Annotated in this window: 60 protein-coding genes and 1 tRNA gene; 36 read left to right on the plus strand and 25 right to left on the minus strand. The window is 67.3% G+C overall.

What is annotated here, in order from left to right; translation table 11 throughout:
• From A5707_RS08735 to A5707_RS08745, 3 genes are all read right to left on the minus strand, one after another.
• Positions 1–149 (minus strand): WXG100 family type VII secretion target (locus A5707_RS08735; protein WP_197495293.1); only part of this gene is annotated, 149 nt, incomplete at its 3' end.
• A 121-nt stretch (positions 150–270) separates the two neighbouring features.
• Entirely contained in the window at positions 271–1,494 is a 1,224-nt protein-coding gene (locus A5707_RS08740) for a PPE family protein (RefSeq protein WP_065014109.1), read from the minus strand.
• Positions 1,495–1,506: 12 nt separating this feature from the next.
• The gene (locus A5707_RS08745) at positions 1,507–1,806 is read right to left on the minus strand and encodes a PE family protein (protein ID WP_065014110.1); all 300 of its coding nucleotides are present in this window, start codon (positions 1,804–1,806) and stop codon (positions 1,507–1,509) included.
• Between the two features lie 267 nt (positions 1,807–2,073).
• On the opposite strand from A5707_RS08745, the gene A5707_RS08750 reads away from it, so the two are divergent.
• The 10 genes from A5707_RS08750 to A5707_RS08795 all read left to right on the plus strand — a co-directional run bounded on the left by A5707_RS08750 (position 2,074) and on the right by A5707_RS08795 (position 11,304).
• A tRNA-Leu gene (locus A5707_RS08750) sits at positions 2,074–2,150 on the plus strand.
• 104 nt (positions 2,151–2,254) lie between these two features.
• Positions 2,255–2,566: a DUF732 domain-containing protein gene (locus tag A5707_RS08755; RefSeq protein ID WP_065014111.1), complete on the plus strand. Its 312-nt coding sequence runs from the start codon at positions 2,255–2,257 to the stop codon at positions 2,564–2,566.
• A gap of 90 nt (positions 2,567–2,656) precedes the next feature.
• The gene (locus A5707_RS08760; protein WP_082969348.1) at positions 2,657–3,268 is read left to right on the plus strand and encodes a TetR/AcrR family transcriptional regulator; all 612 of its coding nucleotides are present in this window, start codon (positions 2,657–2,659) and stop codon (positions 3,266–3,268) included.
• Between the two features lie 29 nt (positions 3,269–3,297).
• A complete protein-coding gene (locus A5707_RS08765; protein WP_065014184.1) occupies positions 3,298–4,854 on the plus strand; it encodes an FAD-dependent monooxygenase in 1,557 nt (518 codons plus the stop codon).
• Between the two features lie 365 nt (positions 4,855–5,219).
• Positions 5,220–6,290 (plus strand): YncE family protein, encoded by a 1,071-nt coding sequence (locus tag A5707_RS08770; protein ID WP_232000675.1) that lies wholly within the window; start codon positions 5,220–5,222, stop codon positions 6,288–6,290.
• Between the two features lie 54 nt (positions 6,291–6,344).
• Positions 6,345–7,976 carry a long-chain fatty acid--CoA ligase gene (locus A5707_RS08775; RefSeq protein ID WP_065014112.1) on the plus strand — a complete coding sequence of 544 codons (1,632 nt, stop codon included), beginning with the start codon at positions 6,345–6,347 and terminating at the stop codon, positions 7,974–7,976.
• Positions 7,977–8,000: 24 nt separating this feature from the next.
• Complete coding sequence (locus tag A5707_RS08780; protein ID WP_065014113.1) at positions 8,001–9,059, plus strand: dihydrodipicolinate reductase; 1,059 nt, start codon at positions 8,001–8,003, stop codon at positions 9,057–9,059.
• Positions 9,059–9,538 (plus strand): SRPBCC family protein, encoded by a 480-nt coding sequence (locus A5707_RS08785; protein WP_065014114.1) that lies wholly within the window; start codon positions 9,059–9,061, stop codon positions 9,536–9,538. Before A5707_RS08780 ends, A5707_RS08785 begins: the two co-directional genes overlap by 1 nt.
• Positions 9,539–9,549: 11 nt before the next feature.
• Positions 9,550–10,416: a class II glutamine amidotransferase gene (locus A5707_RS08790; protein ID WP_065014115.1), complete on the plus strand. Its 867-nt coding sequence runs from the start codon at positions 9,550–9,552 to the stop codon at positions 10,414–10,416.
• A gap of 24 nt (positions 10,417–10,440) precedes the next feature.
• A complete protein-coding gene (locus A5707_RS08795; RefSeq protein WP_156657702.1) occupies positions 10,441–11,304 on the plus strand; it encodes a patatin-like phospholipase family protein in 864 nt (287 codons plus the stop codon).
• Positions 11,305–11,312: 8 nt separating this feature from the next.
• Here the strand turns inward: A5707_RS08795 and A5707_RS08800 are convergent, their stop codons facing one another.
• Positions 11,313–12,356: a patatin-like phospholipase family protein gene (locus tag A5707_RS08800; RefSeq protein WP_082969349.1), complete on the minus strand. Its 1,044-nt coding sequence runs from the start codon at positions 12,354–12,356 to the stop codon at positions 11,313–11,315.
• Between the two features lie 51 nt (positions 12,357–12,407).
• Positions 12,408–12,815 (minus strand): lipoprotein LpqV, encoded by a 408-nt coding sequence (gene lpqV / locus A5707_RS08805; RefSeq protein ID WP_065014117.1) that lies wholly within the window; start codon positions 12,813–12,815, stop codon positions 12,408–12,410.
• A 115-nt stretch (positions 12,816–12,930) separates the two neighbouring features.
• On the opposite strand from lpqV, the gene A5707_RS08810 reads away from it, so the two are divergent.
• On the plus strand, positions 12,931–13,479 hold the full coding sequence (locus tag A5707_RS08810) for a cysteine dioxygenase (RefSeq protein WP_065014118.1): 549 nt from the start codon (positions 12,931–12,933) through the stop codon (positions 13,477–13,479).
• Entirely contained in the window at positions 13,476–13,856 is a 381-nt protein-coding gene (locus A5707_RS08815) for a rhodanese-like domain-containing protein (RefSeq protein WP_065014119.1), read from the plus strand. The genes A5707_RS08810 and A5707_RS08815 overlap by 4 nt, the downstream gene beginning before the upstream one ends.
• Here the strand turns inward: A5707_RS08815 and A5707_RS08820 are convergent.
• Both A5707_RS08820 and A5707_RS08825 read right to left on the minus strand, forming a co-directional pair.
• Positions 13,843–14,616 (minus strand): enoyl-CoA hydratase, encoded by a 774-nt coding sequence (locus A5707_RS08820; protein ID WP_065014120.1) that lies wholly within the window; start codon positions 14,614–14,616, stop codon positions 13,843–13,845. The two genes, A5707_RS08815 and A5707_RS08820, sit on opposite strands and share 14 nt — an antisense overlap.
• A 105-nt stretch (positions 14,617–14,721) precedes the next feature.
• On the minus strand, positions 14,722–15,774 hold the full coding sequence (locus A5707_RS08825) for an enoyl-CoA hydratase/isomerase family protein (RefSeq protein WP_065014121.1): 1,053 nt from the start codon (positions 15,772–15,774) through the stop codon (positions 14,722–14,724).
• Between the two features lie 220 nt (positions 15,775–15,994).
• Between A5707_RS08825 and A5707_RS08830 the strand changes: the two genes are divergently transcribed.
• Both A5707_RS08830 and A5707_RS08835 read left to right on the plus strand, forming a co-directional pair.
• Positions 15,995–16,849 (plus strand): Bax inhibitor-1/YccA family membrane protein, encoded by an 855-nt coding sequence (locus A5707_RS08830; RefSeq protein ID WP_065014122.1) that lies wholly within the window; start codon positions 15,995–15,997, stop codon positions 16,847–16,849.
• Positions 16,850–17,012: 163 nt separating this feature from the next.
• Entirely contained in the window at positions 17,013–17,870 is an 858-nt protein-coding gene (locus A5707_RS08835; protein ID WP_065014123.1) for a hypothetical protein, read from the plus strand.
• Between the two features lie 51 nt (positions 17,871–17,921).
• On the opposite strand, the gene A5707_RS08840 is transcribed toward A5707_RS08835, so the two are convergent.
• Both A5707_RS08840 and A5707_RS08845 read right to left on the minus strand, forming a co-directional pair.
• Positions 17,922–19,139 carry an acetyl-CoA C-acetyltransferase gene (locus A5707_RS08840; RefSeq protein ID WP_065014124.1) on the minus strand — a complete coding sequence of 406 codons (1,218 nt, stop codon included), beginning with the start codon at positions 19,137–19,139 and terminating at the stop codon, positions 17,922–17,924.
• Between the two features lie 131 nt (positions 19,140–19,270).
• Positions 19,271–20,239, minus strand: a complete 969-nt coding sequence (locus tag A5707_RS08845; RefSeq protein ID WP_065014125.1) for an SGNH/GDSL hydrolase family protein — start codon at positions 20,237–20,239, stop codon at positions 19,271–19,273.
• A 237-nt stretch (positions 20,240–20,476) separates the two neighbouring features.
• Here A5707_RS08845 and A5707_RS08850 point away from each other — a divergent pair, with 237 nt between their 5' ends.
• Genes A5707_RS08850 through A5707_RS08870 form a run of 5 tightly spaced genes read left to right on the plus strand, consistent with a single transcriptional unit; the run spans position 20,477 to position 25,007 of the window.
• Positions 20,477–21,529, plus strand: coding sequence for an alpha/beta hydrolase fold domain-containing protein (locus A5707_RS08850; protein WP_065014126.1), 1,053 nt, complete (start codon positions 20,477–20,479; stop codon positions 21,527–21,529).
• A 42-nt stretch (positions 21,530–21,571) separates the two neighbouring features.
• On the plus strand, positions 21,572–22,966 hold the full coding sequence (locus tag A5707_RS08855; protein WP_065014127.1) for a cystathionine beta-synthase: 1,395 nt from the start codon (positions 21,572–21,574) through the stop codon (positions 22,964–22,966).
• A 55-nt stretch (positions 22,967–23,021) separates the two neighbouring features.
• Positions 23,022–23,390 (plus strand): CD225/dispanin family protein, encoded by a 369-nt coding sequence (locus tag A5707_RS08860; RefSeq protein ID WP_065014128.1) that lies wholly within the window; start codon positions 23,022–23,024, stop codon positions 23,388–23,390.
• Between the two features lie 5 nt (positions 23,391–23,395).
• Positions 23,396–23,824 (plus strand): DUF2752 domain-containing protein, encoded by a 429-nt coding sequence (locus A5707_RS08865; RefSeq protein ID WP_232000677.1) that lies wholly within the window; start codon positions 23,396–23,398, stop codon positions 23,822–23,824.
• Positions 23,825–23,852: 28 nt separating this feature from the next.
• Positions 23,853–25,007 (plus strand): cystathionine gamma-synthase, encoded by a 1,155-nt coding sequence (locus A5707_RS08870; RefSeq protein WP_065014129.1) that lies wholly within the window; start codon positions 23,853–23,855, stop codon positions 25,005–25,007.
• On the opposite strand, the gene A5707_RS08875 is transcribed toward A5707_RS08870, so the two are convergent.
• From A5707_RS08875 to A5707_RS08885, 3 genes are all read right to left on the minus strand, one after another.
• A complete protein-coding gene (locus A5707_RS08875; RefSeq protein ID WP_065014130.1) occupies positions 24,996–25,661 on the minus strand; it encodes a GOLPH3/VPS74 family protein in 666 nt (221 codons plus the stop codon). The two genes, A5707_RS08870 and A5707_RS08875, sit on opposite strands and share 12 nt — an antisense overlap.
• Before the next feature lie 42 nt (positions 25,662–25,703).
• Positions 25,704–26,198 (minus strand): transcription elongation factor GreA, encoded by a 495-nt coding sequence (gene greA / locus A5707_RS08880; RefSeq protein WP_065014131.1) that lies wholly within the window; start codon positions 26,196–26,198, stop codon positions 25,704–25,706.
• 214 nt (positions 26,199–26,412) lie between these two features.
• Positions 26,413–26,847: a DUF4307 domain-containing protein gene (locus A5707_RS08885; protein ID WP_065014132.1), complete on the minus strand. Its 435-nt coding sequence runs from the start codon at positions 26,845–26,847 to the stop codon at positions 26,413–26,415.
• Positions 26,848–26,939: 92 nt separating this feature from the next.
• Here A5707_RS08885 and mca point away from each other — a divergent pair, with 92 nt between their 5' ends.
• From mca to A5707_RS08905, 4 genes are read left to right on the plus strand one after another with little or no spacing between them, the layout of a single operon-like run.
• Positions 26,940–27,812, plus strand: coding sequence for a mycothiol conjugate amidase Mca (gene mca, locus A5707_RS08890; protein ID WP_065014133.1), 873 nt, complete (start codon positions 26,940–26,942; stop codon positions 27,810–27,812).
• Positions 27,809–28,087 (plus strand): hypothetical protein, encoded by a 279-nt coding sequence (locus A5707_RS08895; RefSeq protein WP_065014134.1) that lies wholly within the window; start codon positions 27,809–27,811, stop codon positions 28,085–28,087. The genes mca and A5707_RS08895 overlap by 4 nt, the downstream gene beginning before the upstream one ends.
• Positions 28,071–30,068: a thioredoxin domain-containing protein gene (locus A5707_RS08900; RefSeq protein WP_419866403.1), complete on the plus strand. Its 1,998-nt coding sequence runs from the start codon at positions 28,071–28,073 to the stop codon at positions 30,066–30,068. The genes A5707_RS08895 and A5707_RS08900 overlap by 17 nt, the downstream gene beginning before the upstream one ends.
• A gap of 10 nt (positions 30,069–30,078) precedes the next feature.
• Positions 30,079–30,450, plus strand: a complete 372-nt coding sequence (locus A5707_RS08905; protein ID WP_065014136.1) for a nuclear transport factor 2 family protein — start codon at positions 30,079–30,081, stop codon at positions 30,448–30,450.
• 10 nt (positions 30,451–30,460) lie between these two features.
• Here A5707_RS08905 and trhA read toward each other — a convergent pair whose 3' ends face one another.
• A complete protein-coding gene (gene trhA, locus A5707_RS08910) occupies positions 30,461–31,219 on the minus strand; it encodes a PAQR family membrane homeostasis protein TrhA (RefSeq protein ID WP_082969357.1) in 759 nt (252 codons plus the stop codon).
• 62 nt (positions 31,220–31,281) lie between these two features.
• On the opposite strand from trhA, the gene A5707_RS08915 reads away from it, so the two are divergent.
• The 4 genes from A5707_RS08915 to A5707_RS08930 all read left to right on the plus strand — a co-directional run bounded on the left by A5707_RS08915 (position 31,282) and on the right by A5707_RS08930 (position 34,492).
• On the plus strand, positions 31,282–32,073 hold the full coding sequence (locus A5707_RS08915; protein WP_065014137.1) for a (2Z,6E)-farnesyl diphosphate synthase: 792 nt from the start codon (positions 31,282–31,284) through the stop codon (positions 32,071–32,073).
• A 72-nt stretch (positions 32,074–32,145) separates the two neighbouring features.
• A complete protein-coding gene (locus A5707_RS08920) occupies positions 32,146–32,550 on the plus strand; it encodes a hypothetical protein (protein ID WP_065014138.1) in 405 nt (134 codons plus the stop codon).
• Positions 32,551–32,592: 42 nt separating this feature from the next.
• A complete protein-coding gene (locus A5707_RS08925; RefSeq protein ID WP_065014139.1) occupies positions 32,593–33,945 on the plus strand; it encodes a hypothetical protein in 1,353 nt (450 codons plus the stop codon).
• 127 nt (positions 33,946–34,072) lie between these two features.
• Entirely contained in the window at positions 34,073–34,492 is a 420-nt protein-coding gene (locus A5707_RS08930; RefSeq protein WP_065014140.1) for a hypothetical protein, read from the plus strand.
• Between the two features lie 150 nt (positions 34,493–34,642).
• On the opposite strand, the gene coaA is transcribed toward A5707_RS08930, so the two are convergent.
• Positions 34,643–35,581, minus strand: a complete 939-nt coding sequence (gene coaA / locus A5707_RS08935) for a type I pantothenate kinase (protein WP_065014141.1) — start codon at positions 35,579–35,581, stop codon at positions 34,643–34,645.
• 43 nt (positions 35,582–35,624) lie between these two features.
• Between coaA and A5707_RS08940 the strand changes: the two genes are divergently transcribed.
• From A5707_RS08940 to A5707_RS08965, 6 genes are all read left to right on the plus strand, one after another.
• The gene (locus tag A5707_RS08940) at positions 35,625–36,836 is read left to right on the plus strand and encodes a DUF885 domain-containing protein (RefSeq protein WP_065014142.1); all 1,212 of its coding nucleotides are present in this window, start codon (positions 35,625–35,627) and stop codon (positions 36,834–36,836) included.
• Between the two features lie 4 nt (positions 36,837–36,840).
• Positions 36,841–38,268 (plus strand): glycine hydroxymethyltransferase, encoded by a 1,428-nt coding sequence (locus A5707_RS08945; protein ID WP_065014143.1) that lies wholly within the window; start codon positions 36,841–36,843, stop codon positions 38,266–38,268.
• Between the two features lie 96 nt (positions 38,269–38,364).
• On the plus strand, positions 38,365–39,645 hold the full coding sequence (gene glyA, locus A5707_RS08950; RefSeq protein ID WP_065014189.1) for a serine hydroxymethyltransferase: 1,281 nt from the start codon (positions 38,365–38,367) through the stop codon (positions 39,643–39,645).
• Positions 39,646–39,699: 54 nt separating this feature from the next.
• Positions 39,700–40,527 (plus strand): acyl-ACP desaturase, encoded by an 828-nt coding sequence (locus A5707_RS08955; protein ID WP_065014144.1) that lies wholly within the window; start codon positions 39,700–39,702, stop codon positions 40,525–40,527.
• Between the two features lie 367 nt (positions 40,528–40,894).
• Complete coding sequence (locus tag A5707_RS08960) at positions 40,895–42,202, plus strand: PhoH family protein (protein WP_065014145.1); 1,308 nt, start codon at positions 40,895–40,897, stop codon at positions 42,200–42,202.
• A 74-nt stretch (positions 42,203–42,276) separates the two neighbouring features.
• Positions 42,277–43,158 (plus strand): polysaccharide deacetylase family protein, encoded by an 882-nt coding sequence (locus A5707_RS08965; protein WP_065014146.1) that lies wholly within the window; start codon positions 42,277–42,279, stop codon positions 43,156–43,158.
• A 3-nt stretch (positions 43,159–43,161) separates the two neighbouring features.
• Here the strand turns inward: A5707_RS08965 and A5707_RS08970 are convergent, their stop codons facing one another.
• From A5707_RS08970 to glpX, 3 genes are read right to left on the minus strand one after another with little or no spacing between them, the layout of a single operon-like run.
• Positions 43,162–43,626 carry an ester cyclase gene (locus A5707_RS08970; RefSeq protein ID WP_065014147.1) on the minus strand — a complete coding sequence of 155 codons (465 nt, stop codon included), beginning with the start codon at positions 43,624–43,626 and terminating at the stop codon, positions 43,162–43,164.
• Positions 43,623–45,029, minus strand: coding sequence for a class II fumarate hydratase (locus A5707_RS08975; RefSeq protein WP_065014148.1), 1,407 nt, complete (start codon positions 45,027–45,029; stop codon positions 43,623–43,625). Before A5707_RS08975 ends, A5707_RS08970 begins: the two co-directional genes overlap by 4 nt.
• A 29-nt stretch (positions 45,030–45,058) precedes the next feature.
• A complete protein-coding gene (gene glpX, locus A5707_RS08980; protein ID WP_156657704.1) occupies positions 45,059–46,090 on the minus strand; it encodes a class II fructose-bisphosphatase in 1,032 nt (343 codons plus the stop codon).
• 54 nt (positions 46,091–46,144) lie between these two features.
• On the opposite strand from glpX, the gene A5707_RS08985 reads away from it, so the two are divergent.
• Together A5707_RS08985 and A5707_RS08990 are read left to right on the plus strand one after the other, a co-directional pair.
• Positions 46,145–46,831 (plus strand): DUF4245 domain-containing protein, encoded by a 687-nt coding sequence (locus tag A5707_RS08985; RefSeq protein WP_065014149.1) that lies wholly within the window; start codon positions 46,145–46,147, stop codon positions 46,829–46,831.
• Between the two features lie 14 nt (positions 46,832–46,845).
• Positions 46,846–47,646: a dienelactone hydrolase family protein gene (locus A5707_RS08990; RefSeq protein WP_065014150.1), complete on the plus strand. Its 801-nt coding sequence runs from the start codon at positions 46,846–46,848 to the stop codon at positions 47,644–47,646.
• Here the strand turns inward: A5707_RS08990 and A5707_RS08995 are convergent.
• The 7 genes from A5707_RS08995 to A5707_RS09025 form a co-directional block, all read right to left on the minus strand.
• Complete coding sequence (locus tag A5707_RS08995) at positions 47,627–48,736, minus strand: AI-2E family transporter (RefSeq protein WP_065014151.1); 1,110 nt, start codon at positions 48,734–48,736, stop codon at positions 47,627–47,629. The genes A5707_RS08990 and A5707_RS08995 overlap by 20 nt on opposite strands.
• Entirely contained in the window at positions 48,733–49,569 is an 837-nt protein-coding gene (locus A5707_RS09000; protein WP_065014152.1) for an SDR family NAD(P)-dependent oxidoreductase, read from the minus strand. Before A5707_RS09000 ends, A5707_RS08995 begins: the two co-directional genes overlap by 4 nt.
• The gene (locus A5707_RS09005; protein ID WP_065014153.1) at positions 49,566–50,345 is read right to left on the minus strand and encodes an SDR family NAD(P)-dependent oxidoreductase; all 780 of its coding nucleotides are present in this window, start codon (positions 50,343–50,345) and stop codon (positions 49,566–49,568) included. The genes A5707_RS09000 and A5707_RS09005 overlap by 4 nt, the downstream gene beginning before the upstream one ends.
• 85 nt (positions 50,346–50,430) lie before the next feature.
• Positions 50,431–51,540 carry an NAD-dependent epimerase/dehydratase family protein gene (locus A5707_RS09010; RefSeq protein ID WP_065014154.1) on the minus strand — a complete coding sequence of 370 codons (1,110 nt, stop codon included), beginning with the start codon at positions 51,538–51,540 and terminating at the stop codon, positions 50,431–50,433.
• A 66-nt stretch (positions 51,541–51,606) separates the two neighbouring features.
• The gene (locus A5707_RS09015; protein ID WP_065014155.1) at positions 51,607–51,840 is read right to left on the minus strand and encodes an exodeoxyribonuclease VII small subunit; all 234 of its coding nucleotides are present in this window, start codon (positions 51,838–51,840) and stop codon (positions 51,607–51,609) included.
• Positions 51,830–53,074, minus strand: coding sequence for an exodeoxyribonuclease VII large subunit (gene xseA, locus A5707_RS09020; RefSeq protein WP_065014156.1), 1,245 nt, complete (start codon positions 53,072–53,074; stop codon positions 51,830–51,832). The genes A5707_RS09015 and xseA overlap by 11 nt, the downstream gene beginning before the upstream one ends.
• Entirely contained in the window at positions 53,071–53,664 is a 594-nt protein-coding gene (locus A5707_RS09025) for a lipid droplet-associated protein (RefSeq protein WP_065014157.1), read from the minus strand. Before A5707_RS09025 ends, xseA begins: the two co-directional genes overlap by 4 nt.
• A gap of 87 nt (positions 53,665–53,751) precedes the next feature.
• On the opposite strand from A5707_RS09025, the gene A5707_RS09030 reads away from it, so the two are divergent.
• Positions 53,752–54,753, plus strand: a complete 1,002-nt coding sequence (locus A5707_RS09030; RefSeq protein WP_065014158.1) for a 4-hydroxy-3-methylbut-2-enyl diphosphate reductase — start codon at positions 53,752–53,754, stop codon at positions 54,751–54,753.
• Between the two features lie 21 nt (positions 54,754–54,774).
• Here A5707_RS09030 and A5707_RS09035 read toward each other — a convergent pair whose 3' ends face one another.
• Entirely contained in the window at positions 54,775–55,845 is a 1,071-nt protein-coding gene (locus A5707_RS09035) for a DUF6542 domain-containing protein (RefSeq protein ID WP_082969350.1), read from the minus strand.
• Positions 55,846–56,026 lie beyond the last annotated feature (181 nt).

Here is a 56,026-nt window from a genome sequence, read left to right on the forward strand (position 1 = left end):
TGGGCGGTTCCGCTCCAGCCGGCTCCGGCGATGTTTTGGGACGAGGCCCACATCTTGCGGGCTTCGTCTTCGACGGTTTGGGCGTGTACGTCAAAGCGGCCGGCCATGTCGCGCATGGCGTGCGGGTCGGTCATAAACCGGGTAGTCATGGAACTCTCCTTAGGGTGAAGTCAGTGTCGGTGCGGGGTGCTGGCCCGTGCTATTCCCAGGGTACGACCTGGGGTTGAACGGGCGGCTTCAAACGTGTGACATGTTGTTTTCCTTTTCCCCCTATCCCGCTACCACCGGTCGGCCCATCACCGTCGGCTTAAACCCATACCGCGGCGCACCAAAGCCATACCCGCGGTTGCCCATGCCGGCCCCGGTCATCCCGGGGGGCACAGCCGCCACCGAATTGGTTTCGGGAGCGGCGGCCCAGCCGGTGCCCTGCACGGTGGGAGTGACGGCGCTGGCAGGCGTGGCCGCAGCCCACGTCGGAGGAACCGACAGCGATCCGACGGTCGATGCTTGCCCCACTCCCGCGGAGACCGCCGAGCTGGCCGCGCTCGCGCCACCGATGCCGCTGCTGACACCGCCGCCGAGCGCGCCCAAGTTGCCCAGCGCGCCACCGGGCGCCAGCAACGACCCCAGGCCGCTACCGGCCACACCACCGCCCGCGGCGTTGAAACCGGGACCGGCGAAGTAACCAATCATGCTGGGAATCAACGTCGACGGGATATACATCACGGCCGTGGCGCCTCCGGACGAGATCCCGTTCAAGATCACATCCAACGCGTCCGACGACGAGAGCGCGCTCGAGACGCCGCCGGCTAGCCCCGACGTCGCGGCCGCGGGCTGCAGCGGCGAGGACATCGCCTGTAACGCGTTGGGCAGCGTCGTCATCAGTTGACTGATTTGGGTGTGCGTGCCTGCCGCGCTGGCGGCCGCTTGCGTCACCGCGGCGGCCTGGTTACCGATGCCGGCCGGGTTGGTGTTGTTGGTCGGTGGATCGAACGGCGTCAATTGGGCGGCCGCGGCCGAAGTGGCCGCGTAGCCGTACATCGCTGCGGCATCTTGGGCCCACATTTCGCCGTAATGGGCTTCGGTGGCCGCGATGGCCGGAGTGTTTTGCCCCAGGAAGTTGGTGGCCACCAGCGTGGCCAACTGCGCCCGGTTGGCTGCGATGACGGGCGGGGGCACCGTCATCGCAAACGCCGCCTCGTAGGCGGCCGCGGCCGCCTGGGCTTGGCTGGCGGCCTTTTGGGCTTGGGCGGCACTGTGACTCATCCATGCCACGTACGGGGTGGCCGCACCCGCCATCGACGCCGAGGCCGGGCCGATCCACTCCTGGCTGGCCAGTCCCGAGATCACCGACTCATAGGAGGCTGCTGTGGTGCTCAACTCTGCGGCCAACGCGTTCCAGGCGGAGGCCGCGGCCATCATCGGCCCCGGGCCGGGACCGGCGTAGATGCGCGCGGAGTTGACCTCCGGGGGTAGCGCTCCGAAATCGAACACGGGAGTGGCCCTTTACCCGGCCGCGATCGCGTTGGCGGCCTCAGTCGCCGCATAGGACCCGGCGCTGGCGCCCAAGGTGTGGACGAACATCTCGTGAATCGCCGTGGCTTGAGTACTGACTGCCTGATAGAGCGTGGCGTGGGCGGCGAACTGAGCGGCCGTCAACGCCGAAACCTCGTCGGCCGCGGCGGGAATCACACCAGTGGTCGGGGCTGCCACGGCCGCGTTTTGGGCGGCCATCGCCGCGCCGATCCCCTGCAGGTTGCCGGCCGCGGCCATCAACGCCTCAGGTTGCGTGGTCACGAAAGACATGACTTCTCCTTACGGGAAACGAGCCGACCCGCGCAGCGGGCCCGGCTACGGTGCTGTCGCACTACCGATTTCACGTCTCCACAGTTGCCCAAAGACAAGCCTGAGTGAAAGCTGGTTAACTGCTTCGTAACCGCTGAGCCGCAACTCTTAACACCGCGGCGTCGCAGGACACATTGTTGTCACGTGGCGTCCGCGGTAAGCGCGCATCGCGACGGTGGCAGGACCGCCGAGCCGGCGAGGGTGGCGTCGCGCTACATTCGCCGCCGGGCCCCCATAGCCCAATTGGCAGAGGCAGCGGACTTAAAATCCGTCCAGTGTCGGTTCGAGTCCGACTGGGGGCACCATCGACGACGCCCCACGGGCCGCGTAACGGCGATTTAACAGTTCGACGAGGACCCCTAAAAGATCGGTAACACTGCTGTAACGGCTGCTCTGCAGACTTCGAACTATGAAACGCGTAGTTCTGCTGCTGGCCAGCGCCGCCGCCCTCGTCGGGCTCGCCGCGCCTGCATACGCCGATGAGTCGGGCGGCGGCAGCGATGCGAGCTTCCTCGCCGCGCTCAACCAACACGGGATCTCTCACCGCGGCGCCGGCCAGGCCATTGCTGCTGGTAGAGCTGTTTGCGAGCTGATGGACGGCGGCTTGACGCCGATGGACACCGTCAACGCCGTGCGCACCACCAACCCCGGCTTCACCCCCCAACACGCGGCTCTGTTTGCCGTGGATGCAGCAAGCGCCTACTGCCCCGAGCACCTCTGACCAGCGCACCTGAAGTGCTGACTTCCTAACCGGTTCGCTGCCCACTAGGCAATATTGCCTAGTGGGCAAAATTGTCGCTATGGTGGTCCTGTGAGCCGGTCGTTGGGGCTGCGGGACCGCAAAAAGCTCGACACCCGCAAAGCGCTGAGCGACGCGGCGTTGAGCTTGGTTTTCGAGCGGGGCCTGGACAACGTCACCCGCGAGGACATCGCCGCCAGGGCCGGCGTGTCGGTGCGCACCTTCGGCAATTACTTCGCTGGAAAGTACGACGTGCTGGCTTACCGGCAGGTCGAGCGGGTGCGGAGAAGCCTGGTGGCGTTACGGGGCCGGCCCGCCGGCGAGCCGATTTGGACAGCGATCAGCGCAGCGGTAACCGAACCTCTGGAGGCCGACGGTGCCGACGATTTCCTGCCGAGCACCGCACACCTGACCGAGTTGCGCAAGCTGATGTTGGCGCCCGAGGCTCGGATGGCGATCTCCAACGAGGTCTTCGCCGACTGGGTCGAGGTGATCGCCGAGCGCACGGGCACCGACCCGCTGCAAGACCTGTACCCGCGCTTGGTTGCCGGCGCGGTCCGGGCCGTCGTCGAAGCCGCACTCGATACCTATGTCCATGCGGATCCGCCGGTGAACATCGTCACCCTGCTCAAGAACGGGTTTTCTGCCGTTGCGACCGGGCTGTCGCCGCCGACTACCCGGTGAGAGTGGAAGCTGAGTTGAAAGGTGTTGCCGTGCACGAAAACCCGGCCGACGTAGTCATATCGGGTGCCGGACCCACCGGCTTGATGGTGGCATGCGAATTGGCGCTCGGCGGTGTACGACCCGTCGTCCTTGACGCACTTCCAGAGCCCAGCGCTGAACCCAAAGCCAACGGGCTTGTCGGCCAAGTGATTCGCATACTCGACATGCGCGGCCTTTACACGATGGTCCCCGGAACGCCAGATGCTCCAGAGCCGATTCCCGGCTACATGTTCAGCGGGATGCTGGTTTCTTTCGCCGAGGTAGCCGACAATCCGATGTACGCGCTGGGAATTCAGCAACCGCGGCTGGTCCGGCTGCTCGAGCAACGCGCTCGCGACCTGGGCGTCGATATCCGTTGGGGCCATGAGCTGGTCGACTTAACCCAGCAGGAAGACGGGGTGGGCCTCCATATCGCCGGGCCGCAAGGCTCTTACGGCCTTGCGACGAGATTTTTGGTGGGCGCCGACGGCGGACGCAGCTTGGTGCGCAAGAACGTGGGCATCGAGTTTCCCGGCAGCACCGCGCCGGTGGTGGGACGGCTGGCCCACGTGTCGATCCCCGACGAGTTGCGGGCGGGCGACGGCGGTCTCGACATCCCGGGGGTCGGCCGAATTATGTTTCCGCACAATCGGATGGACGGCGGGACGTTCATCTTCGCCGAATTCGAGCCCGGCCGCCCACTGCTCGGCACCATCGAGTTCGATGACGAACCGTTAGCCGTGGAAACGCCGATGACGATCCAGGAAATGCGTGAGAGCCTGCGCCGGGTACTGGGAGTCGACCTACCGGTCACAGCGCCGCAGGGGCCGGGACCGCATGCGTTGCGCCGCATCGATGGCCAAAACACCAGGCAGGCCGAGCGTTATCGCGACGGCAACGTCTTTCTCGTCGGTGACGCCGCGCATGTGCACTCCGCGATGGGCGGGCCCGGCCTCAACCTGGGCCTACAAGACGCGGTCAATCTGGGATGGAAACTGGCGGCTGCGGTGAATGGTTGGGCGCCAACGGGATTACTCGACACCTACCATTCCGAACGCCATCCGGTGGGGCAACGGGTCATGATGCAGTCGATGTCACAAAGCGCCCTGATGGCGCCCGGACCCGAAGTTGGTGCGCTGCGGACGTTGTTCACTGAATTGTTGGCCAAGCCCGACGTTGCGGCGCATATCGCTCACCTGCTCGCCGGCTCGGATGTGCGTTACGACGTCGGCGACAGCCACGTGCTATCGGGACGATTGATTCCCGACCTGACATTGCACGACGGGCAGCGGGTCGCTGAACTCATGCACCCCGGGCGTCCGGTGCTGCTCGACCTCGCCGGTGGCGCCGTCGCCGAATCGGCGGTGGGCTGCTCCGATCGGGTCACCGTCGTCGTCGCACAAGGCCCGGAGTCACCTGCTGCGATGCTGATCCGCCCCGACGGCTACGTGGCCTGGGCCAGCGACAGCTGCGCAAAAGACGACATCGATCGGTTAAACGCCGCATTGAGGCGATGGTTCGCGCCCGCCGCCAGCGATCCCGAGCGCGCCGACAGCGAAAGTGTGTGATTTTGACCGCTCTTGCAGCAGAAAAATTAAGAGATTCTTATTCGCGGACAATCAGTGTCATAAGCGACCGCCGTTAGCTTCTCCGGCAAATAGCCTGGCCAACGCGGCCGCCGCGTTCGCTCTTTCCCGTGGTCGCGAAAAGCCGAGAATAATTGTCTAAGCGGAGTCTGAGTTACCGGCGTGACGCAAGCAACAGTGCGTCGAAACGCACACTTTCACGGCCGAATTCGGCCATTAGACTCGCTCGGAAGCAGCGCCGGAAGGCGCGAATCCAGATGACATCGGAGCGTAACTAACCGGCCGGCGGGCCACTCGATGTCACCGCCCGAGATACGTCGGGCTAACGAGCAAAGGCAGGTGCCACTGTGGGCGATGTCAGCTATGCCACCGACCGCAAGTCGTCGATGGACGTCGGCACCGCATTGAGTTTCGCGAAGGTCGGCGAAATCCGCGTACACCGCGGCCCGATCAGCGGTATCGCCGTCAGCCCGGAAGGCCGGCTGATGGTGACGAATTACGGCGCTGACAGCGTCTCGTCGATCGACGCAGGTTCCGCTGCTGCAGTGCGCACCCTGACCGGCCTCGACGAACCGTTCGCCATAGCCGTCGCCGGTCGGCGGGCTTACGTCAGCACGGTCACGGCGGCCTATGACGCAATTGTTGCCGTCGACATCGACACCAACCGCGTCGTCGGAGTTCACCCCGTCGCGTGCAGCGTGCGCGACCTCGCGGCCAGTCCAACCGGGGAGCGCGTCTATGCCGGACGAACCGCAGTCGGCGGTGCCGACCTGGCAGTACTCGACACCGGGACCGGTCACATCGATGCGATCGGCATCGCGGCGACGGCGGGCACCAGCACCGAATGCGTGCGGGTCAGCCCGGACGGGCGTCGGGTGTACGTCGCGACCAACGGAGCGTCGAGCGGAAAGCTTGCTGTCGTCGACACCCACGAGAAGCGTGTCGTGGACACCGTGGAGATCGGGTCGCCGATCCGCGATGTCGCCCCCAGCTGGGACGGGTCCAAGGTCTATGTCGCCAGCTGCGGTCCTGACTTCGGCGCGGTTGTCGACGTCGTCGATACCCGCACCAACATGGTCGCCGCCACCAGCAAGGTCGCCGAGATCAACGGTCTGCTCGTGCAGCTGGCGCTCAGCCGCGACGGTGCACGCGCCTACCTCGTCGACGACGAGCGCGTGACGGTCTTGAACACGCACACCCACGACATCGTCACCAGCATCGCCGTAGCCGGTGCGCCGTCGTGCGCGGTGGAAAGCCCGGACGGTAGCCACCTTTACGTCGCCGACTATGCCGGGAAGGTCACCGTGTTCACGGTCGCCTCGACCGCCGCCGCGCTGCTGATGGCCGACGACGAGCCCACCGCTCCGCACGAGTGGGTCCTGCCCGAGCTGCTGCAGCTCGAGCCGGCAATGACCTGACGGGCGAGCTGAACACAGCGCGACATCGCGCCGAGAACCATAAGCTGTACCTCGATGTACAGCACCATGCAGAACTTCCCGTTGACGATCACCGCCATCCTTCGGCACGCCACGGGCGTTCACGGCGCACGCCGCGTCACGACTGCGACCGGCGACGGTTACCGGCACTGCAGCTACGCAGAGTTGGGCGCGCAGGCGGCGCAGTTGGCGAACGCGTTGCGCCGTCTCGGCGTCACCGGCGACCAGCGGGTGGCCACCTTCATGTGGAACAACGCCGAGCATGTGGCGGCCTACCTGGCCATCCCGGCGATGGGCGCGGTGCTGCACACGCTCAATATCCGGCTGTTCGCCGAACAGATCGTCTATGTCGCCAACGAAGCCGAAGATCAAGTCGTCCTGGTGGACCTGTCACTTGCCAAACTACTGGCGCCGGTCCTGGACCGCCTGGACACCGTGCACACCGTGATCGGTGTCGGAGAGGGTGACACGGCGGTGCTCGAGGAGTCGGGCAAGACCGTGCTGCGTTATGCCGAGCTGCTCGGCGGGGAGCCGAGCGAGTTCGATTGGCCGGACATCGACGAGCACACCGCAGCCGCGATGTGCTACACCAGCGGCACCACCGGCAACCCGAAAGGCGTTGTCTACAGCCATCGTTCGAGCTTTCTGCACACCATGGCCGCCTGCACCACCAACGGGATCGGCGTGGGATCCAGCGATCGGGTGCTGCCGATCGTGCCGATGTTCCACGCCAACGCATGGGGGTTGCCGTATGCGGCGCTGATGGCAGGCGCTGACCTGGTGCTGCCCGACCGTCACATGGACGCCAGATCGCTGGTCGACATGGTCGAGACGCTGCGGCCCACCGTGGCCGGCGCGGTGCCGACCATCTGGAACGACGTCATGCACTTCCTGGAAAAGGAGCCCGACCACGACGTGTCGTCGCTGCGGCTGGTGGCCTGCGGCGGATCGGCGGTTCCGGTGTCGCTGATGCGCACCTTCGAAGACAGACACGGCGTGCAGATCCGCCAGTTGTGGGGCATGACGGAAACGTCGCCGCTGGCGACGATGGCGTGGCCGCCGCCGGGTACTCCGGATGAGCAGCATTGGCCGTTGCGGGGCACCCAGGGCCAACCGGTGTGCGGTGTGGAGACCCGCATCGTCGACGACGACGACAACGTGCTGCCCAACGACGGCGAGGCGGTGGGTGAACTGGAAGTCCGCGGGCCGTGGATCACCGGTTCCTACTACCGAGGCGCCGACGACTCCAAGTTCGAATCCGGGTGGTTGCGCACCGGCGATGTGGGTCGCATCGACGAGCGCGGGTTTATCACGTTGACCGACCGGTCGAAGGATGTCATCAAATCCGGCGGGGAATGGATCTCGTCGGTGGAACTGGAGAACTGGCTGATTGCACACCCTGACGTGATCGAGGCCGCTGTCGTCGGCGTTCCGGACGAGCGCTGGGAGGAACGGCCACTGGCTGTCGTCATCCGCAAAGAGGGCGCCTCGGTGGGCGCCGAGGAACTGCGGAAGTTTCTGTCCGACAAGGTCGTTCGATGGTGGCTGCCGGAGCGGTGGACGTTCGTCGACGAGATTCCGCGCACCAGCGTCGGCAAGTACGACAAGAAGACCATCCGGTCCCGGCACGCCGAGGACGCCTATGAGGTCACCGAGGTACGCGATTAGCGCCATGCACCAGAAAGGACACAGATGAGCCTGCGGGTCGTCCAATGGGCAACCGGGTCGGTGGGGATGGCCGCGATCAAGGGTGTGCTCGAGCATCCCGAACTCGAACTCGCCGGCTGCTGGGTGCATTCGGAAGCCAAGAGCGGCAAGGACGTCGGCGAGATCATCGGCACGCCGCCGCTCGGGGTGACCGCAACCAACAACATCGACGACATCCTCGCGCTGGACGCCGACGCGGTGATCTACGCGCCGCTGATGGGCAACGTCGAGGAGGTCGCTGCGCTGCTGCGCTCCGGCAAGAACGTCGTCACTCCGGTCGGCTGGGTCTACCCCAGTGAACGCGCGGGCGCCCCGCTGGAAGTAGCCGCCCAGGCCGGCAATGCGACGCTGCACGGCGTCGGCATCGCGCCCGGCGCCGTCAGCGAGCTGTTCCCGCTGCTGTTCTCGGTGATGTCCACCGGTGTGACTTTCGTTCGCTGCGAAGAGTTTTCCGACCTCCGGACCTACGGCGCGCCGGACGTGCTGCGCTACGTGATGGGCTTCGGCGGTACCCCGGACAACGCATTGACCGGGCCGATGCAAAAAATGCTCAACAGCGGCTTCATCCAGTCGGCCCGATTGTGTGTCGACCGGTTGGGTTTCGCCGCCGACCCCGAGATCCGCGCGTCGCAGGAGGTGGCCGTCGCGACCGCGCCGATCGACTCACCGATCGGGATGATCGAGCCCGGTCAGGTCGCCGGCCGCCGCTTCCACTGGGAGGCGATGGTCGGTGACACGGTGGTGGTCCGGATCACGGTGAACTGGTTGATGGGCGAGGAAAACCTCGACCCGCCATGGTCTTTCGGACCCGAGCGGGAGCGCTACGAGATGGAGGTCCGCGGCAACCCCGATACCTTCGTCACCATCAAGGGCTGGCAGCCGGAAAGCGTCGAGGCCGGCCTGAAAAGCAACCCGGGCGTCGTCGCGACCGCTGCGCACTGCGTCAACGCCGTCCCGGCGACATGCGCTGCGTCGGCGGGTATTCAGAGCTTCTTCGACCTGCCGCTGATCACCGGCCGGGCCGCTCCTGGTCTGAGCCGCTGATGGCAACACCGAAGGTCGTCGAGCGATCACGGGTAGTGCCGATGGCCGTCGACGACGCGTTTGCCGGCACGCTACCGGTGTCGCTGCCGGCGCTGTTCCGTCGCTGGTACGGGCCCATCCCCCCGATCAAGCAAGTGCGCGATCAGACCGGCGAGTGGAACGCTGCCGGGCAGAGTCGCGTCGTGCTGCTGACCGGCGGCGGCAGCATGCGCGAGCAGTTGACTAGTGTCGACCCGCCATGGTCGTTCAGTTACACGCTGACCGACATCACCGGCCCGATGTCGCCGCTGGTCAGCAAGGTGGAGGGGGAGTGGCTCTTCGCACCGGCGGGTGCGGGGTCGACGGTCACCTGGCGGTGGACCATCCACCCGCGGTCGGTGTTGAGCGCTCCGCTGCTGCCAGTGTTCGGCCTGCTGTGGAAGGGCTACGCGCGGCGGGCCCTTGAGGAGCTCTCGGCGCAATTGACGGGTAGTCGCTAACCTCGGAACCCATGTGCCGACTCTTCGGGCTGCACGCCGGAACCAACGTTGTCACTGCCACCTTCTGGCTGCTGGACGCTCCGGATAACCTGGCCGCGCAGAGCCGGCGCAACCCGGACGGCACCGGCTTGGGCGTGTTCGACCGGCAGGGGCGGCCGGACGTGCGTAAGCAGCCGATCGCGGCGTGGCAGGACACCGATTTTGCCGCCGAAGCAAAAGACCTGACCGGCACCACCTTCGTCGCGCATGTGCGCTATGCGACCGCCGGGTCGCACGATGTGGTCAACACCCACCCGTTTCTGCAGGACGACCGGATCTTCGCGCACAACGGTGTGCTGGAGGGATTGGATGTGCTCGACGAGCGGCTGACCGAGCTCGGTGTGGCCGAGCTGGTGCTGGGGCAGACCGACTCCGAGCGTGTGTTCGCGTTGATCACCGCCTCGATCCGCGCAACCGGCGGTGACGTGACGGCGGGCATGGTCGACGCGATGCGCTGGCTGGCGGCCAACGTACCGATCTACGCGGTCAACGTGTTGCTGAGCACCGCCACCGATATGTGGGCGCTGCGCTATCCGGAGTCGCACGAGTTGTACATGTTGGACCGCCGCGACGGAGCGCCCGTACCCGGATTCCACCTGCGCACCAACCGGATTCGGGCGGACTCGGAGCAGCTGCGTGGCAGGCCGGCTGTCGTGTTCGCCAGCGAACCGATGAATGACGATCCGCGGTGGCAGCTGATCAGTTCCGGCGAGCTGGTCCACGTCGACGCCGCCCTGCAGGTCAACCGCGAGGTGGTGCTGCCCGACCCGCCGCAGCACCAACTGCGCCGCGAGGATCTGAGTCCGGCGGTTCAGGCAGCCCAGCACACTTCGGCGTAAGTCGGCCTGGCACACTGCATGACCGTGTCAACCAAACGGGCGCTGGTGCTTGCCGGCGGGGGAGTCGTGGGGATTGCCTGGGAGACAGGCATTCTGCGGGGAATCGCCGACGAATCGCCGGAGCTGGCGCGGGCACTGATGAATTCCGACGTGTTAGTGGGAACCTCGGCCGGTTCGGCGGTCGCCGCGCAGATCAGCAGCGGACTCAGCCTCGACGAGCTGTTTGCGCGACAGGTGCAGGAGAACTCCGCCGAGATCGACCCCGGCGTCGACATCGATGACATCGCCGAGCTGTTTCTGACCGCGATGGCCGACCCGGGAATGACGGTCACGCAGAAGCGGCAACGCATCGGGGCGGTCGCGTTGGCCACCGAAACCGTGGCCGAACCGGTGCGCCGCGAGGTGATCGCTCAGCGGCTGCCCTCGCACGACTGGCCTGAGCGGCCGCTGCGGATCACCGCTATCGACGTCGCCACCGGCGAACTCGTCGTGCTGCACCGAGATTGCGGTGTCGGGCTGGTGGACGCGGTGGCGGCCAGCTGCGCGGTTCCTGGGGCCTGGCCGCCGGTGACGGTCGCCGACCGCCGCTACATGGACGGCGGGATCGGCAGCACGATCAACTTGGACGTGGCTGATGACTGCGGCGCGGCGGTGGTGCTGGTGCCCGCCGGCGCGTCGGCGCCGTCGTCGTTCGGCCCGGGGCCAGCTGCCGAGATCGCGGCGTTTAGCGGTGCGGCGCTGGGAGTTTTCGCCGACGACGAGTCGCTGGCGGCGTTCGGCGCCAACCCGCTGGACCCGCGCTGCCGGACCGCGTCGGCGCGGGCCGGGCGTGCGCAGGGCCGTCGTGAGGCTGCGGCGGTGGCGGCGTTTCTCAACGGGCTCAGCTGATCACCGGCTTAGCTATCCACCTCGGCTGAATCCAGCGTGTCCAACGTGCGGCTGGCCAGCATGCGGCCGATGTCGATCACCTCGGCCGCGCGATGGAATTCGAGACTGCGGCAGACCGACCGCGGCACCTCGATCAGCAGGTCCGGTGGATACGCCGCCAGGATATGACGGGCCAGCGCAGCCTGTGCAATGTCGATGGTGCGGTTCATCACCTCGAACCGGCCGCCCAACTTGGGCGCCTCAGGCAGCTCCTCCTCGTCGTCGAAAGACGGCTCGACGGCTGCGGTTTCGGCCTCGGGTTCGGGATTGGACCCGCCGAACCGGCTCAGCACCGCCCGCGCTGCCGGCAACTCGAGCAGCGCAGACGTGCTGTGCACCATGCGATTCAGCCATTCGGCCGCCGACCGGGATTCGGCCTCGCGCTCGCCCTCGGTCTCGCTGCCGCTCACACTGACCGCGATCGTCAAATCGGCATTGACCGCAGCGATCGGCGCCATCGGCAGCGGATCGAGGATGCCGCCGTCGGCGAGCAGTCGTCCGTCGATCACGTGCGGTGCAATCACGCCGGGGATGGCGATCGAGGCGCGGATGGCTTCGTCGACCGGGCCGCGCTGTAGCCACACCGACTTTCCGGCGATCAGGTCGGTGGTCACCGCCGTGTAGGGGATCGGCAATTCTTCGATGACGACCGAACCGAGGATGTCGCGCACCGCGGCGAGGATCTTCTCGGCCCGCAGCACTCCCGCAGCGGTGATGGACGGGTCGAGCAACCGCAACACTGCCCGTTGGGTCAGCGCCTTGGCCCAGTCGGCGAAGTCGTCGAGCCGCCCGGCCGCCTGCAGGCCACCGACCAGCGCGCCCATCGAGGAGCCGGCGATGCCGACGATCTCGTAGCCGCGGTCGCGCAGCTCGTCGATCACCCCGATGTGGGCATAGCCCCGCGCTCCGCCGCTACCTAGCGCCAGCGCCACCCGGGTCGGCGACGAGCCGACCGCCCGGTGAGCGTCGAGCGGCCCGAAACCCGGGGCACGCAGTGCATCGGTGTGCGGCATTCCCTCATTGTCCTGCTACGCCCGCGGCCCTTTATTACAGCGTGATCCGAATCAACCGCACTCGTCGTCGGCGGCCGCGCGCACCGCGACGATCACCGCGGCCTGCTGCGCCGGACGCAGCTGCGCCCACGCCGTATTCCAGGTGCCGGCCCCACCGGCTCCGGGCGCCTGAACGGTGGCGAGATACGGCTCGATCATGCTTTGGCGATCACCCGGTCGGTCCTGCATCCAGGTCTTGGCAGCATGGCAGGCCTGGAAATACTCCTCTTCGCTGGATGCGGCCGGCACGTTGACGGCGGTCGTCACTCCGGCGGGCGACACCGCGATGGTGCCCACGGGCAACGAGGCCGCGCTACCGGGCGGCGCCGGTGCTTTGATGCTGTGCTGCGCCGAGCAGCCGGCCGCCGCGGTGACGACGACCGCGCCCCACGCCGCGAGGCGATACGGGCACCGATGCACCCCGTCAATCTATGCAAGACTGTGCCCCGTGATGGAGCGAATCGACTTTCGGGAGTGTTGTCGGGGCTGACCGCCCCCCGCCCCCTGTCTGCTCATCCATTCTGGAGTGTCTTCCATGCTTTCCTCTGTTGCTGACCCTGTGCTGCCGCGCCCGTCCCTGGCCGGGGCCACCCGGCTTCGGCTGCCCGATCTGCTGCACGCCACCGACCGCACCGCCGACGACGTGCTCAGCGGCCACTACGACCACGTGCTGCCGGCGGGCGGCGTGCCCGCCGACGGCCGCTGGTTTTCCCGCCTGCACACCGACGACGAAATCGACATCTGGTTGATCAGCTGGGTTCCCGGCCACGCCACCGAACTGCACGACCACGGCGGGTCGCTGGGCGCCTTGACGCTGTTGTCCGGCTCGCTGGACGAGTTCCGTTGGGACGGCGAACAGTTGCGCCGGCGGCGTCTTGACGCCGGCGATCAGGCCGGCTTCCCGCTGGGCTGGGTGCATGACGTGGTCTGGGCGCAAAACGACGTCCCGGCGGGGCCGACGCTGAGCGTGCATGCGTATTCGCCGCCGCTGACCGTGATGTCCTACTACCAGGTCACCGGCCGCAACACGCTGCGTCGCGCGCGCACCGAGCTGACCGATCAGCCGGAGCGGTCCGGCCGATGAGCCGCGTCGACCGGGTACTGGACGCGGCCCGCACCAGGCTGCGCCGGCTGACCGCCGCCGAGTTGCCCGGCGCGCTGCGTCGCGGCGCCGTGCTCGTCGACATCCGGCCGCAGGCCCAGCGCGCACACGAGGGCGACGTGCCGGGGGCGTTGGTGATCGAACGCAACGTGCTGGAGTGGCGCTGCGACCCCACCAGCGACGCCCGACTGCCACAAGCCGTCGGCGACGACGTCGAGTGGGTGATCCTCTGCTCGGAGGGCTACACCTCCAGCCTGGCCGCGGCCGCGCTGCAAGACCTGGGTCTGCACCGGGCCACCGACGTCGTCGGCGGCTATCACGCGCTGGCCGCGGCAGGTGTGCTGGTCAGCGGTGGGTGAAGTTGGGCGGCCGTTTCTCGATGAACGCGGCCATTCCCTCGGACTGGTCGTCGGTCGCGAAAGCCGAATGAAATAGCCGCCGTTCGTACAGCAGCCCCTCGGCCAGGGTGGATTCAAACGACCGGTTGACGGCTTCCTTGGCCATCCGCGCGGCCGACAGCGACATCCCCGCAATGGTGGTGGCGACGGCCTTGGCCTCGGTGAGCAGGTCGTCGGCGGGCACCACCCGCGACACCAGTCCGCTGCGCTCGGCCTCGGCGGCGTCGATGGTCCGGCCGGTCAGGATCAGGTCCATTGCTTTGGCTTTCCCGATGGCCCGGGTCAACCGCTGCGAACCGCCCATGCCGGGCAGCACGCCGAGTTTGATCTCCGGCTGTCCGAATTTCGCTGTGTCGGCGGCGATCAGCAGATCGCACATCATCGCCAGCTCGCATCCGCCGCCCAGCGCATGCCCGGCCACCGCGGCGATCGTCGGCGTCCGTACCGCAGCGAGCTTGCCCCAGGCGGCGAAGAAGTCGGAGCTGAAAACGTCGGCGAAAGACAGCTCCGACATCTCCTTGATGTCGGCGCCGGCGGCGAACGCCTTGGCCGAACCGGTGATGATGATCGCCCCGATCCCCGGATCGCTATCGAATTCGGCTGCGGCGCTGGTCAGTTCGGTCATCACCTGGCTGTTGAGTGCATTGAGCGCCTGCGGCCGGTTCAACGTGATCGTGCCGACCCGCCCGTCGCGCTCAACCAGGATCGTCTCGTAGGTCATTAGCGCTGCTCCTCCTCATCGCTTCGCTCTGCATCGTCGTCAGCGCGGGTCATTAGCGCTGCTCCTCCTCATCGCTCCGCTCTGCATCGTCATCAGCGCGGGTCATCAGCGCCGCTCCTCCTCGAAAGTCAGATCAGGTTCTGCCGGCGCGAAATACGCCTCGACATCCGCGGCGCTGACCTCGGGCAGCGACGCCGGATTCCACTGCGGGTTTCGGTCCTTGTCGACCAGTTGGGCGCGGATGCCCTCCACTAAATCGTGTGAGCGCAGCGAACCGCAGGACACCCGATATTCCTGCGTCAACACGTCTTCCAGGGTGTCCAGCTTCGCGGCGCGGCGCACCGACTCCAACGTCACCGACAACGCGACGGGGGAGCGCGTGGCGATCACGTTGGCGGCATCGTTGGCCGGCCCGGCATCATGACCGCGCAGCGCGGCGACGATATCGGCGACAGTGTCGCCGTCGTAGCATTCGTCGATCCATTCCCGGTGTGCGGCAAGGTCACTCGGTGGCGGCTCGACGGCATGCTCGGCGAGGGCGCGCTCGATGCCCTCGGCGACGATCGACCGGCCGAACGCGTCCAGCTCGCCGTGTGGCAGGTAGTGGTCGGCGAACCCCAGCGCGATGGCGTCGGCGCCGGTGAACGGCGCCCCGGTCAGGGCCGCATGCAGACCCAGCGAGCCTGGGGCGCGCGACAGCAGATACGTGCCGCCGACGTCGGGAATGAACCCGATGCCCACCTCGGGCATCGCCATTTTGGTGGTATCGGTGACGACCCGGGTGTTGGCGTGGCAGCCGACGCCCACACCGCCGCCCATCACGATGCCGTCCATCAACGACACATACGGTTTGGCGAACCGTCCGATCTGGGCGTTCAGCAAGTACTCGTCGTACCAGAACCGCCGCGCGGCCACGCCGTCGGCGCGCGCACTGTGATAGATCGCCACCACATCGCCGCCCGCGCACAAACCGCGTTCGCCGGCCCCAGCCAAGACGACGGCCCGCACCGCATCGTCTTGCTCCCACTCGGTCAGCACCGCGCTCAGCACGGTGACCATGTTCTGGTTCAGCGAGTTGATCGCCTTGGGGCGGTTGAGGGTCACGAAGCCGATGCCGTCGTCGACGCGGGTCAAGATCTCATCGGATTCGCCCGTCACGCGCGTGGTCTCCCCTCGGTGGAAGCGGCTTTCGTCGGCCAAGCCTTGACGAGCAATCTAGATCGTTACCCGTATCTGCGCGCCCGCGGGTAAGGTTTAGCTGGAGAAGGTCCGGACCATAGCTGCAAAGCCCACCTGGTAGCTGGGAACTCGGCCGGACCACCGTTCGTTGAGCAGGTGTTCGCACAGCTCGAGTCACAGCACAAGAGAGGATCCGACGGTGCGGGAGACTAGCAACCCGGTATTTCGCTCGCTGCCCAAACAGCAGGGTGGGTACGCGCAATTCGGTACGGGAGCGGCTGCCGCCGCGTCCCAGTACGGGCATCAGACGGACCCGTATGCGGCTCCGTATGTCGACCAGCGGGCAGCCGTTTCCCGCCCGCTGACCATCGACGACGTCGTCACCAAGACCGGGATCACACTGGCTGTGCTATCGGCCGTCGCCGTCGTGTCTTACTTCCTGGTGGCCGGCAACATGGCGTTGGCCATGCCGTTCACCTTCGTCGGTGCCTTCGGCGGCCTGGCGCTGGTGCTGGTCGCCATGTTCGGGCGCAAGCAGGACAACCCGGCGATCGTGTTGACCTACGCCGCGCTCGAGGGGCTGTTCCTCGGCGCTATCTCGTTCGTTCTGGCCAACGTCGCGGTGTCGAGCACCAACGCCGGGGTGTTGATCGGGCAGGCGATTCTGGGCACGTTTGGCGTGTTCTTCGGAATGCTGGTCGTCTACAAGACCGGCGCCATCCGCGTCACCCCGAAGTTCTCCCGGATGATCGTGGCCGGCCTGTTCGGTGTGCTGGCCCTGATGCTCGGCAACCTGGTGCTGGCGATGTTCGGTGTCGGCGGCGGTGAGGGCATGGGGCTGCGCAGCGGCGGTCCGCTGGCCATCATCTTCTCGCTGGTCTGCATCGGCCTGGCGGCGTTCAGCTTCCTGATCGACTTCGACGCGGCCGACCAGATGATCCGCGCCGGGGCGCCCGAGAAGGCGGCCTGGGGTGTCGCGCTGGGGCTGACCATCACGCTGGTCTGGCTCTACATCGAGATCCTGCGTCTGCTCAGTTACCTGCAAAGCGACTAGCTTTCGCCCAAGGGGGTCGGAGGCCGGCACGCACAGCGTGCCGGCCTTTTACTTTGCGGCGATTTGCTCGTTGACTCTGCGGTGAGCAGGCAAGCTACTCGCACTTTTGCCTGGTAGGCGCAGAGTCAACGCGAATGTCGGTGTGGGTTGGCAACATGCCCGCATGGCCGAGTGGGCAACACAGCCGTTCATCGGTTCCGAGGCGCGCGCCGCGGGCGTGGTCAGCTGGCACGAGCTGGACAGGTACTTCACGGCGATCATGCCGAACGTCTACTTCGACCATCGGTTGCAGCCCTCGTTGCGGCAACGCATTCTGGCGGCGTGGCTGTGGTCCCAGCGCGGCGGCGTCATCGCCGGCGTCGCCGCGTCCGCCCTGCATGGTGCGAAGTGGGTGGATGACGATGTCATTGTGGAGTTGATTTGGCGCAACGCCAGGGCGCCTCAGGGTGTGAAGACTCGGCACGAGCTGTTGTGGGATGAGGAAAGCCAGCAGCTCGGCGGACTTTGCGTAACAACGCCCGAACGCACCGCCTTCGATCTGGCTAGACGCGGAACCATCGGGCAGGCTGTCGCCAGGCTCGACGCGCTGGCCCGGGCCACCGATTTCAAGATCGGCGAAGTCGCGGAGCTCGCCGGCCGCCACCCGCATACGCGCGGTCTACGTCAACTGGAGCGGGCGCTTGACCTCGTCGACTCCGGCGCGCAATCTCCGAAGGAAACGTGGCTGCGGCTACTTCTCATCAACGCTGGCTTCCCCCGGCCGCAGACCCAGATCCCGGTGCTAAGCCCGGACGGCTACCCGCTGTACTACCTGGATATGGGCTGGCAAGACATCATGCTGGCCGTCGAATACGACGGCGACCACCATCGCACCAACAGGCCGCAGTACGTATGGGACGTCGACCGGCTGGAGTACATCCAACGAGTCGGCTGGACGCACATCAAAGTGCTGGCCGAGCATCGCGGCTGTGATGTCGTGCAGCGAGTCCAGCGCGCCTGGGACGCGTTGACTCTGCGGTGAGCAGGCGAGCTACTCGCACTTTTGCCTGGTAGGCGCAGAGTCAACGCAAAATTAGGCGAGCCGCTCGATCACCATCGCCATGCCCTGCCCGCCGCCGACACACATGGTTTCCAGGCCGAACGTCTTGTCGTGGGTCTGCAAGTTGTTCAGCAAGGTGGCGGTGATGCGGGCGCCGGTCATGCCGAACGGGTGTCCCAGCGCGATCGCGCCGCCGGAGACGTTCAGCTTGTCCTCGTCGATTCCCAGCTCGCGTGCCGAGCCGAGGACCTGCACCGCAAAGGCTTCGTTGATCTCGAACAGGTCGATGTCACCGATCGACATCCCCGCATTCATCAACGCCTTTTTGGTCGCTTCGATGGGCCCCAGACCCATGATCTCCGGGGACAGCCCGGTCACCCCCGTCGACACGATCCGGGCCAGCGGGGTCAGCCCGAGTTCCTTGGCTTTGGTGTCGCTGGTGATCACCACAGCCGCGGCGCCATCGTTGAGCGGACAGGCGTTGCCCGCGGTCACGGTGCCGTTGGGCCGAAACACCGGCTTGAGCTGGCTGACCTTCTCGTAGGTGGTGCCCGGCCGCGGGCCGTCGTCGACGCTGACAGTGGTGCCGTCCGGCAAGGTGACCGGCTCGATCTCGCGCTCGAAGTGGCCGCTCTTGATCGCCTCTTCGGCACGGTTCTGGCTGCGCACGCCCCAGTGGTCCTGGTCTTCGCGGCTGATCCCGGTCAGCAGCGCCACGTTCTCGGCGGTCTGACCCATCGCGATGTAGACGTCCGGCAGGGCCTGATCGCTTCGCGGGTCGTGCCATTCATCGGCACCGGCCGCGGCGGCCTCCGTGCGTTCCTGCGCCTCGCCGAACAACGGGTTCTTGGTGTCGGGCATGCCGTCGGCGCTGCCCTTGCCGAATCGCGACACCGTCTCGACGCCGGCGGAGATGAACGCGTCACCCTCGCCGGCCTTGATCGCGTGGAAGGCCATCCGGGTGGTCTGCAGCGACGACGAGCAGTACCGGTTGACGGTGGTCCCGGGCAGGAAGTCATAGCCGAGTGCGACGGCGACGACGCGCGCAATGTTGTAGCCCGACTCGCCGCCCGGTTGGCCGCAGCCCATCATCAGGTCGTCGATCTGGTGCGGGTTCAGCGCGGGCACCTTGTCCAGCGCGGCGCGCACCATCTGGGCGGCCAGGTCGTCGGGCCGCATGGTGGCCAACGACCCTTTGACGGCGCGGCCGATCGGCGAGCGGGCAGTTGAGACGATGACGGCTTCCGGCACGATCGGTTCCCTCCTGGGACATCTGGGCAGCGCCCAGGTGGTTTGGCTACGTCAAATCTAGCCTTGTGGCGGCGCGGGCCATGGAGCGGCCCACCCGCGTACCGAGCAAGCCGGGCAACCGGATTGAGCCGTTACCTTCCGGCCGGTACGACGACCGGCGCGGGCACCCCGGTGGTGTGCCGTCGCAGCAGCCGGGACACGATGGCGCGGCCCCGGGCGGGACTGGGATCGAGCTCCTCGGCCACCGACGGCAACGCAGGTGTCAGATCGCCGCTGCCGACGCCCAGCGCGTCGCACAGGGCGGGCAGCAACTGGTCGGCCACCAGCGCATAGCCGGCCGCCGAGGGGTGGTACTGGTCGTGGGACAACAGCAACTCCGACGAGTGCAGGAAATCCGATGCCAGCAGGTCGGCCAACGGGACCGGCACCCCACCGGCCGCCTTGACCTCGAGGGCCTGGGCCCGGGCCAGTCGCAAGCCGCGGGTGTGTGCGGCCCACCGCAGCGGCTGCGGAATCGCGGTGATCACACCGAAATCCGGGCAGGTGGCGACGACGACCACCGCGCCGCTGGCGCACAGCCGTCTGACCGCTGCGCCCAGCCGTCGTGCCGAGGGTGCGATGCCGTTGAGCGCCGTGACGTCGTTGGCGCCGATCATGATCACCGCCGCGTCCGGGGGCGGCCCGGCCACGAACATCGCATCGACCTGTCCGGACAAGCCCTTCGACGTGGCTCCGACGATCGCCTTGGTGCTCAGCCGGATCCGTTTACCGGTTTGCTCGGCCAACCCCCGGGCAATCAGCACACCGGGCACCTGGTCGGCGTTGTCGCAGCCGTAGCCGGTGGCCGTCGAGTCACCGAAGATCATCAGATGCAAGTCCACCGGCGTTTCGCGCTGCCATCGCTGCGCCGGGCCGCCGCCGCGGGTGTACACACCGTCGGCCCGTGGCGGGACGTCCCAGGCTTTGGGGATAACGCTGCGTGCGCGCGCAGCTTGGCCGATCAGCAGGTTGCGGGCGCCCAAATAGGCAGTGCCTGTTGACGCCAACGCACCTGCTGCGGCCAGAGCAACCATCGATCGCCGCGGCGCGCGAATGTCCACATGATCAGTTTAGGTCGCCAGGTGACGGCGGTCTGAAATCTCCGACACGGCGCGGTTACGGACTGGACCAAATGTGGTATCGAATAAGACTCTTTGATTGTTGAAAGTTCTACAGGTGTCAAGCTAAGTTAGCGAGGTTGGCTGAGCGCCGTCGCGGGTATACCGCAATTTGTAGCTAGCTGAACCGGATGCTCTGCTACTTCGTCGACTGACTACACCGACGTAGGAAGTGGGAGCATGACCGCAGCGACTGAAATTTCCGGCCCTCCGACACATCATCTCCGCGCCCGGGATCCACTCCGGGCGCGACGATTTCCCAGCAGTGACGGCGCCCCTGTCGAGGTCGTCGAGACCGGTCCCACCTTTCCTGCCCGGTTGGTTTCGCTGGCGACGTATCTGACGGTCCGCCCGACGCTGGCTATCGGCAGCCGCGTTCCGCATATGCCGTGGCCGTTCGGCATCGTCGACTTCGCATCGCGGGTGCTGCTGCCCGCTCCCGGCACGATCCGCGCCACCATCGGTCTGCCGCATGCCACTGCACAACTGGTGCGCGCTCCCGGTGTGTTGCCCGCCGACGGAAACCGGCGCGTCGTGCTCTACCTGCACGGTGGCGCCTTCCTGACGTGTGGCGTGAACTCGCACAGCCGGGTCGTCAATGCGTTGTCCCGGTACGCCGACTCGCCGGTGCTGGTGGTCAACTACCGGCTCATCCCCAAGCACTCGGTGGGCATGGCCCTCGACGATTGCATGGACGCCTACCGCTGGTTGCGGTTGCGCGGTTACGACCCCGAGCAGATTGTGCTGGCCGGTGACTCGGCGGGCGGCTACTTGGCGTTGGCGTTGGCGCAGCGGCTGCAGGACGAGCACGAGGAGCCGGCGGCGCTGGTCGCGATCTCGCCGTTGCTGCAGCTGGCCAAGGAGCCCAAGCAGGCGCACCCCAACATCAAGGTCGACGCGATGTTCCCGGCCAGGGCCTTCGACGCGCTGATCGCGCTGGTCGCCAAGGCCGCCGCCAAGAACGTCGTCAACGGAGAGCCGGAGACGCTCTACGAGCCGCTCGACCACGTCGAGCCGGGGCTACCGCGGACGTTGATCCACGTGTCGGGATCCGAAGTGCTGCTGCACGACGCCCAATTGGCGGCCCGACGGCTCGCGGCCGTGGGCGTCCCGACCGAGGTGCGGATCTGGCCCGGCCAGATCCACGATTTCCAACTGGCCGCGCCGGTGATCCCCGAGGCGACACGTTCGCTGCGCCAGATCGGCGAGTACATCCGCGAGGCCACCGGATAGCTCGCCGCGCTGCCGCCGAGCGCACCTGAGACCATTGAAGGCATGCGGATCGCGCGGCACATCAGTGAACTCATCGGCAATACCCCACTGGTTGAGCTGAACTCGGTCGTGCCGCCGGGGGCCGGGCGGGTCGTCGCGAAGGTCGAGTACTTCAACCCCGGCCTGAGCAGCAAAGACCGGATCGCGGCGAAGATGATCGACGCCGCCGAGGCCAGCGGGCAGCTGAAGCCTGGCGGCACCATCGTCGAACCCACCTCGGGCAACACCGGCGTCGGGCTCGCGCTGGTCGCTCAGCCGCGCGGCTACAAGTGCGTGTTCGTCTGCCCCGACAAGGTCAGCGAAGACAAGCAGAATGTGTTGCGCGCCTACGGCGCCGAGGTTGTGGTCTGCCCGACGGCCGTGCCGCCGGATCACCCCGACAGCTATTACAGCGTCTCGAACCGGCTGGCCGAGGAGATCGAGGGCGCCTGGAAGCCCGACCAGTACTCCAACCCGGAGGGGCCCGCCAGCCATTACGAGACCACCGGCCCCGAGATCTGGGCCGACACCGACGGCAAGGTCACCCATTTCGTCGCCGGTATCGGCACCGGCGGCACGATCACCGGCGCCGGCCGCTACCTGAAGGAGGTGTCCGGTGGGGCGGTGCGCGTCATTGGCGCCGATCCGGAAGGGTCGGTGTACTCCGGCGGTACCGGCCGGCCGTACTTGGTGGAGGGCGTCGGCGAGGACTTCTGGCCGGAGGCGTACGACCCCAGCGTGCCCGACGAGATCATCGCGGTGTCCGACTCAGACTCGTTCGACATGACCCGGCGGCTGGCCCGCGAAGAGGCGATGCTGGTCGGCGGGTCGTGCGGGATGGCCGTGGTGGCTGCGCGCAAGGTGGCCGAACAAGCCGGCCCCGACGCGCTGATCGTGGTGCTGCTGCCCGACGGCGGCCGCGGTTACCTGTCGAAGATCTTCAACGACGGCTGGATGTCGTCGTACGGCTTCCTGCGCACCCGGCTCGACGGCTCGGTCGAACAGCCCACCGTCGGCGACGTGCTGCGCCGGAAATCCGGGGAACTGCCCGACCTCGTGCACACCCACCCGTCGGAAACGGTGCGCGACGCCATCGGCATTCTGCGCGAGTACGGGGTGTCGCAGATGCCCGTCGTCGGTGCCGAGCCACCGGTGATGGCCGGGGAGGTGGCCGGCAGCGTGTCGGAACGCGAATTGCTCTCGGCGGTATTCGAGGGCCGGGCCAAGCTGGCCGACGCCGTCGGTCTGCACATGAGTGCTGCGCTGCCGATGATCGGCGCCGGTGAACTGGTGAGCGCGGTCGCCAAGGCGCTGCGGGACTTTGACGCGGTGATGGTGGTAGAGGAAGGCAAACCGGTGGGCGTGATCACCCGACACGACTTGCTGGGCTTTCTCTCCGAGGGCCCACGACGCAGGTAGTAGCTCGGGTAGGGTTTTGCAGCGCCACACCCAGTCCCTATCGAGGAAGGCGCCGATGACCGAACAACCGCCTGGTCCGCCGGGCAATTACCCGCCGCCGCCTCCCGGGGGATACCCACCGCCACCGCCGCCCGGTTCCGGCGGCTACCCGCCGCAGGGGCCACCCGGTTACTCGTCGCAGCCCGACACCTATCTCGTCTGGGCCATCTTGTCGACCGTGCTGTGCTGCCTGCCGCTGGGCATTGTCTCGATCGTAAAATCCAGCCAGGTGTCGGGTTTGTGGGCGCAGGGCAGATACGCCGAAGCGCACCAGGCATCCCAGGACGCCAAGAAGTGGGCGATCTGGTCGGCCGTCGCCGGGGTGATCGTCATCATCATCGCGCTGGCGTTCAACGTCGTGTCGTTCTCAGCCGGCACCTCTTGACCCAGCTGCAGCAGGGTCGGCGCACGCCGACTTTGCACCGCCTCGGTGCACCCCTCGGGGTAGCTGCAGCGGCGGTGTTAGCGTGCGCGGCGGTGTGGTGGGCGGACCCGACCACGCCCGGCGGCCCGCTGCCGGTGTGCCCGACCAAACTGCTGCTCGGCATCGACTGTCCCGGATGCGGCACGTTGCGGATGGTGTACGCGCTGCTGCACGGCGACCTGCTGGCAGCGGCCAGATTCAACGCGTTGGCCCTGGCGGCGACGGTGCTACTGGGTCGGGCGTACGCGGCATGGACCTATGGGCGCGTCACCGGTCGCCGGGTCTGGAGCTGGCAGCGTTATCGCTGGGCGGCGTCGGCGACGTTGGTGTTGGTGTCGGTCTGGTTCGTGGTGCGCAACCTTCCGTTCGGACCGTTCCCCGCGCTTCGGGTGTAACGGCGCCGTCTCGTTAGGCTGGTCGGCGATGAGTGAACAGCGCCGCCCCGGGCTTGCAACCAAGGCCATCCACGCCGGTTACCACACCGACCCGTCGACGGGCGCGGTCAATCCGCCGATCTACACCGCCAGCACCTTCGCCCAGGACGGCGTCGGCAAGCTGCGCGGCGGATTCGAATACGCCCGCTCCGGCAACCCGACCCGGGCCGCGCTGGAAGCGTCGTTGGCCGCCGTCGAAGAGGGCCGGTTCGGCCGGGCATTCAGCTCCGGCATGGCCGCCAGCGACTGTGCCCTGCGCGCGCTATTGCGTCCCGGCGATCACGTCGTCATCCCCGACGACGCCTACGGCGGCACGTTCCGGTTGATCGACAAGGTGTTCACCCAGTGGGGCGTGGCGTACACGCCCGTCGGCTTGTCCGACCTCGACGCGGTGCGCGCCGCGATCACGTCAGACACCACGTTGATCTGGGTGGAAACACCGACCAATCCGCTGCTGTCGATCGCCGACATCGCCGCGATCGGCGAGTTGGCCCGCAGTCGATCGGTGAAAGTGTTGGTGGACAACACGTTTGCGTCACCAGCACTGCAGCAGCCGCTGACGCTCGGTGCCGACGTCGTGTTGCACTCGACCACCAAATACATCGGCGGGCACTCCGACGTGGTGGGCGGGGCGCTGGTCACCAATGACGAGGAGCTCGACGTCGCGTTCGGCTTTCTGCAGAACGGCGCCGGCGCGGTGCCGGGGCCGTTCGACGCCTACCTGACCATCCGTGGCCTCAAGACGCTGGTGCTGCGCATGCAGCGACACAGCGAAAACGCCGCCGCGGTGGCCGAATTCCTCGGTGGTCATCCAGCCGTCGGCGATGTGCTGTATCCCGGCCTGCCCACCCACCCCGGCCATGACGTCGCAGCGCGGCAGATGAGCGGCTTCGGCGGCATGGTGTCGGTCCGGATGCGCGGGGGCCGGGCCGCCGCCGAAAGCCTGTGCGCCAACACCGAAGTGTTCATCCTGGCGGAGTCGCTCGGCGGGGTCGAATCGTTGATCGAGCATCCGGGCGCGATGACCCACGCGTCGACGGCCGGCTCGCAGTTGGAGGTCCCCGAAGACCTGGTGCGCCTGTCGGTGGGTATCGAGGACGTTGCCGACCTCCTGGCCGACCTCGAGCAGGCGCTAGCCGACTAACGCGTGACGAACCGCCGCCGTCGTCACCGCCAGGTTGACTTCGGCGAGTTCGGGCTCCGACTCGCCGACCCAGCCGCCGCTGGCGATATCACCGGCCCGGCTGCGCACCCATTCCCAGCCCCGGTCGTTGAGGCTGAACACCGCACCCAGACCGTCGACCGTGTGTAGCAGCGAGATGATCGTCGCCGTCGTCGGGTCCGGGTTGTCGTCGTCGAACAGTGCCCCGATCAGCGCCGCGCGGGCCTGCGACACCCGGGTCCGGTCGGTCAACGGCCAGGCGTAGGAGCGCTTGAATCCGTTGCCCTGCAACCGAACCTGGCGAATCTGGCCGATGCATTCGAGCTGCGCCAATAGCGCGCCGGGGGTGATGCGGCGCAGCTTGGTGATCGCGGCGGCCGGGCTCATCGGCCGGCGCCCGAGCAGCTGTAGCGCGGGCGCCAACACGGGATCGGCAGGATCGGGTCCGCTCAGCACGACCAGGCGTCCCGCTTCGACCGGCTCGCTGTCGACCGCCGGCCGAATACGGCAGGCGTGCGCCAAGTCCAGCAGCGTCGCCGCGGTCAGCACGCGTTCGCGGCATGCTCGATCCAGCCCCGGCTGCGCCGACGCATTGTCGAGTAGCAGCAGAAGTAGATCTTCGGCGATCCGCGCCATCAGCAGGCTTGAGCGGGCCTTATTCCCCCACCGGTGCGGTGACTAGGAGTGGTACGGCTTGGCGCTGACCAGCGTGACTTTGACGGTGTTGCCGTTGGGCACGGTGTAGCTGCGGGTTTCGCCTTCCTTGGCGTCGATCAGCGCGCCGCCCAGCGGTGAGTTCGGCGAGTACACCTCGAGGTCACCGTCGTTGATGCCCTCACCCCGGGTGGCGATCAGAAACGTCTCGGTCTCCGACTTGTCGTCGCCGTAGTAGACCGTCACGACCGAGCCGGGCAGCGCGACACCTGACTGCGTGGGGGCCTCGCCCACCTTGGCGTTGTTCAGCAGGTCCTGCAACTGCCGGATCCGGGCCTCCTGTTGGCCCTGTTCCTCGCGCGCCGCGTGATAGCCGCCGTTTTCCCGCAGGTCACCCTCCTCGCGGCGGTCGTTGATTTCCGCGGCGATGATCGGACGATTTGCGATCAACTGGTCGAGTTCGGCCTTGAGTCGGTCGTGTGACTCTTGGGTCAACCAGGTCACCTGGGTGTCCGTCATCTCGTCGTGCTCCTTGTGGTGTCGGTTGCGCGATAATCGCGTGCCTGCGCACCTGCGGTTCCCCCGCGTGTACTACGGCTATATAGCTGCGTATACCCGCTAATGCAGCAATACACGGTTCCAGCAGGAACCGTGCACCCAAACATGGTAGCACCGCGCAGCCTCCCGGCGAGCATGTTTTCGCAGTTCGGCCTTCGTCCGGGCGGCCTTACGGTCAGGAACTGCGCAGGTAGCCGGGCACATTCGTGCCGCACCCGTAGACGTCGCCCATCACGGGTGGCTTGCTGGACTTCACGATCGTGGTGACTTGGACCGTCGCCGCCTGCGACGGCGGGACCAGGACCTCGCGCCGGCCCGTCTCGCTGCCGTCTTTGGCCCGGACTCGCACGATGCAGTCGACCGGACGCGACGGATCCGACCGCGTCACGCTGATCGTCACCGACACCGTCTCGTCGTCGATCAGCCGGTAGCCGGCCAGCGTGCCCTTCACGTCGCCGGTGCCCAGCCGCTGGTAGGCGACGACCGCGACGATGATGCCGGCGGCGACCACCAGCAGCCCCAGCGCGATCACGATGCGACGCCGCGAAGCGGCCGACAGCGGGGCACGCCCGTAGCGGCTCTCCGGAGGCACCAGCGGAGGTTGGCTCATTGTTGTGCGCATCTCTTCAGTCGGTTTCGGACCCGGACCGCCAGGATGGAACTATTAGGGTATCGACCCGACAACGCACGGACAGGGAGCACGTGAGCGAACTGCGGTTGATGGCGGTGCACGCCCACCCGGACGACGAGTCCAGTAAGGGCGCCGCCACCCTTGCCCGCTACGCCGACGAGGGGCACCGCGTGCTGGTGGTGACGTTGACCGGCGGGGAACGCGGCGACATCCTCAACCCCGCCATGGATCTGCCGGAAGTGCACGGACGCATCGCCGACATCCGCCGCGACGAGATGGCCAAGGCCGCCGAGATTCTCGGCGTCGAGCACACCTGGCTCGGTTTCATCGACTCCGGGCTGCCCAAGGGCGACCCACCGCCACCGCTGCCGCAGGATTGCTTTGCGCTGGCACCGCTGGAGACGTGCACCGAGGCGCTGGTGCGGGTGATACGCGAGTTCCGGCCGCATGTCATGACGACCTACGACGAAAACGGGGGCTACCCGCATCCCGACCACATCCGCTGTCATCAGGTTTCGGTGGCGGCGTTCGAGGCGGCCGGCGATTACCGCCGGTTCCCGGCGGCCGGTGAGGTGTGGACGGTGCCCAAGCTCTACTACAACCACGGCTTCCTGCGTCAGCGCATGCAGTTGCTGCAGGACGAGTTCGCCAAGCACGGCCAGCAGGGCCCGTTCGGAAAATGGCTGGCGCACTGGGACCCCAAACACGACGTCTTCGCCGACCGGGTGACGACGCGCGTGGAGTGCTCGGCGTATTTCAGCCAGCGTGACGACGCGCTGCGCGCCCACGCCACCCAGATCGATCCCGACGGCGATTTCTTCGCCGCGCCGATCGAGTGGCAGCAGCGGCTGTGGCCGACTGAGGAATTCGAGCTGGCCCGCGCCCGGGTGCCGGTGCGTCTTCCCGAGACCGATCTGTTCGCAGGAATCGAGACCGACCAGTGATTGAGCTTTTCGACGTGGTGACGTTTCTGGCTGACGACGCACCCCGCAACACCGGACCGGATTTCGGCAAGGCCAGCCCGTTCGGCCTGCTGGTGATCGTGCTGCTCCTGCTCGGAACCTTTTTGCTGGTGCGTTCGATGAATCGGCAACTGAAGAAGGTCCCCGAGTCGTTCGACCCGCAGCACCCGGAGCCGGACCAGGCCGCCGACGAGGGGACGGTCGGCGTCGATGCGCCGGCCGATCGCGACGGGTCGCCGCGTGAACCCGACGAGTAGCAACACGCTGGGCGACGCGGCCAGCCCATATCTGCGTCAGCATGCCGACAACCCGGTGCACTGGCAGCAGTGGACGCCGCAGGCGCTGGCGGAGGCCGCCGAACGCGATGTGCCGATCCTGCTGTCGGTCGGCTACGCCGCATGCCACTGGTGTCATGTCATGGCCCATGAGTCCTTCGAGGACGACGGCGTCGCCGCGGTGATGAACGCGGGATTCGTCTGCGTGAAAGTGGATCGCGAGGAACGGCCCGACATCGACGCCATCTACATGAACGCCACCGTCGCGCTCACCGGGCAGGGCGGCTGGCCCATGACGTGCTTCCTCACGCCAGACGGACGGCCGTTTTTCTGCGGCACTTACTATCCGAAATCAGCGTTCCTGGAACTACTTTCGGCTGTCGTCAACACCTGGCGGACACGCCGCGACGAAGTCGAGCAGGCCTCTGACCATATCGCCGGCGAGTTGCGGTCGATGGCTTCGGGGATGCCGGGCGGCGGTCCGGACGTCAAGCCATCGCTGTGCGATCAGGCCGTCGCCGCCGTGCTGAGCGACGAAGATCCCGTCCGCGGCGGATTCGGTCGCGCGCCGAAGTTCCCGCCGTCGGCGCTGTTGGAGGCGCTGCTGCGGCATCACGAGCGCACCGGGTCGGCTGAGGCGCTCGGCGTGGTGGAGCGCGCTGCCGTCGCGATGGCCCGGGGCGGAATCTACGATCAGCTGGCCGGCGGATTCGCCCGCTACAGCGTCGACGATGCTTGGGTGGTACCGCATTTCGAGAAAATGCTCTACGACAACGCGCTGCTGCTGCGCGCCTATGCCCACTTGGCTCGTCGCACCGGCGACCCGTTGGCGCGCCGGGTGGCCGGCCAGACCGCGCGGTTCATCGTCGACGACTTGAGTGCCGGTGACATGTTCGCCTCGTCGCTGGACGCCGACGCCGCGGGCCGGGAAGGCTCGACCTACGTGTGGACGCCCGCCCAGTTGCGCGAAGTGTTGGGTGACGACGACGGGCGCTGGGCCGCTTCATTATTCGGCGTCACGGACACCGGCACGTTCGAGGAGGCCACGTCGGTGCTGCAGTTGCGCAATGACCCCGACGACGTCGATCGCCTCGACCGGGTCCGCACCGTGCTGCTGGCCGCGCGGCTGACCCGGGCTCAGCCCGACCGCGACGACAAAATCGTCACCGCCTGGAACGGGTTGGCGATCACCGCCTTGGCGGAAGCCAGTGTGGCCCTTGATGATCCGGAGTTGCTGTCTGCTGCCCGACGATGCGCGACGGCGATGGTGGACCTGCATATGGTCGACGGCCGGCTGCGTCGCGCCAGCCTGGGCGGCGAGGTTGGCGACCCCGCGGCCATCCTGGAAGACCATGCGGCGCTGGCTACTGGGTTGTTGGCGCTCTACCAGCTGACCGCCGAGAACGGCTGGCTGGCTACTGCCACCGAACTGCTCGACATCGCGCTGGCGCGCTTCGCCGACCCCGACCGGCCGGGCCGCTGGTTCGACACCGCCGACGACGCCGAGGAACTGATGTACCGGCCCGCCGACCCGCTGGACGGGGCGACGCCCTCCGGCGCCGCCACGATCGCCGAGGCGCTGCTGACCGCCGCGCATCTGGTCGGCGCTGACCGCGCCGATCGCTACCGAGAGGCGGCGGCCGACGCGCTGTTGGCGCATTCGCCGTTACTGGCCGGGGCGCCGCGTTCGGCCGGCCATTGGCTGGCGGTCGCCGAAGCCGCGGTCCGCGGCCCGCTGCAGATCGCGGTGGCCACCGACGGGGCGGAATCGTCGTTGCTGGCCGATGCGCGCAGACTCGCACCGGGCGGGGCGATCGTGGTCGGCGGGGCCGTCGACTCGTCTGAACTACTGGCCGGACGTGACCGGGTCGGCGGCGCCGACGCCGCCTACGTGTGCCGCGGCCGGGTGTGCGACATGCCGGTCACCACTACCGAGGACCTGGCTGCCGCGCTCGCCCGGTAGCGTGCCTGACATGCCGAGTGCTGAAACCATCGCCGACACCGTCAACCGCTACATCAGCCTGGTCGCCAAGGGCAGCGCCGACGACATCGTCGAGCTGTACGCCGACGACGCCACCGTCGAAGACCCGGTCGGCGGTGAGGTGCACATCGGCCGGCAGGCGATCCGCGGCTTCTATGCGGCGTTGGAATCCGGCGAACGGGACTGCGAGCTGGTGACACTGCGGGTGGCCGGTAACGAGGCGGCCTTCCAGTTCAAGCTGACGGTGGCATACGGCGACAGCCGGATGGTGATCGAGCCGATCGACGTGATGGTGTTCGACGACGACGGCAAGGTGGCCGCGATGAAGGCCTATTGGTCGCCGGAGAACGTCACGCAGCTATAGCGGCACACCGCTATAGCGGGTGGCCGACGTAGAACACCGCAAACCACATGGCGATGTAGTGGCAGATCGCGGCCAGCGCGGTGAAGCCGTGGAAGAACTCGTGGTAGCCGAACGTGGCCGGCCACGGGTCGGGCCACCGCAGTCCATACAGCACGCCGCCGACGCTGTATAGCACGCCGCCGACGGCCAGCAACACCATCGCGGCGACCCCGGCGGTGTGCACGATTGTCGGAGCGAACCACACCGCCACCCAGCCCAACAGCAGGTAAAGCGGCACGCCGACCCAGCGTGGCGCCGTAGGCCAGCACATCTTCAGCAAGATCCCCGCCGCTGCCCCGCCCCACACGATCCACAGCACCAGCACCCCGGTGTCATGCGGCATGGCCAGCCTCGCGAACGGTGTATAGCTGCCGGCGATGAACACGAAGATCATCGAGTGGTCGAGCCGCTTCATCCGCTTGCGGGCAGTCACCGATTTCCACTGGACCCGGTGATAGGTGGCGCTGACGGCGAACATCGCCACCGTGGCGGCGGCGTAGATCAAAGTCGCGTGGCCGGCGCGACGCGATTCGGCCGCCCATGACACCGAGACCAGCGCTGCGCCGCAGATGAGCGCCAACCAGGCCGAGTAGAAGTGGATCCAGCCGCGCATCCGGGGCTTCACCAGGGCTTGAGCAGTGCCCTCGACGATCTCGTCGGCGACTTCCCGGACAGCAGCCATCGGCCCGGACTGATCGGATCGCGAAGCGCCGTCGGTCTGGCTCAGCATCCCTGCCCGGCTCGAGCCGGGATCGTCGGTGACCATTGCCCCTCACAGTAATCTGGTTGTTCGTGGACATCATCCCGCCACGGCTCAAGGAACCGCTGTATCGCATCTATGAATTGCGGCTGCGGCAGGGCCTGGCTGCTTCCCGGTCCGCGCTGCCCCGCCACATCGCGGTGCTGTGCGACGGGAACCGGCGCTGGGCGCGCAGCGCCGGCTACGACGATGTCAGCTACGGCTACCGGATGGGCGCGGTCAAGATCGCCGAAATGCTGCGCTGGTGCCAGGAAGCCGGCATCGAAATGGCCACCGTCTATCTGCTGTCGACCGAGAACCTGCAACGCGATCCCGACGAGCTGGCCGCGCTCATCGAGATCATCACCGATGTGGTCGAGGAGCTGTGCGCCCCGGTCAACCAGTGGAGTGTGCGCACGGTCGGAGACTTGGAGTTGGTCGGCGAAGAGCCCGCCCGGCGGCTCCGCGAGGCCGTCGAGTCCACTCGCGAGAAGAACGGCGGGTTTCATGTCAACGTGGCGGTCGGTTACGGCGGCCGCCAGGAGATCGCCGACGCGGTGCGCGGCCTGTTGAACAAGGAACTCGCCAACGGAGCCAGCGCCGAGGAACTCGTCGAGGCGGTCACCGTCGACGCGATCTCGGAGAACCTGTACACCTCCGGGCAACCCGACCCCGATCTGGTCATCCGGACGTCGGGGGAGCAGCGGCTGTCGGGTTTCCTGCTGTGGCAGAGCGCCTACTCGGAGATGTGGTTCACCGAGGCGCACTGGCCGGCATTTCGCCGGGTCGACTTCCTGCGCGCGCTGCGCGACTACAGCCAGCGCCACCGCCGCTACGGCGGCTAGCGCAGTGCACCTGGCAGCGTTTGGCAGCGCCGTGCCTGGAGTTGGCACTGCTTGCGGCCGCACCATCGGCACATGACCCGCGAGATAATTTCAAGTAGTCGCAACCAAACCGATGACGGCCGCTGGCGATCGATCTTTGCCGATCTGGCCTTCTGGAGCCTCGCCGGCGCGATCGTCGCCGCGTTATCTGGTCCGCTCGGTGACTGGTGGAGCGTGCCGCACCCGGCGTTGCTTGCCGGTGGGCTGTCGTTTCTCGTCGGCGGTGTCGGCTTGCTGTTCTGGCTGAACCGGATGCGCCCGATTCCGCGTCGCCTGGTGCGGGGATTCGGGGTGTTCAACCTCATCTTCGCCCCGGTCGTGTGGGTGACGGCGTGGTATGGCTGGTTGCCGCTCAGTGAGTCGGGGAACTGGGCGCTCGTCGCCGCCGGCGTGATCGCGATTGTGCTCGGCGGCTGGCAGCTGAACACTTCGCGCTGAACACGCGCGGTGACCGCGTGTTGCGCGTGCCACACTTGATCCATGGCTGCGCTGTCTGCGGTGGTGTTCGCGCTGAGCTGGTGGCTGGGCGCGTACCTGCTGGTCCGTGACCCGCGCAAGCCCGCGCTGGTGTTGGCGTCGACGGGACTGTGTGGCTTCGCGGCCGTCGTGGCGCTGGACGCGGTGCGGCTGACGGCGCACAGCGGCTTGCTCAGCCAGATCGAGATCTACTTGGCGGCTGTTCCCGGCGTGGCGTGGTTCGCGGTGCTGCTGGAGTTGGCGCGACCGTGCGACCACTGGTCTAGCCGCGCCCGCGAGTTGCTCCTGGTCGGCGGGGTTGCGGCCGCCGTACTGGTCGGCGCGACGATGGCCGGCAGCGTCGACGGGCCGGTGCGGTCCGGCCACTGGGTGATGTTTGCGGTGATCTCGCTCTCCACACTCGGCGCAATGGTCAAGGCGTTGGTGGTTCGGCCCGCCAAACCGGTCCCGGTGGCCGGGCTGGTCGTCGTCGCGACGCTGTTCTTCGCGCTGAGCAACGCCATCCTGATCATTCCGCTGGGCTTGTTGCCCAGCTGGCTGGCCCTGGCGTCGACGGGATGCGACGTGCTGGCGCTCGGTGTGGCAGTGGCGTTGTGGGACGCCTTCGACGAGGGCCAGGCGCTGCGGGCCGACATGCTGCGCTCGTTTTGGGGCAGCGTCGCGGTGGCGGTGCTGTTCGGCGGTCAGGTGCTAATCGGGATCGCGTTGACAAGTCAGCAGACCGCGCTGATGGTGCTGCTATTCACCAGCTTGGCAATCGCAATCGACGTGCAGGTGCTTGCCGACCCGCTGGCGGGGTTGCTGGACCGGCTCGCTTTCTCGCGTTCGCCGACGCTGCGCGCCGACCGGGCGACGTTGCGCCGCACCGAATCCGCGTTGCCGCTGCGCTCGGACGATCCGCTGGACCGCTTCGACGACGACACATTCGTCCGGCTCACCCGGCGCGCGCTGGGGCACTACGGCGACCTGTCCAAGCTGGTCGCCAGCCCGCTGACCGCGCTGCCCACCATCGACGAGCGACTGTCCGCCCGCGGGGCGCCCGACCAGCCGCTGGAGCGGGCCATCGAACTCAAGGCGTTGCTGGCCGATCGCATCACGGCGCTTAAGCCGCGCGATGGCGGCGACTTCGGTACTACCGAGCAGTGGCGCTACTACAACGCGCTGTATTTCCCGTATGTCGTCGGCGTACGCGCCTACGCGCAGAACGCCACCGCCGCCGGCCTGGATCCGACGGCCCGGCAAGCCTGGCAGTGGTTCGTCACCGAAGTGCCGCAGCGGTCGCTGCATAACTGGCAAAACGCCGCCGCCCGGCTGATCGCCGCCGACCTGCGTGGGCGGGTGCCGGTTTCGAGCTAGGGAATCCCGGCCGTCGAAACCGGGTTGACCTGCGCGTGGCATCACTTGGCAGTGTCTCGCGTCGATCTGGCAGTCGCCGAGCGGCACGCTCAGAGGTGTTCGACCCACCACCCCGAGGAGTTCTGACATGACCGCCGTTACCGGACTACCTACCCGCCCCTTTGCCGACTCGACCGACTCGCTGTTGCGGTTCGCCATGCGCGCCGACGCCACGCTGACCGGGCTGGCGGGCCTGGCCGTCGCTGTTGCCGCCGACCCGATTTCGTCGCTGACCGGACTGAGCTCTGTGCAGGAGTACGCGCTGGGCGCCTTCTTCGTCCTCTACGGGCTGGTGGTGTTCAGCGTGGCGGCATTGCCGAACCTGCGCCGCGCCGGAATCGGGGTCGCGATCGCCAACATCGTGTACACGCTGGCGGCCGTCGCTGTCGTGGCGTCCGACTGGCTGCCGTTGACTGCCACCGGTGTCGCCGCAACGTTGGCCAGCGGGGTGTACACCGCGTTCTTCGGTTATCTGCAATACCTCGGAGTGCGCCGCCTGTCGGCGTGACTCCCTCCGGTGTCGGTGCGGGGCGCCGCCGTTCGAGGTTTACGGTGCGCGGCCCCGCACCGGCTCATGTCCCAATCGTGCCGAGCGTCGAGTTGTTGTGGAAAATCCACGATTTTCGCCCGACAACTCGACGTTCGGCGCTCACGGGGATTACAGCTTGCGCAGCCGCAGCCGGTTGATGGAGTGATCGGCGTCTTTGCGCAGCACCAGGGTGGCTCGCGGCCGGGTGGGCAGGATGTTTTCGACCAGGTTGGGCCGGTTGATGGAGCGCCAGATGTCGCGGGCGGCGACGACGGCCTGCTGGTCGTTCAGCGCGGAGTAGTGGTGGAAGTGCGAAGCCGGGTTGGCGAAGGCCGTCGAGCGCATCGCCAAGAACCGCGACACGTACCACTGCTCGATGTCCTCGATCCGGGCATCGACATACAGCGAGAAATCGAACAGGTCCGACACCATCAGCGTCGGCCCGGTCTGCAACACGTTGAGGCCCTCGAGGATCAGGATGTCGGGGTGGCGCACCACGTGTTTGGCGCCGCGCACGATGTCGTAGTGCAGGTGCGAATAGACCGGCGCACATGCGTACTCCGAACCCGACTTCACCGAGGTGACGAAGCGCATCAGCGCGCGCCTGTCGTAGCTTTCCGGGAAGCCCTTGCGGTGCATGAGGTTCCGCCGCTCGAGCTCGGCGTTCGGATAGAGGAAGCCGTCGGTGGTGACCAGGTCCACCCGCGGGTGGTGATCCCAGCGGGCCAACAGCGCCTGCAGCAGGCGGGCGGTGGTCGACTTGCCGACCGCCACGCTGCCGGCCACCCCGATGATGAAGGGCACCGGCCGGTCCGGGTTTTGCTGCGGCTCACCGAGGAACTCGGCGGTTGCGGCGAACAGCCGCTGCCGGGCGGCAACCTGCAGGTGCAACAACCGGGCCAGCGGCAGGTAGACCTCTTCGACTTCCAGCAGGTCGACTTGCTCGCCCAGACCACGCAGCGCGACCACTTCTTCTTCGGTCAGCGGCAGCGGCGTGGACATACGCAACGCACGCCACTGACGTCGGTCGAACTCCACATAGGGGCTCGGCTCGCTCAGCCGCGGCATGGGTGTCAGTCTTGCAGGGGCGACGCGGATAGCGTTAACCGGTATGGAGCCCGCCACGCTGATCCGTGAGTACCTGTTGCTGGGGTTGCGCTTCGACCGCGTCGAGGCCGGCTACGTCGACGCATTCACCGGCGATCCCGCGCTGCGTCACGAGGTGGCCAACGAACCGGCGCCCGACCCGGCCGACCTGGTAAGGCAAGCCGAGCGGCTGCTGGCGGCTCTGCCAGACACCCCGCGTCGCAACGGGTTTGACCAAGCTCGCGCCGACTACCTCGGCGCGCATCTGCGCGCGCTGGCCTGCGCCGGTCGGAAATTCGCCGGGCAGGACATCGGCTTCGTGCAGGAGGTGCGCGACTACTTCGACGTCGACATCGCCAAGGGTGACCCCGACAGCTACCGGCAGGCGCACGCCCGGCTCGACGAGGTGCTGGGCGGCAGTGGCCCTCTGGCCGACCGGATGGCCGCTCACCGCAGCGCCGAAGAGATCCCGCCGCAGCGGCTGGCCGAGTGCATCGACGCGTTCTCCAGCGCGCTGCGCGACCGGGTGCGCAGCGAGTATCCGCTGCCCGACACCGAAACCGTCGACTACCAGGTGGTCACCGACAAGCCGTGGTCGGGATTCAACTACTACCTGGGCGGCTACCGCTCGACGGTGGCCGTCAACGCCGACCTCAAACAACTGATGTCCAACCTGCCGCGGCTGGTCGCCCACGAGTCCTACCCGGGACACCACACCGAGCACTGCCGCAAAGAAGCCGGGCTGGTCAACCGGCTGGGGCAGGCCGAGCAGACCATTTTTTTGGTCAACACCCCGCAGTGCCTGATCGCCGAGGGCCTGGCCGATCTGGCCCTGCACGTCGCGGTCGGCGCCGGGTGGGGCGGCTGGGCCGCCGAGATCTACGCCGACTTAGGTCTGCGCTTCGACGGCGACCGGGCCGAGGCGGTGTCGGAGGCGACGGCGGCGCTGGCCGGTGTTCGCCAGGACGCGGCACTGATGCTGCACGACGAGCACCGCGACGTCGACGAGGTAGCCGATTTCCTGCGGCGCTGGCTGCTGGTCAACGACACCCGCGCCCGGCAGATGCTGCGCTTCCTGTCCTCCCCGCTGTGGCGCGCCTACACCAGCACCTACGTCGAGGGATATCGATTGCTGCGCAGTTGGCTAGATGACCGGCCGGCCGGTGTCAGCCTCATCGAACGGTTCGGCCGGCTGCTCGACGAGCCGCTGATCCCGTCGGCCCTGCGCTTAGGCTGACCCTATGGACGCCGAATACGCCGACACCGCGAGCGCCGCCTACCGCGCTGCCCTGCAGGTCGTCGAGTCCGTCGAACCTCGCATCGCCGCCGCCACCCGCAAAGAGCTTGCCGACCAACGTGATTCGCTGAAGCTGATCGCCAGCGAAAACTACGCGTCGCCGGCGGTGCTGCTCACCATGGGCAGCTGGCTGTCGGACAAATACGCCGAGGGCACCATCGGGCACCGCTTCTACGCCGGCTGCCAAAACGTCGACACGGTCGAGAGCGTGGCCGCCGAGCACGCCCGCGAACTGTTTGGCGCGCCGTACGCCTACGTGCAGCCGCACTCGGGCATCGACGCCAATCTCGTTGCCTACTGGGCCATCCTGGCCGCGCGGGTCGAGGCGCCCGGCCTGGCCGAGGCCGGCTTCAAGCACGTCAACAACCTGTCCGAGGCGGACTGGGAAGCGCTGCGGCACAAGCTCGGTAACCAGCGGCTGCTGGGCATGTCGCTGGACGCCGGCGGGCACCTCACCCACGGGTTTCGGCCCAACATCTCCGGCAAGATGTTCCACCAGCGCAGCTATGGCACCGACCCGCAAACCGGGCTGCTCGATTACGACGCGGTCGCCGCGGCGGCGCGGGAGTTCAAGCCGCTGGTCCTGGTCGCCGGATACTCCGCCTACCCGCGGCGAATCAACTTCGCCACGATGCGCCAGATTGCCGACGAGGTCGGCGCCACCCTGATGGTGGACATGGCGCACTTCGCCGGGCTGGTGGCCGGCAAGGTGTTCACCGGCGACGAGGACCCGGTTCCGCACGCGCAGATCACCACCACCACCACGCACAAATCGCTGCGCGGACCGCGCGGCGGGCTGATCCTGGCCCAGCCGGAGTACGCCGACGCCGTCGACAAGGGCTGTCCGATGGTGCTGGGCGGGCCGCTGGCCCACGTCATGGCCGCCAAGGCCGTCGCCCTGGCCGAGGCCCGCCGGCCGGCGTTCCAGACCTACGCCCAGCAGGTCGCCGACAACGCGCAGGCGCTGGCCGACGGGTTCCTCAAGCGAGACGCGCGGCTGGTCACCGGTGGCACCGACAACCACATCGTGTTGCTGGACGTCACGTCGTTCGGGTTGACCGGGCGGCAAGCCGAGTCGGCGCTGCTGGATTCCGGTGTCGTCACCAATCGGAACTCGATCCCCGCCGACCCCAACGGCGCCTGGTACACCAGCGGCATCCGATTGGGCACCCCGGCGCTGACCACCCGCGGGTTCGGCGCCGACGACTTCGACCGGGTGGCCGAACTCGTCGTCGACGTGCTGGCCAACACCACGCCGCAGGGCACATCGAAAGCCAAATACACGTTGGCCGACGGCACTGCCGACCGGGTGCACGCCGGGGCAGCCGAGCTGTTGGCCGCCAACCCGCTGTATCCCGGGCTGACGCTGTAGCCATCGGGCACGCGCGCCACCTTGACCCGCACGTCGTCGGCCCCACATGCCAGACTGGCCGACGTGACTGCTGCACCCGACACCGCCACGTCCGTGATGTCCGCCCCGCTCACCGAGGTCGACCCCGACGTCGCCGACCTGCTGGGCAAAGAGCTCGGCCGGCAGCGTGACACGTTGGAGATGATCGCCTCGGAGAACTTCGTGCCGCGCTCGGTGCTGCAGGCCCAGGGCAGCGTGCTGACCAACAAGTACGCCGAGGGGCTGCCCGGCCGCCGCTACTACGGCGGATGTGAACACGTCGACGCGGTGGAGAACATCGCCCGCGACCGCGCGAAGGCACTGTTCGGCGCCGAATTTGCCAACGTGCAGCCACATTCGGGCGCCCAGGCCAACGCCGCGGTGCTGGCGGCGCTGATGGCGCCGGGGGAGCGGCTGCTGGGCCTGGATCTGGCCAACGGTGGTCATCTGACCCACGGCATGCGGCTGAACTTCTCCGGCAAGCTCTACGACGTCGGCTTCTACGGTGTCGACCCCGCGACGCATCTGATCGACATGGATGCGGTACGGGCCAAGGCCCGCGAGTTTCGTCCGAAGGTGATCATCGCCGGCTGGTCGGCCTATCCACGAATCCTGGACTTCGCGGCGTTCCGCTCGATCGCCGACGAAATCGACGCGACGCTGTGGGTGGACATGGCCCACTTCGCCGGCCTGGTCGCGGCCGGCCTGCACCCCTCGCCGGTGCCGCATGCGCAGGTGGTGTCGACCACCGTGCACAAGACACTGGGCGGCCCACGCTCCGGGCTGATCGTCGGCAAGCAGGACTACGCCAAGGCGATCAACTCCGCGGTCTTCCCCGGCCAGCAGGGCGGCCCGCTGATGCACGTCATCGCGGCCAAGGCGGTGGCCCTCAAGGTCGCCGGCACGCCGGAGTTCGCCGAGCGCCAACAGCGCACCCTGACCGGAGCGCGCATCCTCGCCGAGCGGTTGCTGGCGAGTGACGTCGCCGAGGCCGGGGTGTCGGTGGTCAGCGGCGGCACCGATGTCCACTTGGTGCTCGTCGACCTGCGGAACTCTCCGCTGGACGGGCAGATGGCCGAGGACCTGCTGCACCAGATCGGCATCACCGTCAATCGCAACGCGGTGCCGAACGACCCGCGGCCGCCGATGGTGACCTCGGGGCTGCGGATCGGTACCCCCGCCCTGGCCACTCGCGGCTTCGGCGACGCCGAGTTCAGCGAAGTCGCCGACATCATCGGCACCGCGCTGGCCAGCGGCGATGCGGCCGACGTGCCGGCGCTGCGGGACCGGGTGACCCGGCTGGCCCGGGCGTTTCCGCTGTATGACGGACTCGAGGACTGGAAGCTGGTCGGCTCCTGACGACACGTCCCCGGTGATTTCACGAAACATGTAAACCTGGGTTACAGTTACTTTATGGCACAGAAACCTGTAGCTAATGCACTGACCCTTGAACTCGAGCCGGTGGTCGAGGCAAACCTGGACCGCCATCTGAACACCGAGGACATCTGGTTCGCGCACGACTACGTGCCGTTCGAGCAGGGCGAGAACTTCGCCTTCCTCGGTGGGCGTGACTGGGACCCGTCGCAGGCGTCGCTGCCGCGGCTGATCACCGACGCCTGCGAGATCCTGCTCATCACCAAGGACAACCTGGCGGGCTATCACCGCGAGCTCGTCGAGCACTTCATCCTCGAGGACTGGTGGGGTCGCTGGCTTGGCCGGTGGACCGCCGAGGAACATCTGCACGCGATCGCGTTGCGCGAGTACTTGGTGGTGACCCGGGAAGTGGACCCGACCGCCAATGAAGAGGTCCGGGTCCAGCACGTGATGAAGGGCTACCGCGCCGATCGCTACAGCCAAGTCGAGACCTTGGTGTTCATGGCGCTGCACGAGCGTGCCCACGCGGTGTTCTGCCGTAATCTCGCGGCGCAGATCGAAGAGCCGATGCTGGCCGGGATGATCACGCGGATCGCCAAAGACGAAGAACGCCACGAGGAGTTCTTCGCCAACATCGTGGCGCACTGCCTGGAATACACCCGCGACGAGACGATCGCCGCGATTGCCGCCCGCGCAGCCGAGTTCGGGGTGGTCGGCGGGGACATCGATGCCTATCAGGACAAGGTGGCAAGCATGGCCGACAGCGGGATTTTCGGCGACTCGCAGCGGCGGCAGGTGATTTCCGACCGCATCACCGCGTGGGGGCTGGCCGATCAGCCCGAACTGCAGCAGTTCATCCAAGGCTGATTGCTTCTTTCCGCCGCGAGCGTGCGTGGTTGCACGTAGTTGCGCGGCGTGTCGCGGACAAACACGCACGCTCGCGGTCGACGGGCGCGGTACGCACGGCGCGCCTGCACGGCGGGTATGTGGCGACCGGAGTAGCGTCGCATTCGATGGCTAGCGACGTGCTCTGCTGTCCAGACGGCACCTCTTGTCACGACATCGGCAAGACTTCATGGTGGCGACCCGTCCCCCTCGCCGCTCCGCGGCTGGGGGCGCCCCCAGCGCCCGGCTCTGCCGCGCTGGCGATCGCCACGACCGCCCCCGGTCCTGGTGCCGCAGCCCCGCCGATACATCCGCGCGGGGGTCGCGCGGTTCGCGCAAGGAGCGCTCCGTGACTGATCCCCGGACGTTTGTGCTGGACACCTCGGTGCTGTTGTCCGATCCGTGGGCGTGTACCCGGTTCGCCGAACACCACGTGGTGGTGCCGCTAGTTGTTATCAGCGAACTGGAAGCCAAACGGCATCACCATGAGCTCGGTTGGTTCGCCCGCCAAGCGCTGCGCTTGTTCGACGACCTTCGACTCGAGCACGGACGGCTTGATCAGCCCATTCCCGTTGGTGCGCAAGGCGGTACGGTGCACGTCGAGCTCAACCACACCGATCCGGCGGTGTTGCCGGTCGGTTTCCGCACCGACAGCAATGACTCGCGGATCCTCAGCTGTGCGGCCAACCTTGCCGCCGAAGGCAAGCGGGTCACGTTGGTGAGCAAGGACATTCCGCTGCGGGTCAAAGCGGGCGCAGTGGGCTTGGCCGCCGACGAATATCACGCCCAGGACGTCGTCACCTCCGGGTGGACCGGGATGGCCGAGATCGAAGCAGCGGCTGAGGACATCGACGCTCTGTTCGCCGACGGCGAAATCGATCTGGCGGCTGCCCGAGACCTACCGTGTCATACCGGAGTCCGGTTGCTCGGCGGCAGTTCGCATGCGCTGGGGCGCGTGAACGTGCACAAGCAGGTCCAGCTGGTACGCGGCGACCGCGAGGTGTTCGGGCTGCGCGGCCGCTCCGCCGAACAACGGGTGGCGCTGGATCTGTTGCTCGACGAGTCGGTGGGCATTGTGTCGCTGGGCGGCAAAGCCGGAACCGGTAAGTCGGCGCTGGCGCTGTGTGCGGGCCTGGAAGCGGTGCTGGAACGGCGAACTCACCGCAAAGTCGTGGTCTTTCGACCGCTGTATGCGGTTGGCGGCCAGGAGTTGGGCTACCTGCCGGGCAGCGAGAGCGACAAGATGGGCCCGTGGGCGCAGGCGGTGTTCGACACCCTGGAGGGCCTGGCCAGTCCGGCGGTGCTCGAGGAGGTGCTGTCGCGGGGCATGCTCGAGGTGTTGCCGCTGACCCACATCCGGGGTCGTTCGCTGCACGACTCGTTCGTCATCGTCGACGAGGCGCAATCGTTGGAGCGCAACGTGCTGCTGACGGTGCTGTCCCGGCTGGGCGCCGGGTCGCGGGTCGTCCTGACTCACGACGTCGCTCAGCGCGACAACCTGCGAGTGGGCCGCCACGACGGCGTTGCGGCGGTGATCGAGAAGCTCAAAGGCCATCCGCTGTTTGCCCATATCACGTTGCTGCGCAGCGAGCGGTCACCGATCGCTGCACTGGTCACCGAGATGCTGGAGGAGATCAGCCAGGGGCCGCTGCCATAGCGGCGGTCGCAAGGGGCGGTCGCAAGGGCGGCGAAGCCGGGCGCTGCGGGCCGCCGCTTGGGTAGGCTGCCAGCGTGCCGAGACTTTGCGACAGCCAGGCCTGGCGGTACTGCCGTACCGTTCTCGGTGTCGTCGCGGCCACTGGGGTGCTGGTGATCGGGGCGTGTACCGGTCATGTGCGACGTGCCGATGCCGACAACGTCGACTGCACCCAACTCAAGTGTGTGGCGCTGACATTCGACGACGGCCCCACCCCGTTTACCGATCGGCTGCTGGAAACCCTGCAGCAGAACAACGCCAAAGCCACGTTCTTCCTGATCGGCAACAAGGTCGCGGCCAACCCCGCGGGCGCCAAGCGTATCGCCGAGGCCGGCATGGAGATCGGTAGCCACACGTGGGAACACCCCAACATGACGACGATCCCACCCGCCGATGTCCCCGGCCAACTGTCGAAGGCCAACGATGCGATCCGCGCGGCCACCGGCATCACCCCTACCCTGTGGCGGCCCCCCGGCGGGCTGACCAACGCGGCGGTGAACGAGGACGCCGCCAAACTCGGGCAGGCCGCAATCCTGTGGGACGTCATTCCGTATGACTGGATCAACGACTCCGACACCGCGGCCAGCCGTTCGGTGTTGATGACGCAAATCAAGCCGGGTTCGGTGGTGTTGTTCCACGATACCTATTCGTCCACTGTCGACCTGGTCTACCAGTTCATTCCGGTGCTCAAGGCCAACGGCTACCACCTGGTGACGGTCAGCCAACTGCTGGGACCGCGGGCGCCGGGCAGCGTCTACGGCAGCCGCGAGAACGGCCCACCCGCCAACGATCTGCACGACATCCCGGCCGCGGAGATTCCGTCGCTGCCCAATACGCCGTCGCCCCAGCCGATGCCCAACTTCCCGATCACCGACATCCCCGGCGCCAATTCGGGCGGGCCGAACAACGGCAGCTGACGACTATCGGGTCGAATCCGGCAACTCGCCGGCAACCGCCAGCAGTTCACTGCGGCCGATCTGGCTGAGCAGGCTGGCTGAGTCAAAGTAGATGCGCTCGTTGGTGATTCGATCACCGTCAAAGAAGAACACCGCGATGATCGGAACCCGAAACGCCTTGCCGGTCGGCGGCAGTCCGTAGAACTCACCGAGATTGGTGCCCAGCAGGTCGAATTCGGTGATGACCGCATCGTCGGCGACGTGGTATCGGACATTGTCGTGGCGTTGGTCGGGGAACGCGGTCCGCGTGGTCCGGTAGTAGCCCATCACCTCGTCATCACCGTCGAAGACCTGGCCGGTGGCCATGATCTCGTAACGCGGGTGTCCGTTGAAGGTCGCCAGCGTGCGGTCGAACTCCTTGGTCACCTCGGTGTTCATGTGCTCTTCGATGGTCGCCAACCGGCGCCGCCGAAGGTCGTCGCTGATCATCGCGAGTCGTCGGCCACCCGGGACATCGCCAGCACGTCGAGGCGACGGTCGAGTTCTTCTTCGGAGAGCTTCTCGCCGATCAGCCCGCGGTCGATCACGGTCTGACGGATGGTCTTTCGCTCCTTGAGTGCTTCTTTGGCCACCGCGGCGGCCTCCTCGTAGCCGATCGCCGAGTTGAGCGGCGTCACGATCGACGGCGACGACTCGGCCAGTTCGCGCAGCCGCTCGACGTTGGCTGAAAGCCCGGTGATGCACCGTTCGGCGAACAGCCGCGACACGTTGGTCAGCAGTTTGAACGACTCCAGCATGTTGCGCGCCATCATCGGGATGTAGACGTTGAGCTCGAACGCGCCGTTGGCGCCGCCCCAGGCGATCGCCGCGTCGTTGCCGATCACCTGGGCGGCGACCTGCGTAACAGCTTCCGGCAGCACGGGATTCACCTTGCCGGGCATGATCGAACTGCCCGGCTGCAGGTCGGGCAACTGAATTTCGGCCAACCCGGTCAGCGGGCCGGACCCCATCCAGCGGATGTCGTTGGCGATCTTGGTCAGCGACACGGCGATGGTGCGCAGCGCGCCGGATGCCTCGACCAGCCCGTCGCGGGCGGCCTGGGCTTCGAAAGAGTTGGATGCCGAACGCAATTCAGCCAACCCGGTGCGGTCGACCAGCACCTCGACCACCTTGGCGCCGAAGCCGTCGGGCGCGTTGAGGCCGGTGCCCACTGCGGTGCCCCCGATCGCGAGCTCACCCAGCCGGGGAAGGCACGCCTGCACTCGTTCGATACCGGCCTCGATCTGGCGGGCGTATCCGGAGAACTCCTGGCCCAGGGTCACCGGCACTGCATCCATCAAATGGGTGCGCCCCGACTTCACCACCGTGCGCCACTCGCGGGCTTTGGCTGACAGCGCATCATGCAGCACCTGCAGCGCCGGAATCAGATGGCGCACAGCCGCTTCGGTGGCCGCAATATGGGTGGCGGTCGGAAAGGTGTCGTTGGACGACTGCGACATGTTGACGTCGTCGTTGGGGTGCACCGTGACACCGTTGGCCGCCGCGATCGACGCGATCACCTCGTTGGTGTTCATGTTGGAACTGGTGCCCGACCCGGTTTGGAACACGTCGATGGGGAACTGGTCGTCGTGCTGGCCGTCGGCGATCTCGTTGGCGGCGGCGATGATCGCGTCGGCCTTCTCGGGCGCCAGCAGCCCCAGGTCCTTGTTGACTTGCGCGCAGGCGCCTTTGAGCAGACCCAACGCGCGGATCTGGGTGCGCTCCAGTCCGCGTCCGGAGATCGGGAAGTTCTCTACAGCGCGCTGAGTCTGGGCACGCCACAACGCTTTTGCCGGCACCCGGACCTCGCCCATGGTGTCGTGTTCAATGCGGTATTCGGCGCTATCGGCCATAGGGTGTGATCCTCGCTTGGGGTTGTCGATTACGGCAGGGGATATTGAGCGTTGGAATCGCCGGTGAAGTCGATCGCGGAGTATTCGTTGAGCTTCGAGAGCCGGTGGTAGGCCTCGATCATCCGCACCGTGCCCGACTTGGAGCGCATCACGATCGACTGGGTGGTGCAGCCGCCGGGGTAGTAGCGCACCCCCTTGAGGAGATCGCCGTCGGTGACGCCGGTGGCGCAGAAGAACACGTTGTCGCCGGATACCAGGTCCGCGGTGGTCAGTACCCGGTCGAGGTCGTAGCCGGCGTCGATCGCCTTCTGTCGTTCGGCGTCGTCGGTCGGTGCGAGCTGGGCCTGGATCTCGCCGCCCATGCAGCGCAGCGCCGCGGCGGTGATGATGCCCTCCGGGGTGCCGCCGATCCCGGCGAGCATGTCGGTGCCGGAGTCCGGTCGGCATGCCGAGATCGCGCCCGCGACGTCGCCGTCGGTGATCAGCCGGATGCGTGCCCCGGTGGAGCGGACGTCGTCGATCAGCTGGGCGTGTCGGGGCCGGTCGAGGATGCACACCGTCATATCCCGCACCGAGAGGCCCTTTACCTTGGCGACCGCGCGGATGTTGTCGGCGATCGGCGCGGTGATGTCCAACACGTGCGCGGCGTCGGGGCCCGTGGCGATCTTGTTCATGTAGTACACCGCCGACGGGTCGAACATCGCCCCGCGTTCGGCCACCGCCAGCACCGAGATGGCGTTGGTCATGCCTTTGCTCATCAAGGTGGTGCCGTCAATGGGGTCGACGGCGAAGTCGCAGTCCGGGCCGTCGCCGTTGCCGACTTCCTCGCCGTTGTAGAGCATCGGCGCGTGGTCCTTCTCGCCCTCGCCGATGACGACCACACCGCGCATCGACACCGAGTTGACCAGTTCGCGCATGGCGTCGACGGCCGCACCGTCGCCGCCCTCCTTGTCGCCGCGGCCCACCCAGCGGCCCGCGGCCATCGCCCCGGCCTCGGTGACCCGGACCAGCTCCATGGCCAAGTTGCGGTCTGGGGCTTCACGGCGGGAAGGAGCGTTCATGGCGCCGATTGTCCCAGAAGCAGGTCCGCGGTCTGGAGCTGGGATACTTGTGCTGTGACGACTCAGCCGCAGCCGACGGCCAAACCGGCCAAGCCACGGTTGCTGCAGGACGGCCGCGACATGTTCTGGTCGCTGGTCCCGCTGGTGGCCGCCTGCATCGTGCTGGCCGGCCTGGTCGGAATGTGCACCTTCGCGCCCGGCGCGAGCAACCGAGGACAGGTGCCGTCCTACGACGCGGCGGCCGCGCTGCGCGCCGATGCCCAGACGCTGGGATTCCCGGTCCGGCTGCCCCGGCTGCCGCAGGGCTGGCAGCCCAACTCCGGGAGCCGCGGCGATATCGAGGACGGCCGGATCGACCCGTCGACCGGTCAGAAGATGCGGGCGGTGACGTCGACAGTGGGATACATCAGCCCGACCGGCATGTATCTGAGTCTGACGCAGAGCAACGCCGACGAGGACAAGCTCGTCGGCTCGATCCACGTGGCGATCGCAAGCGCGGCGGAGCCGGGCGCAGCGGGTCGCCACGATGTGCATCCGTCGATGTACCCCACCGGCACCGTCGACGTCGACGGCACGGGCTGGATCGTCTACCAGGGTGACGGGAAAACCGAAGGCGTGTGGACCACCCGGCTGGACAGTTCTGCCGGTCCCGCACAGATTGCGATAACGGGTGCCGGAAACGACGACGAGTTCCGTACGCTGGCGGCGGCCACCCAGGCACAACCACCGTTGCCGCGCTAGAAGGGACACCGCCGATGACCGCACCCGAGGCCGATCTGACCGGCTGGTCGGTGTCACCGTTCACGGGCGGTGGCTACACCCACGACGTGTACCGCAAGGGCGAGGGGCCCGGTGTGGTGCTGATCCCTGAGATACCGGGCATCCATCCCGGCGTGCTGGCCTTGGGCAATCACTTGGTGGACAACGGGTTCACGGTTGCGATGCCGTCACTGTTCGGCACGCCCGGAGCCCCCCGCGACGACGTCCTGGGCATGGTGTCGACGCTGGCACGCGCCTGTGTGGCAAGGGAATTCGCGGCATTCGCGACCGATAAGCAGCGGCCGGTGGCCTCGTTTTTGCGCGCGCTGGCCCGTGATCTCAACGCGTCGACGCCCGGCAAGGGCGTCGGGGTGATCGGCCAATGCTTCACCGGCGGTTTCGCTTTGGCCGCCGCCGTCGACGACAGTGTGCTGGCGCCGGTGCTCAGCCAGCCGTCGCTGCCGTTGCCGTTGACACCGGCGCAGCGCCGCGACGCAGGCGTTTCTCGCATCGAGCTGGACGTGATCGCCGACCGCGCCGCCAACGAGGGGCTGTGCGCGATGGGCCTGCGCTTCAGCGAGGACAAGATGTCCCCTGGGCAGCGCTTCGCGACGCTCAAGAAGCGGCTCGGCGACGCATTCGAGGTGATCGAAATCCCTTCCGGCCCAGGTAACGAGCACGGCTTCACCAGGATGGCGCACTCGGTGCTGACCGACGAAGTGCGCGAGGTCGACGGCCACCCGGCTTACGAGGCTCGCAAGCGAGTGGTCGAGTTTCTCACTGCGCGGCTGGCTTAGCCGATTCCTCGGCGTCGTCGCCATTTTCGAGTTCGGCGCCCTTGTACACCGCCAGGTAGACCTCGATTGTCGTGACGACGACGATCATCAGCACCGGCCCGATGACAATGCCCCACGGCCCGAACATCGCGATGCCCGCGAACACCGACAGCAGCATCAGTGCGGAATTGAGCCGAGCATCCCGCGGCACCAGAACCGGACGCAGAAAGTTGTCCACGTTGGTGACCACGATCAGATGCCACAACACCACGAATGCGCCGCCAAAGATGTTGCCGAAGAAGATCATCCCGATCCCGAACGGGATGGTCACGATGCCGCCGCCCAAGGGGATGATGGACAACGCGGTCAACAGAATCGCAAAGATGAAAAAGCCGTGGTGAAATCCGGCGATGTAGATCGACGCGGCTCCGGCTACCCCCTGGCACAGCGCGATGACGAACTGGCCGCTGACGGTGCCGCGCACCATCGAGCCCATCTTGCGCAGGTACAGATCGGTGACCTCTTCGCCGAGCGGATTGAGCTGGCGGATCAGTGTCAACAGTTTCTCGCGATGGGTGAGCATGGCGACGAACACGTACAGGAAGATGATGGCCGACGTGACCGCGCCGAAGACGCTTCCGGCGGTGTCCTGCAATACGTGCAGGAACCATTCGCCGGCCTTCTGGGCAACCGTGACCATCGCTTTGCGCAGCGATTCGCCGGTAATTGTGGTGTGCACGAACGGTACCCGCGCGAGCAGGTCGTTGGCGAGGCGTAAACCCTTGTCGCCGAGCTGGCTGAGATCGGTCCGCTCGACCCATTCGGCGACGTGGGTGACCATCCGAGAGATCTGCACGATCGCCAGCAGCACCAGCAGCCCAATCGGCACGATGACGGCTACCAGCGCCGACAGTAGCGTGCAGGCCGCCGCCAGTCCGGTAGGCAGCCGCCGCTCGAACCAGCTGAAAAGGGGGGTGAACAAATACGCCCCGACTGCGGCTACCACGATGAGCACGAAGTAGCTGCGCAAGAAGTACGCCGCGAACAGGAGGGCGATGAGGGTGCACACCGCCAGTGCCCGCTTCTGGGTCGGGGTGAATTCCGTGTTCATGTCTGGGCGGCTGCTTGAGCAGCTTGTCGTGCCCGCTGCTTGGTGATGAATCCGACCGAAAATCGTTGCAGCAGCCCGGGTGCCAGCCGGGCGAACAGCCAGGACGCATGCGCGCGTTTGGGCACCACCAATAGCGCTTTGTTGCGCTGGATCGCTGTGAGCGTGTCGCGAGCCAACCGGTCGGGGTCGTAGGCGGTCTTCATGCCCTGGCTGCGAAGGTAGTAGTCGCGGCCGACAAAACCGCCGACTGCGCCTTTGTCCAGGATCGGTGTCTCGACCGCGGCCGGGCAGATCGCCAGCACACCCACCCCGCGCGAGACTGCTTCAGACCGCAACGCCAGCGACAGCCCGACCACCGCGTGCTTGGTCATCACGTAGCTGGTGATCTGCCCGGCGGCGGTAAGCCCGGCCATCGACGCGGTGTTGACGATGTGGCCGTGCCCCTGCCGCAGCATCATCGGGTAAGCGGCGGCCACGCCGTGCACCACGCCGCGAATGTTGACGTCGATGATCGCGTTCCATTGGTCCAACGTGAGCAGTTCGCTGTCGCCGCCCCAGGCGATTCCGGCGTTGTTGAACATCACGTCCAGCCGACCGGTCCGGTCCACGACCTCGTCGACCACGGCTTGTACCGCGGCGGCGTCGGTGACGTCCAGCGCGGCCGAGCGTGCGGTGCCGGGACCGGTGATGGCATCGGCGGTCCGCGCCGCGGCGGTGCCGTCGATGTCGGTGCACACGACGTCGGCGCCGGCGGCCACCAGCGCCCGGCAAAGCGCGGCGCCGATTCCCGAGCCGCCGCCGGTGACAATCGCCTGCTTTCCGGTGAAAATCATTGCCCGCCCGCCAGTCTCATCGTATGCCCGTACACGTCGGGGTAGCGCTTCAGGTGCGCACCGCCGTTGAGGTCGAGCACTTCGCCGGTCAGCCAGGACGCCGTGGCCGCAAAGACCACGGCGTCGGCGACGTCCTCGGGCGTGCCGGCGCGGCCGAGCGGAGTGTTCTCCAGATAGTCGTCGAGCACCCCGGGAATCAGCGTGGCCGGCTCGGTCAGCGGGGTGTGCACGAAACCCGGCGCGACGGCGTTGACCCGGATCCCGTGCGGCGCCAATTCCAGGGCGGCGACCTGCGTCAGCATCGACAGCCCCGCTTTGGCTGCGCAGTAGGCACTCATCGCCGCCGCGGGCTGACGGGCATTCAGTGAACTCAACGACACCAGCGCGCCGCCGTCGCGCAGCTGCGGCGCGGCATGCTTGATCACCAGGAAGGCGCCGGTGAGGCAGACGTCGACAACCGAGCGGAAGTCCTCGACCGGCAGATCGGTGATCAGCCCCAGGCCGCTGAATCCGGCGGTGTTGACGACGATCTCGAGCGGACCCGAGTCTGCGAACAACCCTTGAACGGAAGCCTCGTCGGTGACTTCGACGGTCGCGGCATCGTGCGGGTCACCGAGTTCGGCGGCCACTGCCTGCGCGCCGTCGGTATTGCGGTCGGCAACCACGATGCGGCAGCCATCGGCGGCCAGCGCATGGGCGACCGCCCGGCCGATGCCGGAGGCTCCACCGACGACGACTGCGGTGCGGGTGCCCGTGTGGTGCTCCGATTCGGTCATGGGCGCCGCTCCTCCTGTCCGTCGAACGCGCATTACGCTACACGCCGACGCGAAATGCGGCGCAGTTGCGACGCAACGCAGGTGGCTATTCAGGTGGCGGCGCGGCAACGACCGCCGCCGGACGCGGCTGGGTGGTGGCCTTGACCTGCTCGAACAAGTCGCAGTAGTAGGGCTGGCAGTCCGCCATGGCCTGCTCGGTGGTGAACAGCGGCCGGTAGCCCAAGTCACGCTCGGCCTTGGCGATCGAGAAGTAGTTGTCGAGGTAAAGCCGTTCCACCGCAAGCGGTTCCAGCGGTGGCTTGGGAATTCCGAACTTGAAGTGCAGCCGCTGCCAGATCGTCATCACCCAGCGGACCAGCGGACCGTTCACCCGCAGCCGGGGCCAGTGCTGCCCGCAGGCTTCGATCACCGGCCGGGCGAACTCGAACATGTTGATCGGCTCCCCGTCGTTGACGAAGTATGCCTGGCCCGGCGACGTTCCGCCGGGGACCAAGTGCTCGCCGGCCAGGATGAAACCGTGAATCAGGTTGTGCACGTAGGAGTTGTCGAGTTTGGCGTTCTTACTGCCGATGAGCACCTTGACGTGGCCGGCGACCACGCTTTCGAACAGCTTGCGAAACATGGTCTGGTCGCCGCGGCCCCAGATGCCGCTGGGCCGAATAGAACAGGTCAGCATGTCGCCGATCCCGTTCTGGGACAAGACGTATTTCTCGGCGGCGACCTTGGTTTCGGTGTAGAGGTCGTTGAACCGATCGGTGTAAGGCAGCGTCTCGTCGCCGTTTCGGATGCGCTGACCGCCCATCACCACGCTGTTGGACGCGGTGTAGACAAAACGCTTCACCCCGGCGGCCTGCCCGGCACGCACCAGGTTCTCGGTGCCGCCGACATTGACCGCAAAACTGCGTTTGCGATATTCATCGGTCACCGATGCGCCGCCCATCAGCTCGATGATGGCCGCGGTGTGGATGATCGTGTCGATTCCGGCCACCGCCGCGGCGACGGTGTCCGGATCGCAGATATCGCCTTCGAGGACTTCCAGCTTCGGATGATCGGGTAGCGGAGACGGCGCCCGGTCGAAGGAGCGCACCTGGTGTCCGCGCTCCAGCAGTGTGGTCACTAGGTTGGCGCCCACGAAGCCGGAGCCGCCGGTGACCAGGACGCGTCCGAGTTCAGTGGTCAGCGATGCATCACCCATCCGACGAGGATAACTGAAACGTGTTCCAATTCGGAGCAGAACTTGTCAAACTGGTTCTGGTTTCAACTATTCATCGGAGGCGTCGGATCCGTCGGCGGCCAGCGCGTCCTCGATGCGTTTGCGAGCCCCAGCTAAATGCTCTTCGCACCGTTTAGCCAGGTGTTCGCCTCTTTCCCACAGATTCAGCGACGCGTCCAGGTCGAGGCCGCCCTGTTCTAAGGCCCGCACGACTTCGATCAGTTCGTCGCGGCATTCTTCATAGCCGAGGTGACTAATGGGCCTAGCTTCGTCACTCGTCATCGGTAGATCCTTCGCTAACTGCCGCGATCGCGCCGTCGCCGACTCGCACCCGCAGCCTCGTGCCGGCAGGGGCGTCGTCGACCGAACGCAACACCGCCGCGGCCCCCGAGACTGGAACCGTCTGCACCACCGCATAGCCGCGGGCCAGCGTGGCCGCCGGTCCCAGGGTGGCCAGCCGGGCGGACAGATGGCCGACCCGATCGGTCTCCGCGGCGACCAGCCGGGTGACGTCTCGGCGCCCCGCCGAGCGCGCCCGATGAATCTCCTCGGCACGCACCCGCAGCGCGGCCAGCGGCTCGGCCAGGACCGGACGACTACGCAACTGAGCCAACGCCCGTTCCTCCCGGGACACCCAATTGCGCAGCGCCTGCGCACTGCGTCGGCGCAAATCGTCGACCAGACGCTGCTCGGCGGCGGTGTCCGGCACGATCTTCTTCGCCGCGTCGGTCGGGGTGGCCGCCCGCAGGTCGGCGACCAGATCGCACAGCGGATTGTCCGGCTCGTGACCGACCGCGCTGACCACCGGTGTGCGGCACGCCGCGATCGCGCGGCACAACGTCTCGTCGGAAAACGGCAGTAGATCCTCGACCGTGCCGCCGCCGCGGGCCAGCACGATCACGTCGACGTCGGGGTCGACGTCGAGCCCGCGCAATGCCTCGACGATCTGCGAGACGGCGTTAGGCCCCTGCACAACGGTGTTTCGCACCGCGAAGCGCACCGCGGGCCAGCGCGCAGCGGCTACCGACGTCACGTCGTGCTCGGCGGCGCTGGCCCGGCCGGTGATCAGTCCAACTGTGCACGGCAGGAACGGGATCGGCCGTTTGAGCCGCGGGTCGAACAACCCCTCGGCGTCCAGCAGCCGGCGTAGCCGCTCGATGCGGGCCAGCAGCTCGCCGATGCCGACTGCTCGTATTTCGCTGAGCCGCAACGAGAACGTGCCACGCCCGGTGAAGAAATTGGGCTTGCCGCACACCACCACCTGGGTGCCTTCGGCCAATTTGACCGGCGCGCCCAGCACCAGATCGCGCGGAGCAGTCACGGTCAGCGACATGTCGGCGGCGGGATCGCGCAACACCATGAACACGGTCTTGGCGTCTGGCCGCACCTTGATCTGAGTCAGTTGACCCTCGACCCACACGGTGCCCAGTTTGTCGATCCAGCCGGCCACCCGGATGGCCACCGCGCGCACCGGGAACGGATTCTCGGCCGAGTTCGGCTGCGCGGCTTCGGTCACTTGGCGGTCGCGCGGGTGATCCTGTTGGCCAGCAGCGTCTGGAACGGCGCCCGTGCCTTGGTGGCCTCTTCGTAGGCCAGCAATGCCTCCAGCTCGTCGACGTCCAGCGTGTTCAGCCGGGCCCGCAGCTGGGCCAGGGTCAGTGATTCGTAATCGAGCTCGTCGGCCACAGCAGGCATCGACACCGTAGCCGCGGCCGACTTCTTGGCGGGCTTGGTCGACATGGGTGTGGTCGGCGGATCGGTCGGTGGACCACCATCCGACGTCGAGTACAGGGCGAACCGACCTTCGGCCCGTCGTTCGGCGTCGATGGTCTCGGGCCCGCCCTCCAGCTCGCCGTCGTCCACGTCCTCGTCGAAGGTCGCCCATTCAGGCTGTTCGTCCTTCGGCGGGAAGAAACTCTCGAGCGTGGCGTCGCCCTTGATCACGAGTTCGGCCATGTTCTGCTGGAATCGCATCACGACGTGCGCGGCCTGGCTGGCCAGGGTCATCGGGTACATCAGGATGGTTTTCGGCAGCTTCATCGTCTCCTCGACGGCGACGGTCGCCGCACCGACCAGCAGCCGAACTCCATACGGTGCAGTAGCCATGGGTCCAAGAGTGCCTTACCTGGCCGGTCAACTCCAAGCTGGCCGGGAAATGGCGTAGCCGGGTCGCCGGACCGTACCCTGGTTGTCATGTCTCCGACCGTCAACATGGGGATTCCCGGTGCGTCCAGCACGGTAGTCGAACCCGCGACCGGTAAGCGGGTGTTGCTGGCCGAGCCCCGCGGATACTGCGCCGGCGTGGACCGCGCCGTCGAGACGGTCGAACGCGCGCTGGAGAAGCATGGTCCGCCGGTCTATGTCCGCCACGAGATCGTGCACAACCGGCATGTGGTGGACACGCTGGCCAAGGCCGGGGCGGTCTTCGTCGACGAGACCGACGAGGTGCCCGAAGGCGCGATCGTGGTGTTCTCCGCACACGGCGTGGCACCGAGCGTCCACACCTCGGCCGCCGAGCGGGACCTGCAGGTCATCGACGCCACCTGCCCGCTGGTGGCCAAGGTGCACAACGAAGCCAAGCGGTTCGCCCGCGACGACTACGACATCCTGCTGATCGGCCATCAAGGCCATGAGGAGGTCATCGGCACCGCCGGTGAAGCCCCCGACCACGTGCAGCTGGTCGACGGGCCCGACGCCGTCGAGCAGGTCACGGTCCGCGACGAGAACAAAGTCATCTGGCTGTCCCAAACCACGTTGAGCGTCGACGAGACCATGCAGACCGTGCAGCGGCTGCGCGAGCGGTTCCCGAAGTTGCAGGATCCGCCCAGCGACGACATCTGCTATGCCACCCAGAACCGGCAGGTCGCCGTCAAAGCGATGGCGCCCGAATGTGAGCTGGTCATCGTCGTCGGATCGGCCAACTCGTCGAACTCGGTGCGGCTGGTCGAAGTGGCGCTGGGCGCCGGGTCGCGGGATGCGCACCTGGTGGACTGCGCCGACGACATCGACCCGACCTGGCTGGACGACGTCATCACGGTCGGCGTCACGTCCGGAGCATCGGTGCCCGAGGTGCTGGTGCGCGGCGTGCTGGAACGGCTGGCCGAACACGGCTACGACGTGGTGCAGCCGGTGACGACCGCCAACGAGACGCTGGTGTTCGCCCTACCGCGAGAGATTCGCCCTACTCGTTCCTGATCCGCACTCGCGCGGGTCCAGTCAGATGTCGTACTCCCAGGAGTCGGCCTTGGACTTGCGCGATTTCCGTGAGTCGTCGGCTCCGGGGGATCGCCGGTAGCGCACCTGCGAAATCGGATGATGCGTGGCCGTCGCGCCGCTGGGCGCGGGGCGGCGACGCGGTTCAACCGGTTCGACGGGTTCGTAGCCCTCGGTGGGCTCGTACGGGTCGAAGCGGCTGCTGCGGGCCGTGGGCCTGCCGCGACGCAGATGTGGGTCGCGGCGGATCTCCCGCGGTGGTCGGCCGCGCAGGTCGGGATCGCGCGGCACCCGGCTGCGGCGGGGTGGCTCTGACGCGTCGACGTCACGTGTACGGGCCGGACGCCGGCGTCGGGCGCGTTCGATCGCGGGGTCGAGCGGCTCCTCCAGTGGCGGCCGAATATGCCGGGACCGGGTCGGGGCGGGCCGCTTGGCGGTCCGGGCTCCGGCGGCTTGGGCCGATTTCGTGCGGCGGCCGGCTGGCTCGGTGCGCCGCGCTCGGGCCGGCGCCTTGCCGGGCTTCCTGGAATGTTCGGGTTCGGCTGCATTGCCACCAATCAGCGCGGCGAGCTTCCCGATGATCGCGTTGATACCCCCGCCGCTGTCCGCAGTCTCTGGCTCGGTGTTCGCGGTCCCTCGAACCGCCAGTCCCAGATACCACCGGATCATGCCGATCAGGAGCACCCCGGCCGACGTGAACAGCATCAGCGGGAAGCGTTCGATCAGCGGATAGCCGCAGTTGATCAGCAGGTCCTTGAGCCCGGTCAATTTGGCGCCGTGGAACAGCCAGTACGCGCCGGGAACCGCGCAGAACAGGATCAGCGGGGGCTGGATGGCCGCGGTGAACACGCCTGATTGCCGGACTGCCAACACTGCAGCCACGCAGCCCAGGACGTAGAGCGCGGAGAAAACGTCGGTCAACTCTTTGTTGCCCGACCCAGCGTCGAAAGCGAACCCGACGGCGGTTGCGGTCACTGCGATGACGATCGCTGCCCACCACGGCACACCAGGAATATTGGGGTGGATCGAGCGATGACCTGCCGTCACTGCCGACCTCGCCCGCTGTGCTGACACATGTCGACCGTACCGGCTCAGCGCCCAAAGGCCCGTAAAGACCTGCCCTGGTTTGCGGGGGCCGACCCGCGGCGCCCGGCTCCGCCGCGCTTGCGATCGCCGGGGCTAACCGGGGCCGACCCGCGGCGCCCGGCTCCGCCGCGCTTGCGATCGCCGGGGCTAACCGGGGCCGACCCGCCGC

This window comes from Mycobacterium kyorinense (genome assembly GCF_001672775.1).
GTDB lineage: Bacteria > Actinomycetota > Actinomycetes > Mycobacteriales > Mycobacteriaceae > Mycobacterium > Mycobacterium kyorinense_A.

Bases quoted from the DNA above. Each gene is read 5' to 3' on its own strand.
- A5707_RS08945 (WP_065014143.1), top strand. From the start codon at position 36,841: ATGGACGCCGAATACGCCGACACCGCGAGCGCCGCCTACCGCGCTGCC.
- A5707_RS08875 (WP_065014130.1), bottom strand. From the start codon at position 25,661: ATGGCGCGGATCGCCGAAGATCTACTTCTGCTGCTACTCGACAATGCG.
- A5707_RS08990 (WP_065014150.1), top strand. From the start codon at position 46,846: ATGACCGCACCCGAGGCCGATCTGACCGGCTGGTCGGTGTCACCGTTC.
- A5707_RS08790 (WP_065014115.1), top strand. From the start codon at position 9,550: ATGTGCCGACTCTTCGGGCTGCACGCCGGAACCAACGTTGTCACTGCC.
- A5707_RS08870 (WP_065014129.1), top strand. From the start codon at position 23,853: ATGAGTGAACAGCGCCGCCCCGGGCTTGCAACCAAGGCCATCCACGCC.
- A5707_RS08775 (WP_065014112.1), top strand. From the start codon at position 6,345: ATGTACAGCACCATGCAGAACTTCCCGTTGACGATCACCGCCATCCTT.
- trhA (WP_082969357.1), bottom strand. From the start codon at position 31,219: ATGCTGAGCCAGACCGACGGCGCTTCGCGATCCGATCAGTCCGGGCCG.
- A5707_RS09010 (WP_065014154.1), bottom strand. From the start codon at position 51,540: ATGGGTGATGCATCGCTGACCACTGAACTCGGACGCGTCCTGGTCACC.
- A5707_RS08995 (WP_065014151.1), bottom strand. From the start codon at position 48,736: ATGAACACGGAATTCACCCCGACCCAGAAGCGGGCACTGGCGGTGTGC.
- A5707_RS08930 (WP_065014140.1), top strand. From the start codon at position 34,073: ATGACCGCCGTTACCGGACTACCTACCCGCCCCTTTGCCGACTCGACC.
- greA (WP_065014131.1), bottom strand. From the start codon at position 26,198: ATGACGGACACCCAGGTGACCTGGTTGACCCAAGAGTCACACGACCGA.
- A5707_RS08810 (WP_065014118.1), top strand. From the start codon at position 12,931: ATGCTTTCCTCTGTTGCTGACCCTGTGCTGCCGCGCCCGTCCCTGGCC.
- A5707_RS08855 (WP_065014127.1), top strand. From the start codon at position 21,572: ATGCGGATCGCGCGGCACATCAGTGAACTCATCGGCAATACCCCACTG.
- A5707_RS08970 (WP_065014147.1), bottom strand. From the start codon at position 43,626: ATGATCAGCGACGACCTTCGGCGGCGCCGGTTGGCGACCATCGAAGAG.
- glpX (WP_156657704.1), bottom strand. From the start codon at position 46,090: ATGAACGCTCCTTCCCGCCGTGAAGCCCCAGACCGCAACTTGGCCATG.
- A5707_RS08800 (WP_082969349.1), bottom strand. From the start codon at position 12,356: ATGCCGCACACCGATGCACTGCGTGCCCCGGGTTTCGGGCCGCTCGAC.
- A5707_RS08755 (WP_065014111.1), top strand. From the start codon at position 2,255: ATGAAACGCGTAGTTCTGCTGCTGGCCAGCGCCGCCGCCCTCGTCGGG.
- A5707_RS08835 (WP_065014123.1), top strand. From the start codon at position 17,013: ATGGCCGAGTGGGCAACACAGCCGTTCATCGGTTCCGAGGCGCGCGCC.
- A5707_RS08785 (WP_065014114.1), top strand. From the start codon at position 9,059: ATGGCAACACCGAAGGTCGTCGAGCGATCACGGGTAGTGCCGATGGCC.
- A5707_RS08955 (WP_065014144.1), top strand. From the start codon at position 39,700: ATGGCACAGAAACCTGTAGCTAATGCACTGACCCTTGAACTCGAGCCG.
- A5707_RS09005 (WP_065014153.1), bottom strand. From the start codon at position 50,345: ATGACCGAATCGGAGCACCACACGGGCACCCGCACCGCAGTCGTCGTC.
- A5707_RS09015 (WP_065014155.1), bottom strand. From the start codon at position 51,840: ATGACGAGTGACGAAGCTAGGCCCATTAGTCACCTCGGCTATGAAGAA.
- A5707_RS08905 (WP_065014136.1), top strand. From the start codon at position 30,079: ATGCCGAGTGCTGAAACCATCGCCGACACCGTCAACCGCTACATCAGC.
- A5707_RS08820 (WP_065014120.1), bottom strand. From the start codon at position 14,616: ATGACCTACGAGACGATCCTGGTTGAGCGCGACGGGCGGGTCGGCACG.
- A5707_RS08940 (WP_065014142.1), top strand. From the start codon at position 35,625: ATGGAGCCCGCCACGCTGATCCGTGAGTACCTGTTGCTGGGGTTGCGC.
- A5707_RS08885 (WP_065014132.1), bottom strand. From the start codon at position 26,847: ATGAGCCAACCTCCGCTGGTGCCTCCGGAGAGCCGCTACGGGCGTGCC.
- A5707_RS08745 (WP_065014110.1), bottom strand. From the start codon at position 1,806: ATGTCTTTCGTGACCACGCAACCTGAGGCGTTGATGGCCGCGGCCGGC.
- A5707_RS09000 (WP_065014152.1), bottom strand. From the start codon at position 49,569: ATGATTTTCACCGGAAAGCAGGCGATTGTCACCGGCGGCGGCTCGGGA.
- A5707_RS08815 (WP_065014119.1), top strand. From the start codon at position 13,476: ATGAGCCGCGTCGACCGGGTACTGGACGCGGCCCGCACCAGGCTGCGC.
- A5707_RS09030 (WP_065014158.1), top strand. From the start codon at position 53,752: ATGTCTCCGACCGTCAACATGGGGATTCCCGGTGCGTCCAGCACGGTA.
- A5707_RS08925 (WP_065014139.1), top strand. From the start codon at position 32,593: ATGGCTGCGCTGTCTGCGGTGGTGTTCGCGCTGAGCTGGTGGCTGGGC.
- coaA (WP_065014141.1), bottom strand. From the start codon at position 35,581: ATGCCGCGGCTGAGCGAGCCGAGCCCCTATGTGGAGTTCGACCGACGT.
- glyA (WP_065014189.1), top strand. From the start codon at position 38,365: ATGTCCGCCCCGCTCACCGAGGTCGACCCCGACGTCGCCGACCTGCTG.
- A5707_RS08920 (WP_065014138.1), top strand. From the start codon at position 32,146: ATGACCCGCGAGATAATTTCAAGTAGTCGCAACCAAACCGATGACGGC.
- A5707_RS08860 (WP_065014128.1), top strand. From the start codon at position 23,022: ATGACCGAACAACCGCCTGGTCCGCCGGGCAATTACCCGCCGCCGCCT.
- A5707_RS08850 (WP_065014126.1), top strand. From the start codon at position 20,477: ATGACCGCAGCGACTGAAATTTCCGGCCCTCCGACACATCATCTCCGC.
- A5707_RS08780 (WP_065014113.1), top strand. From the start codon at position 8,001: ATGAGCCTGCGGGTCGTCCAATGGGCAACCGGGTCGGTGGGGATGGCC.
- A5707_RS09025 (WP_065014157.1), bottom strand. From the start codon at position 53,664: ATGGCTACTGCACCGTATGGAGTTCGGCTGCTGGTCGGTGCGGCGACC.
- A5707_RS08975 (WP_065014148.1), bottom strand. From the start codon at position 45,029: ATGGCCGATAGCGCCGAATACCGCATTGAACACGACACCATGGGCGAG.